Origin of the sequence: Proteus sp. G2673 (genome assembly GCF_009915125.1) — a bacterium.
GTDB lineage: Bacteria > Pseudomonadota > Gammaproteobacteria > Enterobacterales > Enterobacteriaceae > Proteus > Proteus penneri.
The window spans coordinates 173,015-230,685 of the sequence record NZ_JAABLT010000004.1 but is presented as its reverse complement, the minus strand read 5'-3'; the positions used below and the strand labels follow the sequence as shown (position 1 = coordinate 230,685).

The following is a 57,671-nucleotide window of genomic DNA, read 5'->3' as shown; positions in this document are numbered from 1 at the left end:
CAGAAGAACGTTGGGTGAAAGTGGAAGCAGGAGTGATAAAAGATGAGCTTAATCTTTTTTTAAAACCTTATGGCTTCTTTTTTGCACCAGAACTTTCTACCAGTAACCGCGCCACATTAGGTGGAATGATTAACACTGATGCCTCAGGGCAAGGTTCTATGGTTTATGGTAAAACCTCTGATCATGTCCTTGGTATTCGGGCGGTCTTGTTAGGTGGCGAACTCCTTGAAACTCGTGCTATGGATACGGCATTAGCCGAGAATATCGCACAAGAAAGCTCTGCTATTGGGAAGGTTTATCGAACTGTTTTATCCCGTTGCAAAGAGCAACGAAAACTTATTCTTGAAAAATTTCCTAAATTAAACCGCTTTTTAACCGGATATGATTTGCGTCATGTTTTTAGTGATGACATGAAACGCTTTGATTTAACCCGAATTTTAACCGGTTCAGAGGGCACACTGGCTTTTATTACTGAAGCAACGTTGGATATCACGCCAATTCCTAAACAACGTAGCTTAGTGAATGTAAAATATGACTCTTTTGATTCAGCATTGCGTAATGCGCCTTTTTTAGTTAAAGCAAATGCATTGTCTGTTGAAACTGTTGATTCCAAAGTATTAAATCTCGCTCGTGAAGATATTGTTTGGCACTCCGTTAAAGAGTTGATTACTGATATACCTGATAAAGATATGCAAGGCCTTAATATTGTTGAATTTGCGGGTGATGATAAAGATCTTATCGCTTCACAAGTCGCCTCATTATGCCAGCGCTTAGATTCATTAATGAAAGAGGGTCAGAGCGGGGTGATCGGTTATCAAGTCTGTGAGGACTTGGCAGATATTAACCGTATTTATGCCATGCGTAAAAAAGCGGTTGGTTTATTAGGTAACGCTAAAGGGCAAGCAAAGCCCATTCCTTTTGTGGAAGATACTTGCGTACCACCAGAACATCTTGCTGATTATATTACAGAATTTAGAGCGTTACTGGATAGTCATCAACTCAATTATGGCATGTTTGGGCATGTCGATGCAGGTGTATTACACGTAAGACCTGCTCTTGATATGTGCGATCCACAGCAAGAATTATTGATGAAATCTATCTCAGATGACATTGTCACGTTAACAGCTAAATATGGTGGGTTACTCTGGGGTGAACATGGAAAAGGCTTTAGAGCGCAATACAGTCCCGAATTTTTCGGAGAAACACTCTATCATGAGCTACGTCAAATCAAAACGGTGTTCGATCCTCGAAATAGATTAAATCCTGGAAAAATATGTCCTCCTTTAGAGGTTGATGAACCGATGAAGCAAGTGGATACGATCAAACGAGGTACTTTTGATCGCACTATCCCTTTATCTGTCCGTCAAGATTTTAAAGGGGCTTTAGATTGTAATGGTAATGGGCTTTGCTTTAATTTTGATGCCAAAAGTCCAATGTGTCCTTCCATGAAAATTAGTGGGCAACGCATTCATTCACCTAAAGGACGAGCAGCACTCGTAAGAGAATGGCTACGCTTATTAACAGAGCAAGGCGTTAGTCCAAAACAACTTAGTTCTAGCCTTGAAAATAATAAACCTAGCTTAAGAGGTTTAATTGAGAAAACACGTAATACATGGAAAGCTAAACGTGGTGAATATGACTTTTCTCATGAAGTAAAAGAGGCTATGAATGGTTGTTTGGCTTGTAAAGCTTGTTCAACGCAATGTCCGATTAAAATTGATGTGCCATCTTTTCGTTCTAAATTTACTGAGCTTTATCACCAGCGTTATTTACGTCCATTAAAAGACCATATTGTCGCTAATGTTGAATTGACAACGCCGATTATGGCGAAAGCACCTAAATTCTTTAATTTTTTTATGAAGCAACCGTTGGTGCAAACATTAAGTAAGCACACCATAGGAATGGTCGATTTACCTTTGTTGTCATCACCTACATTGAGACAGCAATTGGCAGGGCACAGCGCGTTAGATATGACGCTAGAAGATTTAGAGCATTTATCAGAAAAGCAACGCAGTCATCATGTGTTGGTGGTACAAGATCCTTTTACTAGTTATTACGATGCAAAAGTGGTTGCCGATTTTATCAAGCTAATTGAAAAGATTGGATTTAAACCTGTCTTGTTACCATTTTCACCTAACGGTAAAGCGCAACATATTAAAGGTTTTTTACAGCAATTTAGTAAAACAGCGCAAAAAACGTCAATCATGCTTAATCGTGTTGCAAAATTAGGCATCCCTATGGTGGGAGTTGATCCTGCATTAGTACTTTGTTATCGCGATGAATATCGTGAAATACTGGGTGATAAGCGTGGTGATTTCAATGTTCAACTTGTTCATGAATGGTTAAGTCAATTGGTATCTGAGCCAATAGCTGTTCGTGATGATACCGAAAAATGGTATCTTTTCGGGCACTGTACAGAAGTGACGGCGCTACCACAAAGTATGAAACAGTGGCAGGCTATTTTCCAACATTATGGGCAGCAACTAGAATTTGTGAGTACTGGATGTTGTGGAATGGCAGGTACTTATGGACATGAACTAAATAATTATGAAAACTCGTTGGGCATTTATCAGCTTTCATGGGGTAATGCACTAAAAACATTACCAACAATGCGTTGTTTAAGTACCGGTTATTCTTGTCGTAGTCAGGTGAAGCGTATTGATAATGTTGAGCTAAAACACCCACTACAGGCACTTTTGGAGATTATGCCATGATATGGAAACGTGAAACGACAATTGAGCATCTTAATCATATTGGTCAAAATAATATGATGAGCCATTTAGGTATTGAATTAACATGTCTTGGAGATGATTATCTTGAAGGAACAATGCCTGTTGATCATCGTACTAAGCAGCCTTTAGGCCTTTTACATGGTGGTGCTTCTGTTGTTTTAGCTGAAACATTGGGCTCTGTTGCGGGTTATCTTTGTACCGAAGGCGAACAAAAGATTGTTGGGCTAGAAATCAATGCGAATCATATTCGTTCAGCGAGAGAAGGCAAGGTAAGAGGGGTATGCAAACCTATTCATTTAGGACGTTCACACCAAGTCTGGTCAATAGAAATATTTGATGATGAAGGTCGTCAAGTGTGTATTTCTAGATTAACAACATCTGTTATTTCTTAAAGAATAAAAAATATACGCACAAAGTGAAATACTCGTTTTGTGCGTTTTTATTTTTATAGATAATATCAAAAAGAATAAAAATAGAGAGAGAAAATAAAACTATTTCTTTATTTAGATTTTATTTTTAATGATAATCATTATCTTCATAATAAAAGATAAGACGATCGATAATGTTAACTATTTCTAAATTAAACACCACAGTATTATTAATTGCAGGTTTATTAATCAGTGGGTGTGATAATAATTCTACCGTTAAAACGAGTAATGATATAAGTAATATTCCAGTACAAACTGTTTCTGGCTTTAATATGGCTTATCCCACTTCATTTACAATGAGCAGAGAAGATACTGAAAATTATTTCAAATCATTACCAGATAATGTTCAGGATGTCACAACAGAAATGATGGTTTATAAATCAGAACCTATTTGTGATTTGACAGAGGTTCGTTTGGTTTATTTTAAAATGATCGATGTAATGAGTTACGATGTGGATGCGGGAGCACAAGGCATTGTTGATAATATTGCGATAATAGATGGTATGAATGAAATATCCACATCAATAGAACCATTAACTATCCCAAATGTGGAAAGTCGACATGTCTTTTTTGAAGGAAAGTATGCAAAAGAAAATGTCAGCTATGAAGGTATTTTAGCGGCTGATCTTAAAACGAATCGAGTATGGCAACTACAATTGATTAGTAATTTCAATAGCCTATCGAACAAACAAAAAAATAGCCAAACCCTTGAATGTACAAATAAATATATTCAAACCATCACTATCAATAAATAAGTACAAAGAGCACACAATCCAATAAGAGGCTATCACATAAGTGGTGCTATCTTGTCCCTTATGATAAGCATAAAAATGAATGTAAACAGAGCTAATAAGCTGTATGTAAAAACACATTTTTATGCTTTTTTATCTAAATTTCAGTGATAACATATAAAGTGCATTTATACTGCAACTTATGTGCGTATTGTGCGAAATATAAGAAAAATTAAAAGTTTTATTTTTTGTAATCAAAGAACAGAAAAGTGTTATATTACATGGTGTTAACATTTTCCATTAACAAATTAATTGCAAAAATAGAACAAAAAACACACATTTATGGAATATCCTTTCAAAAGACATGGTTGAAGTGATAAGGGTTATCATTACCATTAGTGTCAGGAAAGATATCAATCTCCTTTCGAAATGAGGTCAGAAATGACAAACAATGTTGAAACTTTTTCTCTTGATGACACAGCTTGGCAAGGCATTGTATTAACGGATAGTGCGGCAAAGCATATCTGTCATTTGGTTGAGAAAAATCCTGAAAAACAAGGGCTTTCCTTAAGTATTAAACCCTCTGGTTGTACAGGGTATGGTTATGTTATTGAACTCGCTACAGCCCCAAATGACGATGATCTTGTTTATGAACATAATGGAGCAAAACTCTTTGTTTCATTAAAAGCAATGTCATTTATCGATGGGTTGGTTGTTGATTATGTTCGTGAAGGACTTAATCAAATGTTTAAATTTAATAATCCTAAAGCTCAAAATGTCTGCGGATGTGGTGAGAGCTTCGGGGTATAACATAGTGAAGTTAGATTATGTCTCAGAGCAATGTTGAAATTGGTGATGAAGTTCAGGGATGGCTAAGCGATCACCATTATAAAGAAGGTTTTTATACCGATATATCAACCGACACCTTAGAAAAAGGATTAAATGAAGCGGTTGTACGTGCAATATCGGCCAAAAGAAACGAGCCAGAGTGGATGCTGGAATTTCGTTTAGATGCTTATCGCCATTGGCTAGAAATGGAAGAACCGCATTGGCTAAAAGCGGATTATCCATCGCTTAATTATCAAGATTATAGCTACTATTCTGCACCATCTTGCAGTTCATGTTGTGCTAATGGCAGTTGTGCTGGTGGCACAAATGAGGCGGTAGAGAGTGATAAACAAGCCTCACAAGATTATTTAACTCAAGAAGTTGAAGATGCCTTTAACCAACTTGGTGTGCCTGTAAGAGAAGGGCAAGCCGTTGCTGTCGATGCCATCTTTGACTCGGTTTCTGTTTCTACAACATATCGCGAAGAGCTTGCTGAACATGGCATTATTTTCTGCTCATTTAGCGAAGCTATTCAAGAATATCCTGATTTAGTGCGCCAATATTTAGGCACAGTTGTATCAAGCCATGATAACTACTTTGCTGCACTGAATGCCGCCGTCGCGTCTGATGGAACTTTTGTTTATATTCCCAAAGGGGTTCGTTGCCCAATGGAATTATCGACTTATTTCCGTATTAATGCGGCTCAAACAGGTCAATTTGAACGAACTATTCTGGTTGCTGATGAAGGCAGTTATGTCAGCTATATCGAAGGTTGTTCAGCGCCGGTTCGTGACAGTTATCAACTTCACGCCGCTGTGGTTGAAGTCATTATCCATAAAGATGCTGAAGTAAAATATTCTACAGTACAAAACTGGTTCTCTGGTGGCGATAGTGAAGGTGGCATCCTTAACTTTGTAACTAAGCGCGCTATCTGTGAAGGTGAAAACGCCAAGATGTCGTGGACGCAGTCAGAAACAGGCTCTGCAATCACTTGGAAATACCCAAGTGTGATTTTAAAAGGGGATAATTCTACTGCTGAATTTTTCTCGGTTGCTCTAACTAATGGTAATCAACAAGCAGATACCGGTACTAAGATGATCCATATTGGCAAAAATACTAAATCAACCATTATCTCTAAAGGTATTTCTGCAGGTAAAAGTCAAAATAGTTACCGTGGACTTGTGAAAGTTCTTCCTAGTGCAAAAAATGCCCGTAATTTTACACAATGTGATTCCATGTTAATTGGTACGCAATGTGGCGCACATACTTTCCCATATGTTGAGGTAATGAATAACTCAGCACAGCTTGAGCATGAAGCGACAACGTCACGTATTGGTGAAGATCAACTGTTTTATTGTCGTCAACGTGGATTAAGTGAAGATGATGCAATCTCAATGATTGTAAACGGATTTTGTAAAGACGTGTTCTCAGAATTACCGCTGGAATTTGCTGTAGAAGCACAAAAATTATTAGCAATCAGCTTAGAACATAGCGTTGGTTAAGTATTAATCAAATTCTGGGTGTAACGATACCGAAGGCATATATTATGTTAGATATTAAAAATTTACATGTCAGTGTTGAAGGCAATGAAATCCTGAAAGGACTAGATTTGCAAGTTCGTGCAGGCGAAGTTCATGCGATTATGGGACCAAATGGTTCAGGTAAAAGTACCTTATCTGCAACACTTGCTGGTCGTGAGGAATATGAAGTAGATGAAGGTTCTATTACTTTCAAAAATAAAGATTTATTAGAATTAGAACCTGAAGAACGTGCAGGTGAAGGTATTTTTATGGCATTTCAATATCCTGTTGAAATACCCGGTGTTAGTAATCAATTTTTCTTACAATCTTCAGTGAATGCAGTAAGAGAATATCGTGGGCAAGAGCCGTTAGATCGCTTTGATTTTGAAGATTTTATTGAAGATAAAATCAAATTACTGGATATGCCTCAAGATTTGTTAACACGTTCTGTTAACGTGGGGTTTTCAGGTGGCGAGAAAAAACGTAACGATATTTTGCAAATGGCCGCACTAGAGCCTGAACTATGCATTTTAGATGAAACCGACTCAGGGCTTGATATTGATGCATTAAAAATCGTGTCTAATGGTGTTAATAGCCTACGTGATGGTAAACGTGCGTTTATTGTTGTAACACACTATCAACGTATTCTTGATTATATTAAACCTGATTTTGTGCACGTGCTTTATCAGGGAAAAATCATTAAATCAGGTGATTTTTCATTAGCGCAAAAATTGGAGGAACAAGGTTATGGCTGGCTTATTGACCCTCAATGAAAAGCGTGAAAAACAGCGCCAAGTTGAACTACGTAATCAACAAGCACTAAAGACGTTTTCTGAATTATATCATCAACGTAAAGGTGACGATAATCTCAATGCTCGCAATCATTGGTTGCAAGTTGAGAAAGTCGGTTTTCCTGTTTATCGTCATGAAGATTGGCACTATACGCCATTAGATGAGACGTTAAGCCAAAGCTATCAACAGTTGCCAGCTTTTGATGTGCAAAGTCTAATTACTAAACATGCTTTAGCGCTTGATTGTTATCGTGTTGTGATGGTAAATGGTACGTTTTCGCCAATAGAAAGCAGTGAAGAATTTGGCCCTTATCAAGTGACGTTACTTGATAATCAGAGTGAGTTACCTGAGGCCGTCAATGGTGAAATTTTTCTGCATTTAGTTGAAAGTTTAGCCCCACATCCTTTGCTTATTACCCTGAAAAACGGTGTTATTGCGGATAAACCGCTTTATATCCTTAATATTACACAAGGCGAAAGTGGTGCAGAGGTGAATAACGCGAATTATCGTTTTCACCTTGATGTAGGTGCTAATACACAAATGCAGGTTATTGAGCACTATATCAGCAGTGACAACAAAAACCGTCATTTTACAGGTGCAAGATTAACAGCAGCGATTGGTGATAATGCCTCTTTTAACCATATTAAATTAGGTTTTGAGAATGGCGTAAGTCAGCACTTTGCTCATAACGATCTGACGATAGGTCGTGATGCTCGAGTTAATAGTTATGCTTTTTTATTAGGTGCTAAACTCAGCCGTCATCATACGAGTTCGGCGCTAAAAGGTGAAAATACAGTGCTTTCAATGAATAGCGTTGTATTACCTAAAGCAGGTGAAATTGCAGATACTCGTACTTGGTTGGTCCATGGTGAGAAAAATTGCCAAAGTCGCCAATTACATAAAAGTATTGCTATGGATGCAGGAAAGGCCGTATTTAACGGTATGATCACTGTTACGCCACAAGCATTAAAAACAGACGGTCAAATGACTAATAATAATCTGTTGTTGGGTGATAAAGCGCAAATTGATACTAAACCACAGCTTGAGATCTATGCTGATGATGTGAAATGTAGCCATGGTGCCACTGTGGGGCGAATTGATGATGAACAACTATTTTATTTACGTTCACGCGGTATTTCTTTAACCGATGCTCGTAAAATGATTATTCATGCATTTGCTGCTGAATTAACTGAATCGATAGAAAATAGTGTGATTAAATCGCTTGTATTAGACAGAATCAATCAGCGCTTATTAGAGGTATAAAATAAGGCATTATGACGCATTCCATTGAAAAAGCGCGAGATGACTTTCCAATTCTTTCACAGCAAGTGAAAGAAAAATCACTGGTCTACCTCGACAGTGCCGCAAGTGCTCAAAAACCAGCTTGCGTCATTGAACATGAAAAGCAGTTTGCCTTAACACAATATGCCGCGGTTCATCGCGGCATTCATACGTTAAGTGCAAATGCGACAACATTAGTTGAAAATGTCCGTAAAAAAGCTTGTGATTTTTTAGGTGCCCATAGCGAAGAAGAGATTGTTTTTGTTAAAGGAACAACGGAAGGGATCAATCTAATTGCGAATGTTTATAGTCAACGATTTTTAAATGATGGTGACAATATCATCATCACAGAAATGGATCATCATGCAAATATTGTTCCTTGGTATATGTTGGCAAAACAGTGTGGTTTTAATGTTCGTGTATTACCGCTATTACAAGATGGTACACTCGATTTAGCTCAATTACCTCGCTTAATCGACGAAAGAACTAAATTACTCAGCCTTACGCATCAATCAAATGTATTGGGCACAGTGAACCCTATCGCTCAAATTATTCGTGATGCTCGCCAATATGCTATTGAGCAAGGAGGGGAGTTACATATATTGGTTGATGGTGCTCAAAGTGCAATGCATCAAACCATTGATGTTTCACAACTTGATTGTGACTTTTTTGTTTGTAGCGGCCATAAACTTTATGGACCTACTGGTATTGGTCTGCTGTATGGTAAAAAAGCGATACTGAATGAATTACCGCCTTGGGAAGGAGGTGGTGCAATGATAAAGCATGTTCATATTAATGGTGATATTACCTACGCAGATGCACCTTGGCGTTTTGAAGCGGGAACACCGAATATAATGGGAATGATTGGCTTAGGCGCTGCATTAGATTATCTTTCAAATTTAGGCATGAATAATATTGCTGAGTATGAAAATCATATAATGAAGTATGCTCAAAAGCAGCTACAAAAAGTAAAATCATTAACGCTGTATGGCAATGATTCTCGCCAAGGTGTGATAGCCTTTAATTTAGGTAAACATCACGCTTATGACGTGGGTGCTTTTCTTGATAATTATGGTATTGCTATTCGTACAGGGCATCATTGTGCGATGCCAATTATGGATTATTATCAAGTTCCTGCAATGTGTCGTGCATCTCTTGGCTTATATACCAATAAAAATGATATCGATGCGTTGGTTAATGCGCTATTACGTGTTGAAATGTTATTAGGTTAAAGATTAAAAAAGAGGTTATTCATGGCAGTTGCCAATTTGCCAGATGAAGCAAAACTATTACGCAATTTTTCTCGTTGCCAAGATTGGGAACAGCGTTATCTTTATATGATGGAGCTAGGTGAGCGTCTCCCTCCTTTAACAGATGAACAACGCATTTCAGCTAACTTTATTGAAGGTTGCCAAAGCCAAGTATGGATTGCTGTTTCTCTTAATGAGAGTAAACAACTTATCCTTGCTGGTGATAGTGATGCAGGCATTGTTAAAGGACTAGTCGCCTTGGTTATTATCTTATTTCAAGGTAAAACAGTTGAGCAAGCTTTAGCGACGGATGTAAAACATTATTTTTCATCATTAGCACTAGAAAGCCACTTAACACCTTCTCGTACGCAGGGTTTACATGCAATGGTTACGACACTAGTTAAGCGTTTTTCAGAATACGCTGTAGCATAAATGTTACCTGATCCCGCTTTAATGTTCTAAACTGACTTATTATATGAAAGCATAACAATGATAATGTTATCATCATAATAGTCAGTTTATTTTATTTCTAACACACGGGATAAACGATGAAAAAATGGTTAACTCTCTTGGGTGCATCGCTATTAGGGATGAGTAGTCACTTATCTTATGCGACAGAATATCTACTACCTGCTGATGACCAGCGTATTATTGGTGAAAACTTTTCATATATAGTTCCCAATGATAAACGCTCACTAGAAGCTATTGCGTCCGAATACCAAGTGGGGTTGCTTAATATGATGGAAGCGAATCCTGGTATTGATCCTCTTTTACCGGATGCGGGTAAAACATTAACTATTCCATTACAGATGATCTTGCCTGACACGGTGCGAAAAGGCATTGTTATCAATCTTGCAGAATTGCGCCTGTATTATTACCCCAAAGAAGGTGGCACAGTTGATGTTTACCCTATTGGAATTGGTCAATTAGGGCGAGAAACCCCTGAAATGGTGACATCGATTTCTCAATTAATTAAAGATCCTACTTGGACACCGACGGCGAATATTCGCAAAAACTATGCGGCTAAAGGGATCACACTACCGGCTGTCGTTCCTGCTGGTCCTGAAAACCCTATGGGAGCATATGCTTTAAGATTGGCACATAGCCGAGGTGAATACCTTATTCATGGTACTAATGCTGATTTTGGTATTGGCTTAAGAGTGAGTTCTGGCTGTATTCGTTTAAGACCAAATGATATTGAGACGTTATTTAATGTGGTACCTAAAGGTAGCCGTGTTCAGGTGATCAATAAGCCGATTAAATTTACTGAAACTGCAGACGGTAGACAGTTTATTGAAGTTCATCAGCCACTATCCCGCAATGAAGATGACGATCCACAAACCATGCCATTAACTTTTACTAAGCAATTTAATCAATGGTATGAAAGTGGCAAGGTTGATAAAGATAAAGTCGATGCTGAGCTTATTCGACGTTCTGGTATTCCTGTAGAGGTTACAGCTTACTAGTCAGTTTGGATGATATGATCAAAAATAAAATAGGTGCTTCAGGCACCTGTTTTGTTTTGAGTTTCACAAAAATAACAAAAGACTTCTTTATAAAATCAATAGCGTTAAAAATGCCTTACTATCAAAATGTTTTCTATTAATAGTAAGGTATTTTAATGAGAGTTTCATCTAGTAATGAACATTTGATAAAGGGAAATAATAATATCACTTCTAGTGTGGGGGATGGTTTAGAGAAACTATTTAATAATATATCTCAGGTGGAAAATAGCTGCAAAACGTTTTTATGTGGAGATAAAAAGCTAAAAAGTGAAAATGTTCAATTAATGTGCAATGAGCTCCTTCAACGAGTCATTCCCAAAGAGGGATCGAGGAAATATGAGTTAATTGGAATAGAGGTTTTGCCTGATATGGCGAGCTCTAGAGTCTCCTACACAAAATCTTCAAAGTCAGTGACTGAGCTGTTTAATATTCTAGAGAATGAATTTAAAAAAGTAAGTGATATTGAGTATTCTGTACTAACAATAACTCAACAAAAAAGTGTTGATAAAATTAGGGATACATTTAGTCAGATATCTATGCAAGCTGATAAAAATATCAAATATAATTCGCACTTAGCTACTAATTTTAATTTAAATGAGCGTATAAAAGCCCTGGGTATCGATAAACTTCACAATAATTAATAACCTTATAAAAAACCAAAGCCCTAACATTGTTAGGGCTTTGTGATTAATGATAACCTTAAGCTGCTTTCGGCCTATTGGTGAGTCAAATTACTTTTTATAAGTGGTGACTTGGTTATCTAAACGTTGATTTGCACGAGCCGCTTCATCGTAAGCTGATTTAGCTTCAGCGCGAGCAGATTGTACATCACTACTTAGTTGTTGAACTTGCGTGTTCAGGCGGCTTACGTCAGAAGAGATTTGATCTAATTGTGCATTATTACTAGAAGAACAACCCGCTAATAAGCCTGAAGCCAGAATTACCGCACCTAGTACAAGTTTCGCTTTCATAGTTACAACCTCTATTATTAGTTTGTGTAAAGGAACAAGTAGCATTTATATGAAACCATGAATAAGTATGGCACATATATAAGAAAATGCTGGATTTATTTACCGCATTCTACTGAACCATAAGTTGAACAATAGAAAAAATAACACCTAAAACGCAAATCTTCAGTACAAAAAATGCGTGCTATTTCACAAAAGATTTTTATTCATAAAAGTCTGATAGAAAAACATTTTATCTGCATTGTTTTATTGTCACTTATCTTTATCGCTATAAAGTACTACCTAAATTTACTTTTATGAAAATAGGTTCTACCTCATTTTTAAACGACTCAAGTGCAAATTTTTGGAAGTTGAGATCGTTATATCCCCTAAAAAGGAGTATCCCTCGTTCTAAATCGGTGAGTGTTGTCCATACCGAAAACTCACTTGTATGAAGAGCTTTTAATGTGTTATGACCTAGTAAAGGATCGATTGTAGAATTTTTAGGGCGATCAAAACGATTCATAATATGCGCCAGTTCAACAAGTTGTGTGTCTTGATCAAAAACTTGATGATAATACGTGGTGTAGTAGACAGCACGAATAAATCTATCAACAGAAGTATCAGAGCTTGGCAATGTTGCTAACGCAATTCCACTATCTGGTTGTCTTACCTTAATATGTCCCAGTGTGCTGGTGGAAATATTAATATTAGAAAGATGAGTATAATTATTTAAGTTGGTCAGATGCCATGGAAATAGTGGGCCATTAGTCATACAGTAAGTCGGATTATCATAAATACGCAATTTCCCTTCTGAAACTTCAACAACAATGCAAGCGCCTGTTTTATCATAAAAAGCATAATGGAAAGGGCTGGGTAAATTGTGTAATAGAAGTAACTTTTGTGACCAAAATGCTGTTTTAGGGATGTTTTGTTTTAATTCTTCAACAGTTGCATATTGTGCTAAAGCCCATTCACCAATTGCTGCGATAGGCACTGAGGTTGCGTAGTTTTCAGGGCTAAGATCATCGAGTTTTGAATCAGGGAGCATGTTCAAGCTAAAAGAAAGCCCTTCTGTATTGACTCCTTCAAGTACGTCTTTTGTTCCTTCTAAATTAATTGGTGCGGTAATGGCGATAAAAGGGTATTTAACGGCATATTTTAATCCTGGGGTACCATCGGGGGCATTTTGTTGGAAGGTATGAGCTTTAGGATAATATGCAAATATTGAGGCTGGTTTGTCGACTGAAAATTCCATTGTTCTACCATGATAAATGCGATTTTTCTTGTCTTTAATAGCAAGGGTAGTACAAGCAAAAGCATGGGCATTTATTGCAGACATTTTACATCCTTATTTCACTTACATTAATAAAATAGTTTATTAAAAGCATAGAAGAAATATGGACAGTAAGAGAGGAAAAATCAGTAGAAGAGAAGAAAATATAGGAAGAGAAGAAAATATAGGAAGAGAAGAAAAAACGCCACGATAACCGTGGCGTTTGAGCTATTGACGTACTATTAAATTACAGAACGTGAACAGATGAAGTATTTGTTGTACCGCTATCAACTAGGGCACCTGTAACCATAACAACACGCTCACCAGCATGAGCTAAACCACTTGCTAATGCTGCTTCTTTACCAATACGGTAGAAGTCATCAGTAGAAGCGATTTCGTTAACTAATTGAGTGGTAACACCTTTAACTAATAGTAACTGACGTGCAGTTTCTTCGTTATTTGTTAAAGCTAAGATTGGTGCAGTTGGGAAATATTTACGAATAGAACGCGCTGATTTACCACCGAAAGTTGCAACAACAATCAGAGGTGCGTCTAAGTTTTCAGCCATTTCTACCGCACCGCGACAAACTGCTTCAGTTACACGTAATTTTGCAGTTGTTTGTTTGTAATCAAGGCGAGATTGCATAATACGGTCTGTACGATCACAGATAGTTGCCATGATAGTCACTGCTTCTACTGGGTATTTACCTTTCGCACTTTCACCTGACAACATAACAGCATCAGTACCATCTAAGATAGCATTCGCAACGTCACCTGCTTCAGCACGAGTAGGGCGTGGGTTTTTGATCATTGAATCTAACATTTGCGTTGCAGTGATAACCACTTTACGCGCAGCATTACATTTTTCGATCATCATTTTTTGTGCGAAGATAACTTCTTCAACGGGGATCTCAACACCTAAGTCACCACGCGCAACCATGATACCGTCAGAGGCTTCTAAGATCTCATCAAAATTATTTAAACCTTCTTGGTTCTCAATTTTTGAGATGATCATAATGTTTTCGCCGCCGTGTGCTTTTAAGTGAGCACGCATTTCTTCTACGTCAGAACGTTTACGAATAAATGATGCTGCAACGAAATCAACGCCTTGCTCGCAACCAAAGATAAGATCTTGTTTATCTTTTTCAGCTAATGCAGGTAAACCGATAGAAACGCCAGGTAAGTTCACACCTTTGTTTTCACCTAGGTCACCGTTGTTTAAAACTTCACAAACAACTTCAGTATCAGTTACAGCAGTTACCTTCATGCCGATAAGACCATCATCAACTAAAACGGTGTTACCAACAGTTAAATCTTTAGCGAAACCTTCATAAGTGACAGCAACGCGGTCTTTATTGCCAACGACAGTTTTGTCTGTGGTAAAAGTGAAAGTTTGGCCAGCAACTAAAGAGACATCGTTACCACCTTCTAATTTGATGGTACGGATTTCTGGGCCTTTAGTATCTAATAAAATAGCAGCTTTTTTGCCTGTTTTAGCGCAAACGTTACGCAGGTTCTTGATACGGTTGCCATGCTCTTCATAGTCACCGTGAGAGAAATTTAGACGCATAACATTCATGCCCGCGTCCAGTAATTGATTTAGTTTTTCTTCAGATTCGGTTTTTGGTCCGATGGTGCAAACAATTTTTGTCTTTTTCATGGCAGTCTATTTAATGGTTGTATTGTAATGGATGAATAAGGATTAATGTCGCTATTTTTAATCAACTGTGCGAAACAGAATATATAACTCATCTCTAATGGATAAGTTGCGCAACATGTTAATGATTCAGCAACATCATAAAAAACTTGTCACTATTTTGTATCGAAGGTTGGTAGACATCTTACATTATAGTCTATCACGATTCATTTGTTCTGTTTTCTAAAGATGCCCGTAAATCAATACGCTGAAACCTTTCAACAAAATTATGTTTTGTATTATAGAGGTTAATTTCTATGAAGAAAATCGAAAAAAGGTAAATTTAAGTGATGTGATCAAAATACGGTGCTGACTGCTTGTTTTTTAAACGTTTTGTTGCGCAATAAAATATTGCAAGCAAAATTAATTATTTTGTAGGGTAGGTAAGATGAGTAAAAATTAGAAAAAAGAGAAATGGTGCGTCCAAGTGGACTCGAACCACCGACCCCCACCATGTCAAGGTGGTGCTCTAACCAACTGAGCTATGGACGCACTGTATTGAGATGTTGTTGAAAAATAAATGGTGCGTCCAAGTGGACTCGAACCACCGACCCCCACCATGTCAAGGTGGTGCTCTAACCAACTGAGCTATGGACGCATTATCTATTCTGGGTAACAACGGGAACGAATATTAACGAGATGATCCGATTCTGGCAAGAGGAAAAACACAAATTTATATTCAACTGCTCGTATTTAAAGCTATTTGTTGATATTTGTGTCATTCTCTTGCCAAATTAACCTTTTTTGTTTAACGCTCTGAGCGTAATAACACCACTTCATCAGATTGACGCTGGATCCACCAAATACGAGAGCCCATCATAATCGCGGATGCGGTTAAACCAAGAATAAAGCCAATCCAGAAGCCGGCAGGGCCCATTGCTTCAACAAAATAATCAGTACGCCCTAAGATATAACCTGAAGGCAGACCAATGACCCAATAGGCAATAAAGGTAATAAAGAAGATAGAGCGCGTGTCTTTATACCCACGTAACACACCCGAGCCAATAACTTGTACTGAATCTGATAACTGATAAAGTGCAGCGAATAACATAAGATGAGACGCTAATGTTACCACTTCAATATTATCGTTATACATTAACGCGATTTTTTCTCTAAAGATGATAGAGAAAATCGCGGTACAACTTGCTATCATTAACCCAACTGCAAGTGCTGTAATCGCTGAAGTACGGGCTTGTTCTGTAGATCGTTGTCCTAAGTTGTGACCAACACGGATTGTCGCCGCTATTCCCAATGATAGAGGGAACATAAACATCAACGAGCTAAAATTCAGTGCAATTTGATGACTTGCCACTGCAGTAACGCCCAAAGGTGAAACTAATAATGCAACAACGGCAAATAGTGTTACCTCAAAGAATAAGGCTAGGCCAACGGGTAAGCCTAAAATAGTAATACGTTTTATCATGTGGAAATCAGGGCTTACTAAACGTTTCTTTGGCATAACGTCACGTTGTGTCGGTGCTCGGCGCACGTAATAACGCATCATTAAGAACATCGCCCAGAAAACAGAGGCCGTTGCAACACCGCAACCAATCCCCCCTAATTGTGGTGCACCAAATTTACCGTAAATAAAGGCATAGTTAACAGGGATATTAATCAATAATCCAATAAAGCCAATGATCATGCCGGGTTTTGTTTTCGATAATCCCTCACATTGGCTTCTCAGTACCTGATAATATAGGCAACCAGGGGCTCCCCACATAATGGCATGTATAAATCCTATGGCCTTTTCCGCTAATTCGGGTTCGATATCATGTTGCGCTTCAATAATAAAACGGCAGTTATAAAGAATAGCAATTACCATGATTGATAAGAAAGTGGCGAGCCAAAAACCTTGCTGTGTACGATTAGCAATGTGTTTTCGTTGTCCTGAACCATTTAATTGTGCAACGATTGGTGTTAAAGCCATTAATATGCCTTGGCCTAATAAAATCGTTGGTAACCAAATAGACGTACCTACTGCTACTGCCGACATCTCTGTAGCATTTACAGCACCCGCCATGACAGTATCAACCACTCCCATTGCTGTTTGGGAAAATTGCGCGATGATAACGGGGATACCGAGAGCAAGTAAGCTACGCGCTTCTCTTATATACTTCTGCACGCATACACCTTTATTTATTATAAGAAAACGAGAAAGGGGGAGAACAAACGTCGCGTTGTTAAATGACGTAAAGAGATCCTCAAGACCGCTTATTCTAATGATAAAAGTTTAATTAGCAACGAAAGAAATTAGGCTTTTTAAACACAGAATTTTGATAATTTATTAGGTGTTTTTACGCTATATTGAACGGCAATAATTAATAAGGAACAAATACGGTAATTGTTCCTTTGGATTAATACGAGCTATGTTATCCTGAATAGCATAAAACCTAAATTGAGTTTACCAGTTTATCGACCCAAGGAGATGTAAGATGTTTACAGGTATTGTTCAGGGAAAAGGGCGGGTTATTGCTATCGAAGATAAAGGCGATTTTCGTACCCATATCATTGAATTACCCAACGAGTTAGTCAGCAATTTAGAAACAGGTGCTTCTGTTGCAAATAATGGTTGCTGTTTAACGGTTACTAAAATTGAAGGCACACATATTAGCTTTGATTTAGTGAAAGAGACATTACGTTTAACTAACCTTGGTGAATTAAAAGTCGGCTCTGAAGTAAATATTGAGAGAGCGGCTAAATATGGTGATGAAATTGGTGGGCATGTGATGTCTGGTCATATTGTGACAACGGCTGAAGTTGCCAAAATTATTACATCAGAGAATAACTTACAAATCTGGTTCCGTATCTTTGATAAAGCATTAATGAAGTATATTTTACACAAAGGTTTTATCGGTATTGATGGGATCAGTTTAACGGTTGGCGATGTGGTTAATAACCGTTTTTGTGTACACTTAATTCCTGAAACGCGTGATAGAACAACATTAGGTTGTAAACGTCTTGGTGATAAGGTCAATATTGAACTTGATCCTCAAACTCAGGCAATTGTAGATACAGTAGAGCGCGTTATGGCACAGCAGAAAGCTTTGTTAGTGGCAGCCGAACAAAATGAAAATAAGGAATAAGAAGCACATAATTAACTATTGACGTGTTGCGCTAAAAAGGGTACTAAAAAGCCAGTTTATTGATTAAACTGGCTTTTTAAGAAAAAATCAACGTGGAATTTGTAAACCGCCAATCTGTCCTTTAGGGCTTAACATAATTTGCCATAATTGAATATCTCTGGCTCTAAATGCACCTGCACACGCATTTAGATAATAGCTAAACATGCGTTTAAAACGAGGCGTGTAATTTGACTCAATATCTGGCCAGCAGGCTAAAAATCGTTGATACCATGCCATTAAGGTTTTATCGTAATCAGCACCGAAATTGTGCCAATCTTCCATTACGAATTTACCGTCTATCGCACTTGCAATTTTTTGGATGGAGGGTAAACAACCATTAGGAAATATATATTTACTGATCCAACTATCTACATTCACTTTATCGCGATTAGAACCTATGGTATGCAATAAAAACAGACCATCTTCCTTTAAATTACGACGAACCACATCAAAATAGGTTTCATAGTTTTTAGGTCCTACATGTTCAAACATACCGACTGAAACGATACGATCAAATTGTTCATGTAAATCGCGATAGTCTTCTAAAATAATATTAACATCAAGTCCTTGGCATCGTTCTTGTGCCAATTTCTGTTGTTCAATAGAAATAGTAACCCCTGTGACAGAAACACCAAAATGTTTTGCCGCATAAGCAGAAAGTCCTCCCCAACCACAGCCAATATCTAGTAAGGTCATTCCTGGTTTTAGATCTAATTTTCGGCAAATTAAATCTAATTTATGTTCTTGGGCTTGTGCTAGATTATCGGCCTGTTTCCAGTATCCACAGGAATATTGCATATTAGGGTCAAGCATAGCGATAAATAAATCATTACCGAGATCGTAATGTTCTTTACCTACCATCCAAGCTCGTTTTTGTGTTTGTAAATTGAAAAGGCGTGCTGTCGCAATTCTGAAAATATCATGTAGATTTTTAGGAAGTTTGTTTTCAAGGCCCGCACGTAAAATTTTATGAAAAAATATATCTAGTCGTTCACAATCCCACCAGCCATCCATATAGCTTTCACCGAGTCCAAGTGAACCTTGCTGTAATACTCTTTTATAAAAATTTTGATTATTAACTTGAATATCATAAGGTTCTGAACCATTAACTCGAATATCAGCATGAGTTAATAGTTCGATAGCAATCCTTTTATAAGGATCATTGGAGGTCTTTCGGCCTTCTTCTACACAAGATGTACTCATAAATTCTCCGGCGTAAACTAAGCGGGTTTAGAGACATAAACTAAGAAAGAATGTGCGTAGATAGATAGTATTAAAATAGTATTGTGTTCAATATGAATTGAACGGATAGAATTAATAAAACAACTAATCTCACATAATCAGCGAATAATTTGTTTAATGCCTCAAAATCCGAAAGAAAATAGATAAAGCGCAGTTAAGCGTTTAGATAAGTATAGGTATGTGAATTATTTTTCTCTATAAAATAAAACGGCCATTTTTTATAAAATAGCCGTTTTGAGAATTATCTTAAAATAAAAGGGGGAGTTATTCAGTTGCTTGAACTGTGTGTTTGGCAACAGATTTATTACGCTGAATAAAGTAACCAACTGCCATTGGGATCGCTGTTAACGCCATAATTGCAGTAGTGTTAATTAGGGGATGCTGGCTGATAAATGCAGACACGATAAAACTTGCTAAACTACAAAGACCCAGTTGTAGCGCATTTTGTAATGCGGCTGCTTTACCACTGATTTCAGGATAAGCCGATAAAGCATTAGATACAGCGATTGGATAGGAAGCGCCATTCATTGCAGCCATAATACAGAACGGAATTAAGATCGTGGTTAATGTTGGCTCAGTAAATTTAGCAACAAGGTATAATGCAGTCATACTAACAGCATAACCAATTAATAGCAGTGGTAATAATGTTTTACCCGTCATTTTTGATAGTAAAATACGACAACCATAGCCACCGACCATAAAGGCAATAGTTTGTGGAATATAACTTAAACCAATATCCTGCGGAGAGTAGCCCATTTTTTCAAGAATGATTGGTGAGCCAGCTAACCAAGCAAAGAAACCTGCACTACAAGACGCGTAAACTAATACGTTACCAGTGTAGAGCGGGGATTTTAATAAAGTCATAAATGAGGCTGAAGATTGGTTTGCATCTGTGACGGATTTTTGTTTAATGTTTTTTAGCATTAATGTCGGTAACATCAAAACTAAAGTTACCGCCATTAACAGCATGAAAATCATACGCCAGCCACCATGGTTTAATAATGATGCACCGATCAAAGGCGCAAGTGCTGGGGATAACGCAACCAGTGGCATAATTAAAGCAAAAACGCGCTGAGCGCGAGATTCATCGAAACGGTCGATGACAAGAGCTTGCCAAATAACAGCTGCAGAACAGACACCAAAAGCTTGTAAGAAGCGCATCGCAAGTAAACCTGTCGCACTTTCAACCCACAACATGCCAAGGCAGCCTAAAGAGAAAAGGCTTAACCCAATAAGAAGAATAGGTTTTCGACCTACTTTGTCAGAAAGTGGTCCCCAAAGTAACTGAGCAACAGCAAAACCAAATAAAAAGATACTTAAGCTATTACTGATAGCGCCTTCGCTGATAGCGAGTTCACGCTGCATCATACCGAATGCAGGCAAGTACATATCAATTGCTAAGTAACCTAGCATACTCAAACCAGCTAGGTACACCATGAAGCTCATAGGTGTTTTTGATTGTGTGGACGTTTTAGTATTCATTTTATTTTCTATGCTATGTGATGTAGAACATTTTATGTATTGTAACTAAGACTTATTTTACTTGTGAAACGGGAATATTTGGTTAATGCTGTGAAAAATTTTCAAAGGAATAAACTCTATGTGGTCAGAATACTCTTTAGAAGTTGTTGATGCAGTTGCAAGAACAGGAAGTTTTAGCTCAGCTGCGCAAGAATTGCACAGAGTGCCATCCGCCGTTAGTTACACTGTTCGGCAATTAGAAGAATGGCTTGCCGTTCCTCTGTTTGAGCGCCGTCACCGTGATGTAGAATTAACCGATGCAGGTAAAATTTTCATCAAAGAAGCACGATCTGTTATCAAAAAAATGAATGACACCCGACATCTATGTCAACAGGTTTCCAATGGGTGGCGTGGTCAATTTAGTATAGCAGTTGATGGCATTGTTAAACCCGAAAGAACACAACAACTTATTCTCGATTTTTATCGTCATTTTCCTGATATTGAGTTGTATGTTTACCCAGAAGTGTTTAATGGGGTGTGGGACTCCTTAGTTAATGGTCGTGTTGATTTAGCCATTGGTGCAACAAGAGCGTCACCGATTGGTGAACGTTATAGTTTCAGGGATATGGGTTTTATGCCTTGGCGCTGTGTTTGTCATGTTGATCACCCATTAGCTAAAGCGGAACACCCACTAACGGATGATGAAATGCGACCTTATCCTAGCTTATGTTTAGAGGATACATCACGTAGTTTACCAAAGCGTGACACTTGGGCGTTAAATAACCAACGTAGAATGGTTGTACCAACATGGGATATGGGGCTTGAATGTTTGTTGGCAGGATTATGTGTAGGAATGGTGCCTTGGCATCGTGCTGAGCCATTGATAGTTCAAGGAAAGTTAGTTACTTTGCAACTGGCACAGCCATTGCCAGACAGCCCATGCTGCCTGACGTGGGTCGATAAAAGTGAATCGCCTGCTTTGACATGGTTGTTAGATTATCTTGGAGATAGCCAAACCTTAAATGAGGAATGGCTTCGCTAGAAATCAGATAGCTGGATAAATAAGAATTAACGGCGGTAGTCGATAAAAGGACCGTCGGCAACTGAACGGCGCTCAACTAATCGCGGATGAACTTCGATTGTTTGGGCGTCTTCGCGTTTATTAACGATGCGATCAAGCAACATTGATAATGCCATTTGGCCTAAACGCTCTTTTGGCTGATGAACGGTTGTTAGCGCAGGTGTAAAATAACGTGCATTACGAATATTGTCGTAGCCCACAATAGAAATATCTAAAGGAACACGCAGGCCAAGTTCATCCGCAGCGCAAATTGCGCCCATTGCCATGACATCACCACCACAAAAAACTGCAGTAGGGCGCTGTTTTTGGTTTAGCATTTGATACATCGCTTTATAACCAGATTCAGGTTCAAAGTCACCTTGTACAATCCACTCATCTTTTACTGTGATTTTGGCTTCTTCCATAGCTTTTAGAAAGCCCTGTAGACGACCACCACCAGTGTTGCGCTCTAATGGTCCAGGAATAATACCGATATCGCGATGACCACGCTCAATAAGGTAACGACCTGCGATATAGCCACCATGGAAAGCGTTATCGATAATGGTATCAGTAAAGTCACCACGCGCTTTTCCCCAATCCATGACAACCATGGGAATATTACGATAGCCTTCTAAAAGAGTCAGAAGGTGATCAGGATATTCAGAACACATGACTAATAATCCATCAACACGTTTTTGTGCCAGCATGGCTAAATACGCTTTTTGCTTATCAAGATTGTTATGTGAGTTACATAAAACCAGTGTATAGCCTTTGCTATAACAACTATTTTCAACTGCTTCAATCACCTCAGCGAAGTAAGGAGCTTCACTGGACGTGGCTAATAGGCCAATAGATTTGGTGTGATTGACTTTCAAACTACGCGCAACGGCACTTGGCGAATAATTTAATTCTTTTATAGCGGCCCAAACTGCTGCTCGTGTGTTCTCAGCAACAAAACGGGTTTTGTTGATCACATGAGAAACAGTCGTGGTTGATACGCCTGCGCGTTTTGCCACGTCTTTTATTGTTGCCATGGTGTGGAAAACTCCTGACCTTCATTGGTCTCTTTTATCTAATTTTATGGTTTAACTGCCAGTATAGTCATACATAGGGCAAACACTGGCAATAATTTAGCGATTAGCTGTGAATTTTGTATGATCTAGCTCAAAAGTGAAAGTATTAATCAATGTTATAAATTGTGCACTAGTCGCTATTTTAACAAATTCTGATATGTGATAATAATTAACCATGACAAGGTTATGGTTAATTATGTGTATTATAATCATTTTGAGGGAGAATAGATGGATACGGATCTGAAATTTGGTTTGAGTACAGCAGTAGCAGCGCTGGTTATGATTGTTATTTTTTCTACTCTGCTTTTCTAATCATGTTTTAATAAGTACTGGATTAATTTAAGTAATAGATTATCGAATACTGAATATAACAAAGGGCTCAAGGCCCTTTGTTATTATGTCATCAAAAATGAATCTCAATCATTCACCTTTGATTATCAATCTAAATTAAGCAAGGTTAGCTTCAACAAATGACCAGTTAACCAATGCCCAGAACTCTTCTAAATATTTAACACGTGCATTGCGGTAGTCGATATAGTAAGCATGTTCCCATACGTCTACAGTTAATAGTGGTTTATCTGCACCTGAAACTGGCGTTGCCGCATTAGAGGTGTTAACAATTGCAACTGAACCGTCAGCTTTTTTAACTAACCAAGTCCAACCTGAACCGAAGTTTTTTGCTGCGGCATCATTAAATTGCTTTTTGAATTCTTCAAAAGAGCCAAATGCCTTGTTGATAGCATCAGCAATTTTACCTGTTGGTGCACCACCTGCATTTGGTGCTAAGCAGTTCCAGTAGAAAGTGTGATTCCATACTTGTGCCGCGTTATTGAAAATACCACCATCGGTAGACTTGATGATTTCTTCTAAAGATTTACTTTCTAAATCAGTACCTTTAACTAGGTTATTTAAATTAGTTACATAGGTTTGGTGGTGTTTGCCGTAGTGATATTCTAAAGTTTCTTTAGAGATATGTGGCTCAAGAGCATCTAACGCATAAGGTAATTTTGGTAATTCGAAAGACATTGCGTACTCCTTTAAACTATCTATTTCGGGTTTTGTGCCTGAAATCATTCCATCAAAACCATTTGAATCGATAGAATGAGGCAAATGAATCACTAATTTGTTACTATTTTGCTAATTATTTTAACAAAAATTCATTGAAATAACAGCTAAATATCTTTTATCTATAGTTATAAGCCATATAGATTAGTTATACTCATAAGAGTATAGCTCACTGAGCAACTCGTAAAGCAGTAAAATAATGGCTGTAATCAGAGCCTAGATTCTCTAATTGTGGCATATTCTGCTTATTCCATTATCAATGTGTACATCATTTTCACTACGACTAAGAATAGAAATAATGCAAATATTTGACGAACCCTTGGGATAGGGAGGCGATAAGCAACTTTCACACCGATAGGGGCGAAGAGAATGCTAGTAATACTTATTCCGATAAAGGCAGGTAAGTAGATAAAACCGAGGTAATAGTCATCAATATTTGTTTGATTCCAGCCATAGATAATACCCATGATGGTGCCTATAGCAGCGATGATGACACCAATCATTGAAGAGGTTGCAATACATTTACGTGTATTAAATCCCCAATGACTTAAAAGAGGAATAGTGATAGTACCACCAGCAATACCGATAAAACTGGATATAAAGCCAATTAAAGAGCCACCACTTGTTAACGCAGGTTTTGAAACAATAGGATCTTTCACGTTTTCAATACGTTCAGCTTCTTTCTTTTTAGTTAATAATCCATAGATGGTATATACCATGAAAATGCAGAACACGATTTGTAATATCGTGTTTGACATTTTTTGTACCAGAAATGTCCCAACAAGCATACCGATGATAGTGCCGATAGATAATAGAGGAAATTGCTGCCATAAAATGGCTTTATGTTTGTTATGGGAATACGCTGAAGATGCTGTAGAAAATATAATCACAGAGAATGAGGTAGATAAGGCAATTTTCATCACCATATCTATTGGAATAGCTTGTTGACTCACTACATACATAACTACCGGAACAATGATTGCACCGCCTCCTATGCCAAGTAGCCCAGCAAAAAAGCCAGTAATACATCCTACTACAAGAAACAGCAAAATCATGTCCATAGTTAATACTCATCAGGTTTTATAACAAACCTATTTATATACATTATATCCTTTTAAGAAGGTAGCGTTTTATCTTAATGTATTGATTATGAAATTTAATGTGTTGGTTTTAATGTAAAAGTTGCTTTTTTCTTCTTCAATATAAAGGATAGTTAGTGATTGTGTCAGCAGTAAGAGGAAAAGAGTAAAATGAAGCACAGTCGTAACCATCTGTAACGTATTGACTCATTTTTTATGTTTCATGGTGTGTTTTTTATCAGTAATCCCATGGTTTAATACCAACTCATTGTTTTATATCGATAACTAAACTTATATAGAGCTTTCTTATATAAAGTGGTATTCTTCTTTCATGTTTTCTTCAATATAAAACATACTGAATATAAAAAGGCTGTAAGGACTTAATAAATGACGACTATTGAAAAAATTGAACGCCAGATCAACGAAAACCCAATTATTTTATACATGAAAGGTTCACCAAAATTACCAAGTTGTGGTTTTTCTGCTCAGGCAGTTCAAGCTATCTCTGCTTGTGGTGAGCGTTTTGCGTATGTTGATATCCTGCAAAACCCAGATATTCGTGCAGAATTACCCAAATATGCACACTGGCCAACCTTCCCACAATTATGGGTAGATGGTGAATTAGTTGGTGGATGTGATATTATTTTAGAAATGTATCAGCGCGGTGAATTACAGAAGTTATTAAAAGAGACTGCTGATAAATATCGTGGTGAAGAAGAAGCACAGTAATTAAATTTTTATCGTTTCGCTATTGAAACGCATAAAAATAATGAGTTCTTCAAGAAAAAGCCAGTTCATTAATAAACTGGCTTTTTCTATTATTCATACATGTATCAGCGAAATTATGGCTTCAAGGTGTAGGTAATGGCCATCCACCCAGTTTTTTCCAGCGGTTAACTAATTCACAAAAAAGTAATGATGTGCGATTAGTATCATATAATGCACCATGCGCTAATTTGCTATCAAAAGGAATGCCAGCGGTGATGCAGGCTTTAGCTAAAATTGTCTGTCCTAATACCAACCCACTTAAAGCCGCAGTATCAAAGGTGGCAAAAGGGTGAAAAGGATTACGTTTTAATCCAGCACGTTCAGCCGCAGCCATGACAAAGCTGTGATCAAAATTTGCATTATGAGCCACAATAATGGCGCGATTACAATCTGCATCCTTCATTCCTTTACGTACCATTTTAAAAATAGCATGCAAAGCTTCATATTCACTGACTGCGCCACGAAGTGGATTTGTTGGATCAATGCCTGTAAATTCTAAGGCAGCAGGTTCTAAGTTAGCCCCTTCAAAAGGTTCAACATGAAAATGTAATGTGTTATCAGGTTTTAGCCAACCTTGTTCATCCATTTTTAATGTAATAGCGGCGATTTCAAGTAAACCGTCTGTTTTCGCATTAAATCCACCTGTTTCAACATCAATAACTACAGGGTAGTAACCCCGAAAACGGTTACAAAGCTTATTGGGATTATTTATATCAGGCATTAAGTTGTACTTATCCGATAAAAATAAAATATCGGAAATTGATAATCAGTAAGGCCAGAAAGATAACATATGTATCTTTCTGGTTTTTATAAAAATTAGTTACCTAGAGCGTGACTTGCACTTTTATTTTCGATGAGCTCGATTTTATATCCATCAGGATCTTCAACAAAAGCAATAATTGTTGAGCCACCTTTTACTGGGCCAGCATCACGGGTAACATTACCGCCAGCTTGGCGAATGGCTTCACAGGTCGCGGCAACATCATCAACACCTAATGCTACATGCCCAAAAGCAGTTCCCATTTCGTAGCTATTTACACCCCAGTTATAGGTTAATTCGATAACTGCACCAGTGCTTTCATCACCATAACCAACAAAAGCTAACGAGTATTTATATTCCTCATTCTCGCTAGTGCGTAGAAGTTGCATACCTAAAACCTTGGTATAAAAGTCGATAGAACGTTGTAAGTCGCCCACACGGATCATGGTATGAAGTACTCGCATATAAACCTCTTGTGTTTTTTAATGATTAAACCCTACAGATAAACTGATGGCGGGGTACTATAACGCGTTAAAGCCCTAAAGTTCAATTTTACTACGCTTTTAACAGTTCAATAAATCATGTTGTGCAGATAATATCTCTATTAACTATACTCTATTGTAACAAACAATAGGGAGGGAAAATCAAATGCAGGAACAATTAGAATTTTTTGATATTCCTAGTCCTTGTATTGGGCGTTGTGAAATGAATATGCAAGGATATTGTGTTGGCTGCTATCGCAGCCGTCAAGAGCGGTTTAATTGGTCAACAATGAATCAACAAGAGAAAAGAAATATATTACGGCTTTGTCAGCAACGTTATTTAAGATCATTAAAGAAATTGGGTTCTACAATTGAAAAAGAAAATAAACAACTCAATTTATTTTAAATATTCTATTTATTTTTTAATATTAAAATAATAATTAACTATCTTTTTAATTCATTATTGTTATTTATTGTAGTTATGATGTTTATTATTTTTTCTTTATTAATCTAAGGTTGATATTTTAAATTGTTACCATGCTGTATTGTTTTTAATTGATTGATTGTAAATGTGTTTTTTTTGCTTCTGCTATTGTCTGTAAAATAATAATTATTATTATGTAAAAAAATATAGATTAGTTTTTATAACAAGGTTATTCTTTATGAACTTTCATGGCTAGAAAGAAATGGTTTAATTATGTCTGGAAAATAATTACTTATCTAATAAATGGGATTATAACTATATTAGTTATTAAAGGTAATGTTTTAATTAAAAAGAATAGGTAAATATCGTATTAAAAATGAATATCTAAACTTTGTAATAAGTTGACTGAAAATGCTAATTAAGGAGAGATAAGTGGAATCAACATTAGGAGCTGATTTAGCGCGTTTAGTTCGATTATGGCGTGCTTTAATTGATCATCGTCTCAAACCATTAAAATTAACTCAAACCCATTGGATTACTTTGTATAATATCAGCCAATTACCTCCAGAGCAGTCACAAATCCAATTGGCAAAAGCGATAGGAATCGAACAGCCGTCTTTAGTGAGAACCTTAGATCAACTGGAAGAGAAAAAACTGATATGTCGCCATACATGTGCAAATGATCGTAGAGCAAAACGTATAAAATTAACAAAAGAATCTGAACCTTTTATTAATGAGGTTTATGCTGTTATAGAAAAAACGAGACGAGAAATATTAGGTGGTATTCAACTAGAGGAAATAGAAAGACTAATAAGTACAATCCAAAAACTAGAAAAAAATATAAATAGGTTAAATGACTAATAATTTCAAATTTAATATATATTCTAATTAAATAATATTAATTATATGATGATAACAATACTCTCAATAATCCAATGTTCAGCTAGAACACAAGTGAATGAGTCACTAGGGACATATAAAATATGCAATTGGTGCGAGTAAACGATATCAATAACACTGAAAATTGACGAGTATATAAAAAAATCATTATATATTCATAATTGTAATAACTAGATTATATATTTTGCTCTCTCTTTAGATTAATTATTATTGGGTCATAAAATAAAACAGGCAACTTTAATGTTGCCTGTTTTTTGTTACTAATTAGCGAGGAGAAACAGTTAAGTTATTTCCATTACCGATAACTGCAACACGTTGACCTTTACTATACACAGTATTATCTGCTTTTTGAACGATAGCGACAGTTCTACCACTATCTAAACGAACTTCAATTTGAACACCCTTAGTCGTATTTAAAGCACCTTGTGCTTGTTGTCCTGCCATACCACCTGCAATTGCACCAGCGGCTGTTGCAAGGTTACGACCTGTTCCTCCGCCAACAGTGTTACCTAACATACCGCCGAGAACGGCACCACCGATAGCGCCTAAAATATTTTCATCGCTACCCGCTTGAATATTGACTGAACGTACAGAAACCACTGTACCATAAGTAATATTTTGAGCTTGTTTGGCTTGACTTGCAGTATAAGTGTCACCTGATAGTGAACTTGTATTCACACAACCAGTAAGTACAGTCATTGTGAAAAGGCCAATAAGTAAATGCTTAAACATAGTCACTCCTAAAGAAAACCTGAGGTAAATTGCTCAGATTATACCAATGTTGTCTATTATCAGTTATAGCTTGTTTTTTGCGTATGTCGAGACTGATTTTAATAATATATAGCTTACTATATAGTAAAAGCCGATAGTAAAAACAGAAGAGATTTCTGAAAAAAAGAGAATATAACATTATATGTTAAAAATTTGCATCATCTTGATTATAAGGAAAAGAACATGATAGCAGGGCGGTACATTGGTGTGATGTCTGGCACAAGCTTAGATGGTGTTGATGTTGTATTAGCTGCAATCAATAATAAGTTCGTTGCACAACAAGAAAATCACTTTCTGCCTTATCCACAGAATCTACGCCAACGAATTTTAGCTATTTGCCAAGGGCAACCGACTACCTTGCATGAAATCGGTCTATTAGATGCTCAGTTAGGTGAACTTTATGCGCAAGCAATCATAGAATTACTCTCAAAAGCAAAGCTTAGCGCGAGTGATATTACGGCGATAGGGTGTCATGGACAAACTGTTTGGCATGAGCCAGAAAGTGATATGCCATTTACTATGCAAATTGGTGACAACAACCGTGTTGCTACACTAACAGGAATTACAACGGTCGGTGATTTTCGCCGCAGAGATATTGCTTATGGCGGACAAGGGGCACCTTTAGTGCCTGCTTTTCATCTTGCCGTATTAGGACATCCTGTTGAAAAGCGTATTATTTTAAACATTGGTGGTATCGCCAATATCTCATTGTTATTACCCGGTATTGCAGTTAAAGGCTACGATACAGGACCAGGAAATATGCTATTAGATAGCTGGAATTGGATCCATAACCAAACACCCTATGATGATAATGGCAAATGGGCTGCGACTGGTACTGTAAACCCAACTTTATTGAAAGATATGCTTTCGGATCCTTATTTTTCGCGTTCAGCACCTAAAAGTACAGGGCGAGAATATTTCAATACACAATGGTTAAATTACCATTTAGCAAGAGTACCTAATGTTTTTCCTGAAGATGTACAAGCAACGCTAGTTGAATTAACCGCGATAAGTATTGCGCAACAGATACAATTAAATGGTGGATGTGAACGTTTACTCGTTTGTGGTGGTGGGGCGCGAAATGGGCAAATTATGCATCGATTAGCTTCACTATTACCCGGTACAGAAGTCGCAACAACGGATAAATATGGTTTAAGTGGTGATGATATGGAGGCACTGGCATTTGCTTGGTTAGCCGCGCGCACTATTGCAAATGAATCAGGGAATTTACCTTCTGTAACAGGGGCATCGAGAGAAACTGTTTTAGGGGCGATTTACCCTACAAATCCTCGTTAAGCGTGATATGCTGAATGCAGTTTCTCAAAAGAGAGAGTGAAAAATGACAGATCTTGATTTTATTGATGTTGCTGATTTACGCCGTGAATATATGAAAGGTGGATTACGACGTCATGAGTTAACTGAACAGCCATTGGTATTGTTTGAGAAATGGCTAAAACAAGCTTGTGAAGCGCGTTTAAGCGATCCTACGGCTATGTGTGTTGCAACTGTTGATGAAAATGGACAACCTTACCAGCGTATCGTGTTATTAAAGCACTTTGACGAACATGGCTTAGTTTTTTACACCAACTTGGGCAGTCGCAAAGCGAGCCATTTAGAGCACAATCAACGCGTTAGTTTATTATTCCCTTGGTATCCATTAGAAAGACAAGTTTGTTTTTTAGGGAAAGCCGAAAAACTGTCTCCTATTGAAGTTATTAAATATTTCCATAGTCGCCCTAAAGATAGTCAAATTGCAGCGTGGGCTTCTCGACAGTCTTCTCGCATTTCCGCAAGAGGCGTGTTAGAAAGTAAGTTTCTAGAATTAAAGCAGAAATTTCAAAATGGGGAAGTGCCATTACCGAGTTTCTGGGGGGGATATCGTGTGACATTTGATTCTGTTGAATTTTGGCAAGGAAGAGAAAATCGGCTACACGATCGCTTTATCTATCAGAAATCACCACAAGGATGGGACATTGAGCGATTAGCACCTTAATAGAGTGTTAATAAATTTGCCTCAAAAAGTCTTTTTCTACTGGTACTTAATGTAGTGGCGCTTTATGCTATACCACTCGTGTTTCACTTATATTTTAAATAGACAAAAAACAATAAACCGATGGAGTCATTGATGTCTAGCAAGAACCTAATCACACAATTGCAGGAGCGTGGGCTAATTGCTCAGGTTACGGATGAGGCAGCTTTAGTCGAGCGTTTGGAGCAAGGTCCTATCGCTCTCTATTGTGGCTTCGATCCTACCGCTGATAGCCTGCATTTGGGGCATTTGGTTCCTTTGCTGTGTTTAAAACGATTCCAACTAGCCGGGCATAAGCCTGTGGCGTTGGTGGGTGGTGCAACGGGTCTGATTGGTGATCCTAGTTTTAAAGCCACCGAGCGCAAACTGAATACCCAAGATACTGTTCACGAATGGGTAGAAAAAATTCGTAAACAAGTGTCACCTTTCTTAGATTTCGACAGTGGTGAAAACAGTGCGGAATTAGCAAACAACTATGACTGGTTTGGTCAAATGGATGTGCTGACATTCCTGCGTGATATCGGTAAACACTTCTCTGTGAACCAAATGATCAACAAAGAAGCGGTTAAACAGCGTTTAAACCGTGACGATGTGGGTATCTCTTTTACTGAATTCGCCTATAACCTATTACAAGCTTATGACTTCGCGTCATTAAATACGCATTTAGGTGTTGAATTACAAATCGGTGGCTCTGATCAGTGGGGTAATATCACTTCAGGTATCGATTTAACCCGTCGTTTCAATCAGAAACAAGTATTTGGTATGACTGTACCATTAATTACTAAATCTGACGGAACTAAATTCGGTAAGACAGAAGGCGGTGCGGTTTGGTTAGATCCTAAGAAAACAAGCCCATACAAATTCTATCAGTTCTGGATCAATACAGCAGATGCTGATGTTTATCGCTTCTTAAAATTCTTTACCTTTATGAGCATTGAAGAAATTAATGCACTTGAAGAAGAAGATAAAAATAGTGGTCAAGCGCCTCGTGCTCAACGTGTATTAGCAGAACTTGTTACAGGTTTAGTTCATGGTGAAGACGGTTTAATCGCCGCTAAACGTATTACAGAAAGCTTATTCTCTGGTGCAATTGCAGACTTAACACAAGCTGATCTTGAACAATTAGCACAAGATGGTATGCCAACAATTGAGTTAGAAAAAGGCAGTGATTTGCAACAAGCGCTGGTTAACGCAGAATTAGTTCCTTCTCGCGGTCAGGCTCGTACAATGATTGGCTCTAACGCAGTTTCAATTAATGGCGAAAAACAAGACAATCCTGAATACATCTTTGAAGAAAAAGATTTCTTATTTGGTCATTATTCTATTTTACGTCGCGGTAAAAAACACTACTGCCTTGTTATCTGGAAATAATTGACAAGTAAAGGGCAGCCGGTGAGTTGCCCTTTTTCTTAATAACAATAAATAAATGTATATACCTCGCCTATGATAATAAAGCTTGGGTGTTGTGTGTATTCACAATAATCGGTTTATGTCATGAAAAATATACTCTCTATTCAGTCTCATGTTGTTTTCGGTCACGCGGGTAACAGTGCTTCTGAGTTTCCAATGCGTCGCATGGGTGTAAACGTTTGGCCTTTAAACACAGTGCAATTTTCAAATCACACTCAATATCCAGAAAAATGGACTGGTTGTGTTATGTCAGCAGAACACATTACTGAGATCGTTGATGGTATTGCCGCAATCGGCAAGCTCTCACAATGTGATGCTGTACTAAGTGGTTATCTGGGATCGGCCGAACAAGGTTTGCGCATTGTTGATATCGTTAAAAAAGTAAAACAAGCCAATCCTAACGCATGGTATTTCTGTGATCCCGTGATGGGGCATCCTGAGAAAGGCTGTATTGTTCCTCCTGCTGTTTCAGGCGTGCTGTGTGAAGATGCATTACCTATTAGCGATATCATTGCACCTAATTTATTAGAGCTTGAAACATTAAGTGGTGGTAAAGCACTTCACAACGTTGATGAATGCCTAAATGCTGCTCGTGAATTGTGTAAACAAGGCCCTAAAATTGTATTAGTAAAACACTTATCACGTGCTGGATATCGTCATGATCGTTTTGAAATGCTGTTAGTAACCGCAGAACATAGTTGGCATGTTAGTCGCCCATTAGTTGATTTTGGTGAGCGTCAACCAGTAGGTGTCGGTGATTTAACTAGTGGTTTAATGCTGGTGGATTTACTCAAAGGTATTGAATTACAAACCGCATTAGAGCACGTTGCCTCAGCAGTTTATGAAGTGATGCTAAAAACAAAAGAGATGAATGAATACGAACTACAACTCGTTGCAGCTCAAGATCAAATGGTGCATCCAACACACCGATTCTGCGCAACACAGCTAGATTAAATCAATCAACTTTTAACAGAAGAAAAAGCGGATATTAATGTGATATCCGCTTTTTAATTGTGTTTAGATTATTTTTTATTGAGTTTTAATTTACTCTTTAATTAACCCTTCAGTGACTAGTGCACTATGTACATTAGGTCGTTGTGCAATGCGTTTTAGGTAATTTTGTAGGTGTGTTAAATCAGTTAAATCTAAACCAACATGCGGTGCCCATTGGCTTAATGTAAATAAATAGGCATCAATAACCGTAAAATGCTCACCACATGCACATTTTTGTTTGCTCAATACATCATTAATATAGGCGAATTTGCTTTTTAATTTAGTTTTAACAATAGGTACATAGCTTTCAGGCGTATCTGGTGAAAATAGAGGGCCATAGCCTTTATGCACTTCACTAGCAAGAAAGTTTAACCATTCAATTTGATGATAGCGTTCTAGTGATTTTGGCGATGCAATTAAATTTCTATCAGGTTTTAAGTCAGCAAGGTATTGAACAATTGCAACACCTTCAGTCAAAATATCACCATTATCTAATTGAAGAACAGGAACTTGGCCTTTGGGATTGATGGTTAGAAAATCTTTCCCCGATTCTGTTTTCTTAGCACGTAAGTCGATTCGTTCTATTGAGAAATCTAAACCAGTTTCACGTAAAACGATATGAGGGGAAAGCGAGCAACTACCAGGCGTGTAGTACAATTTCATATTGAATAGCTCCCTATCAATGAAGTGGTGAATTAACTTACAGATATTAGAATATCTTCACTAAGATAAGATGATAAGTGGTTCTAAGAAATTAGCAAACTCAAATGGTGCGAATAAAAAAGGCTTTTGTAAATTTGTGAACAAAACGATTAATTGATGAAAACACTCGAAAGTAAATGTGCCTTATATTTATAACATATAAGGCGTATTTTATTATGATCCTTCAAAAGAAGATAAAAATGAAATATCAAGGTAATAAATTTTCGTTTTTTTTGTCAACACCGTTTCTTACTAAACTTAATTCAGACTTAATAAAAAATAAAACCACAATAAAAATAATCACACCAATAAGGGAAAAAATATAAAGCAGAAATCTAAATTTCTTCATACATTAAATTCTTTTATTAATATGTGATTATTTTATCGCTAATATAAAGAAAGGATTATAGGAATAAACTAAAAAAGTGAAATTTATCTAACGAGCTATGATATTTAAAATAAAAGAAAAAAGTCAGGTATCAGATAAAAATTTGATAGCTAATAGAATTAAGCGTTAAAACAGTAGAGACAATATAAAAACCAGCCTTAACAGTAAGGCTGGCTTCTATTATTTATATAACAGAATTATTTTAGTTCTAATTCATTCATTGCGGCGATGCTGAAACCACCATCTACATGAACGATTTCACCTGTAATACCACCAGATAAGTCTGAGCATAGGAATGCTGCTGTATTACCAACATCTTCGGTTGTTACAGTACGACGCAGAGGCGTTACTGACTCGCAATGGCTTAACATTTTACGGAAATCTTTGATACCAGATGCCGCTAATGTACGGATTGGACCAGCAGAAATACCGTTAACACGAATACCTTCAGGACCCATAGCATTTGCCATATAACGAACGTTAGCTTCTAAAGAAGCTTTCGCTAGACCCATAACATTATAATTAGGGATTGCACGTTCAGCGCCTAAATAAGTTAGAGTTAATAGAGCTGAATTCGGATTTAGCATTTCACGGCTTGCTTTCGCCATAGCAACGAAGCTGTATGCACTGATGTCGTGAGCAATTTTAAAGCCTTCACGAGTTACTGCATTAACGTAGTCGCCATCTAATTGGTCAGCAGGAGCAAAACCGATAGAGTGAACAAAACCATCATACTTTGGCCAAACTTTTGCAAGTTCTGCGTACATAGTATCGATGCTTTCATCTTTTGACACATCACACTCTAATACGATATTTGAGTCTAATGATGCTGCAAACTCTTCAACGCGTGGTTTCAGTTTTTCATTTTGGTAAGTAAATGCAAGTTCTGCACCTTGGTCACGCATAGCTTTGGCAATACCATAAGCAATTGATAATTTACTAGCAACACCAGTAATAAGAATGCGTTTGCCGGTCATAAAGCCCATAGCTGTATCCTTGTTTTTTCGTAAATCGCGATAATAACATCATTCACAGTTTTATTTATCTGTTAGGTTATCACGCTTATTGTTAATAAACGTGGCTGATTCTACCACGACATTTGTAAATTTGTTTAATTTCCCTAGCACCTCCGAGGAGTTAAGGGAAAAGGGTGAAATAATGTGCAATCAACATTATGCTTATATTGTTTACACTTAAGTCAAATCTTGGCGCCAAGCTTCTGCTGTTAAGGCTTCACCAAAGTGACTTGCTACCAATCTTCGAGTAACTTCATGTAATGGTGATGCAAGGACTTCTGCCGTATTACCACGTTCAACAACTTCGCCATTATCCATCACAATGACTTTATCGCTAATATGTTTTGTCATGCCTAAGTTTTGTGTCACATAAATGTAGGCAATATCATGAGTTTCTTGCAGTTCTAACATCAAATTTATAATTTGTGAACGTAAAGACATATCTAGCGAAGCTATTGCCTCATCGGCAATAATGACTTGAGGTTGTAATATCAATGCTCGTGCAAGTGCAATTCGTTGGCGCTGACCTGATGCAAACATATGAGGATAATAATTTGCATGTTCAGGTAAAAGACCCACTTGACGTAATGTTTGATAAATTCGCTTCTCACGCTCAATAGCGCTTAATTCTGTATTTAGGCGTAAAGGTATCTCTAATGTTTGACCGATACGTTGGCGCGGGTTTAATGAGTTAGTGGGATCTTGAAATATCATTCTAATCCGCTGGCTACGATAAGGATAATCACCAAAAGTTAGTCGATGCCCATTAATAAAAATATCGCCACCTGTAGGCTCAGTTACTCCTGATAACATTCTCGCTAGTGTAGATTTACCTGAACCATTAGCGCCAATAATAGCTAAAGTTTGCTTGGGTTCTAGCGTAAAACTTACCGGTTTTACGGCTTCTAACTGCTGACGCCGAAATAATCCAGTACGATAGCGAAAAGTTTTTGATAAATTTTTTACCTCAAGCAGTTTATCGAACATCAGTTGGCTCCACATTTAACGGAAAATGACAAGCCACGGCATGGTTTTTAAATAAACGTAACCGAGGTGCTTCAATACATTGTCGTTGCGCATAAGGGCAACGAGGCCCTAGCCGACAACCTACAGGTAAATGCTCAAGAGAGGGAATTGCGCCCGGTAATGTATTTAAACGGCTTTTATGGGCTAATGAGTTGGTAAAATCGGGAATAGAGCGGATCAAAGCTTGAGTATAAGGATGATAAGGTGTGACTAATAACTCATCAGGAGATGCTGTTTCGACAGTTTGGCCACAATACATAACCGTAATTTTATTCGCTAATTTACTCATCCATTGCAAATCATGACTAATCAACAAAATGGTCATATTGTTGTTTTGATTGAGTCGAGTCAGCAAACGAAAGATTTGGGTTTGTGTTGCTGGCTCCATAGCGTTAGTAGGTTCATCCGCAATCAGTAATCGAGGCTGATTTGCAATAGCAATAGCAATCATCACTTTTTGGCATTCACCTTCAGTCAATTCATATGGGTAACTGCGCATAATGTCTTTATGATCTTTAATACCGACACGGTGTAATAGCTCAATTGCGCGACGTTTCCGCCAATGAAAGCGTTGCCACCAATGGCCTTTAAAAGTCCAGCGAGGAATTGCCTGTATAAGTTGTTGCTCAATTTTTGTAGCAGGATCAAGACAAGATTGTGGCTCTTGGAAAATCATTGAGATATTATGACCAATGACACGGCGTCGCGCTTTTGGTGATAATTTAAGTAAGTCGATATCATCAAAACGAAAACGATCGGCTGTCACACTGATATTATCTTTTGTTACGCCACAAATCGCTTTTGCAATTAAGCTTTTACCAGATCCCGATTCACCAACAAGGCCTCTTACTTCGCTTTCATTTAAGGTTATAGAAACACGATCTACCGCTTTTACTGGGCCATCTGGTGTCATAAATTCAATGGTTAAATTGCGTATATCTAATAAAGGCATTATTCCACTCCCTCATTTATAGCACGCTGTAAACCATCACCTAAAAGGTTTACCAGTAAAACGCTTATCATAATAGTGGCACCCGGAATTAAGACTGTCCAAGGAGCAACATAAATTAACTCTAAAGAATCACCTAGCATTGCTCCCCATTCTGGTGAAGGAAGTTGGGCTCCTAAATTGAGAAAACCTAATGCTGTAATATCAAGAATAGCAATTGAGAAGGCACGTGTTAATTCAGAAACTAATACAGGCGTAATATTAGGCAGTACGGTGTACCATAAAATAGAAATATTCGATGCGCCATCAAGACGAGAAGCAATAACATACTCTTTGTTTAATTCATCATTAACAGCAGAGTAAATCATTCTGACTAAACGAGGTAATAGTGCCAGCCAAATTGCTATCATTGCGTGACCAAGACTTGTTCCTACAAAAGCCACAACAATAATAGCAAGTAGTAAGGATGGAATTGATAACAGTGTGTCTAATATATGATTGAGAACGGCGGATTTTAAGCCGTGGGTCATACCTGCAAAACAGCCAATAATTAATCCCATTAATGTCGCTGCAAAAGTGACAATAAATGCACCACCAAAGGTCATGCTTGTACCAATTAAAATTCGGCTAAATACATCACGCCCTAAATCATCGGTACCAAAGAAATAGGAGACATTCCCGTTTTGATACCAAGATGGGGGAGTTAGTTGATGGCCAAAAAATTGTTGGTCGAGTGCATAAGGCGCAATATGAGGCCCTATAATACTGAGTACTAAGAGAAAAAGAACGCCATAAAACCCTATCATTGAAATAACGTCTTTAGAAAAACATTGCCAAATCACCGCGGCGGGTGAAGGTGTTTTTTTCTCTTTATAAAATTGGCTATCTAAAGGCATATCCCACCTTGTGTTTCATTGGGTTACTCATTGCGCCCACAATATCTGATAAAACGTTAACAATAATGACCATTGAACCCACCAACATTACACCAGCTGAAATAGCTGAGTAGTCTTGTTGGCGGATTGCTGTAACTAACCAACGACCAAGTCCAGGCCAGTTAAACACTATTTCCGTCACCATAGTTAGTGTCAGCATGGTGGAGAACTGTAAGCCTAATTTAGGAATGATAGGGGGTAAAGCATTATGAAGAATATGGCGACGAATAATTGTAAAACGTGAGAGACCTCGAGTTGCGGCTGCTTTCACGTAGTTCTCTGACATGATTTCTTCAGTACTGTTTCGCATTAATCGAATAACTTCAGTTGTTGGTGCAATAGCCAGAGTTATTACGGGTAAAATCAAATGCTGTAATACGTTAATGATCATTTGTTGGCGATAAGGTGAATCAGATAACCACGCATCAACTAATGCAATGCCTGTAATAGGTTGCAAGTTATAAAGCAAATCAATACGGCCTGAAACAGGTAGCCAGCCTAACTTTAGTGAGAAGAAAAGAGTTAACAGCAGTGCAAGCCCAAATACAGGCACAGAGAAACCTAAGAGCGCGAAATTACTGATAATAATATCGGCGGATTTATTACGCCAAACCCCCGCAATAATGCCAGCTGGAATACCTATAATCAGAGCGAAAAGAAAGGCTAAGGTACAAAGCTCCATGGTCGCTGGAAGTGCTTCTATCAATTGCAATTTGATAGGTTCACCATTGATAGAGGAAATACCAAAATCAAAATGGATCATATTATGGGCGTAAAAAAAGTAGGCATCAGTGAGTGATGCACCACTTAGTGGGGCATTTGGTGTGTAATAACTTAGGCTAAAGCTCACTAGCGACAAAAAGAACAGTGTCACAAGTAATAAAAGTAATCGACGTATTGAATAAATAATCATGGATTATTTTACAGCCTCTTTCTTGTGATTTTGTTCATCTACTTCTGCCTCTCGATAAACACCAGCAAAAGACGCATTGCCAAAAGTACTCAATACCAACCCTTTAATATCATAACGATATGCTTGCATACGTAAAGAGTTTGCTAAAGGCAACACAGGTAACTCTTGAGCAAGTATATCTTGAGCTTGATGATAATAATCCATTCTTGATGCAAGTTGCTGACTATAAAGTGCTTTTTTCAAAATTTCATCAAAGTTAGGTAAACACCAATGACTTAAGTTAGTTTGTGAGCCAATTGCTGCACAACTAAAGAGAGGGCGGAAAAAACTATCAGGATCGTTACTGTCAGTTGACCAACCAGATAAGGTCATATCATGGGTGCGATCCATCATACTCGTTTCTTGATATCGTCCTTCAATAGGACGAATATTCATTTGAATACCCACTTGCGCTAAGTCTGCTTGAATAAGTTCCGCCATTTTTAATGGGCTTGGGTTATAAGATTGTGAGGCGCTAGGTACCCAAAGATTTAATTTCAGCTCATCAAGGCCTAGCTCTTTAAGAATTTGTTTCGATTTTTCAGGATTGTATTCTGTAATTTTGGCTCTGTTATCATAAGCCCAAGATGCACGAGGAAGCACTGATGCTGCCGTTTCCGCCGTACCATAATAAATAGATTCCATTAAACGTTCGTTATTAATGGCATAAGCAATAGCCTGACGAACTTTAAGATCATTTAGTGGTGGCTTACTGGTGTTAAAGGCTAAATAAGCGATATTCATACCAGAACGCAACGTTAATCTTAGTCGCGGATCGTCACGCAATACTTTTAATTGACTAGCCGCAGGATAGGCTAAAACATCACACTCACCTGTTAATAGTTTAGATATGCGACCTGTACCTCCAGCCCCCATATCAATAACAACTTGTTGCATTTTAGGCTGGCCTTTCCAATAGTTTTCATTTCTGAATAAACGAACAAATTGGCCTGGTTGATATTCATCAAGAAAGAAAGGACCCGTACCTACTGGTTTCCAATCAAGTTGTGTCTGGTTGCCCGATTTTTCTAAGCTTTGTGCATATTCAGTGGAAAGAATAGGGGCGTAATGTGTTGCTAAATGCCACAGAAAAGAGGCGTCAGGCTCTTTTAGGCTAAATTCGACTGTGTATTGACCCAATTTTTTAATTGATTGGATATTGTCGGCAAAACTTAAGCTATCAAAATAGGGATATTTTCCACCATTAACTTGATTGAAAGGATTTTTGGGATTAATCATCCTTTCAAAACTAAAAATAACATCATCAGCGGTGAGTTTACGTGTTGGTGTAAACCAAGATGTTTGTTGAAAAGAGATATTTTTACGTAAATAAAAGCGGTATGTTGCGCCGTTATCTAATGTTTCCCATCGAGCTGCGATTTCAGGGATCAGGCGATAAGTGTAAGGGTCAACATCTAAAAGACGGTCATAGAGCTGGGCAGCCAGAGGATCAATAATTAATCCACTACTTGATAACTGTGGATTAAAGGTATTTACACTGCCATCAACACAATAAACAAAACCATTTTGATTAATTGGAGTTGGCTCAAGCGTTATAGATGGTGCTTGTGTTTTTGGTGCTACATCCGCGATACAAGTTGCGCTTGTAAAGGTAAATAGCAAAGTACCAATAAATAAAATAGGGCGCATAAATAATGTCTTTTAGAGAAACGATTTTGCTATTGTAACTTAAAAAACTTTCTATCCCAAAATAGTCAAAAAAAACAAAGTGAGAAAAATTCTCAATAAAATGCTTTACAAATGCTAATGATAAAGATTATCATCCGTATTGTCCTTCGGCGGTAAGAGGTTTTCCGCAGAGGGAACGACATTGCTCACATTGCTTCCAGTATTTTTTTACTAGCCAGCTCGGGTGCTGGCTTTTTTTTTGCCTATTGTTTATAGAGTTTTCTTGCAATTAAAAACATCTATATCAATAGATTAAGTTGTTATTTGATGTTTCTTAATTAGCCCTCTAAATTGATCGTAGCTTAATGATAACTTTTCAGCCGCCTCTTTCTGGTTATATAAGCTCTCTTTTAATGCATTATTAACTAATTTTTTTTCCGCCTCATTTTGCCATTGGCGTAAATCCAACGGTAATGTAGGGAGTGAAAAATTTTCTTGAGACGATTTCTTTAATTCGGATTTTTTTGACGTTTGAATACCAGCAAAGGGATCAATAATGATATTGTTGAGTACGCTATCACTAGTTCCATGACGATAAACTGAGCGTTCAACAACATTTTTAAGCTCACGAATATTACCTGGCCATGAATAATCTAAAAGTACTTGGCGTGCACTATCACTGAAACCAGGAAAAAAAGGTAAACTTAACTCTTGGCACATTGAGATAGCGAAATTTTCAGCAAGTAACATAATATCTGCGCGTCGCTCTCTTAATGGAGGGAGTCTAATTACATCAAACGCTAATCTATCCAGTAAATCAGCACGAAATTTACCTTCTTCCGCCATTGCTGGTAAATCAGCATTTGTCGCGCAAATCAACCTAACATCAACATGCAGAGATTGACTACCTCCAACGCGCTCTAAATGACCATACTCAATGACACGTAAAAGCTTTTCTTGTACAAGCATGGGAGCAGTCGCCAGTTCATCAAGAAAAAGAGAACCTCCATCCGCACGTTCAAAACGCCCTTGATGACGATTTTTAGCGCCAGTAAAAGCGCCTGCTTCATGACCAAACAGCTCAGAATCGAGTAAATTATCATTGAGTGCAGAACAGTTGATTGAAATGAAAGGCCCTTGCCACCAAGGTGCAAGGTAGTGTAATCGATGGGCAATCAACTCTTTACCTGTACCTCGTTCACCAATAATTAATACAGGCTTTTTTAATTGAGCAAGTGCTGAAGTTTGTTCTAATACATCAATAAATTGACTATCAACGCCGATTATTGTCTCTAAATTCTCATTCATTGGTTAAATTCACCATATTGAGGTATTTTTTGCCAGTTTATCAGGTGTTCGAAAAATAGGCGAATAATATAAGTCACCTATTATTAATAGCTTAAGTAATTTTTAAAAGTTGGCACGCAAATTGTATTAACTAAAGTATGCGGGCGTTACGATAGTACGCCATTATTGAAATAATTTAACGTCACTAATTAGCATAGCTATTAAGGATAACATCATGGGTATATTTTCACGTTTTGCTGACATAATTAATGCCAATATCGCTTCTTTATTAGATAAAGCGGAAGATCCTGAAAAAATGATCCGCCTAATGATCCAAGAGATGGAAGATATGTTAGTTGAGATCCGTACAACTTCAGCACGTACTTTAGCTGAAAAGAAAGGATTAGAGCGCCGTATCGAACAAGCTGAAAAACAGATGAAAGATTGGCAGGATAAAGCAGAATTAGCTCTTATTAAGGAAAAAGAAGATTTAGCTCGTGCGGCATTAATCGAAAAACAACGTGTAGCATCAGTTAATGATACATTGAAACATGAACTGATTATCATTGATGAAACGCTAACTCGCTTAAAAGGTGAAATTAGCGAGTTAGAAAATAAGCTAACTGAAACTCGTGCAAAACAGCAGTCTTTAGTTGTGCGTCATCAAGCTGCAAACTCATCTCGCCAAGTTCGTCGTCAATTAGACAGTGGTAAAATGGATGCAGCAATGGCACGTTTTGAACAGTTTGAACGCCGTATTGATCATATGGAAGGTGAGGCTCAAAGTTACGGGCTAGGTAAAGAAAAATCATTAGACCAACAGTTTGCTGAATTAAAAGCTGATGATGAAATTAGCGCGCAATTAGCGGCATTAAAAGCTAAAATCAATATCAACAAAGAGTAACAGCAAACGTAATAACCATCTTATAAAGGATATGTAATGGGCTATATATTTCTGGGAATACCACTGACCATTTTTATTTTGTTTATTCTCCCTATCTGGCTGTGGTTACATTACAACAGCCAGAAAGGCGGAGGTAATGTTCAGCTAACCCAACAAGAAATGCAGCGACTGAACGCGCTGGTGGATAAGGCTCAGCAAATGCAGGAGCGCATTAAGACGTTAGAACAAATACTTGATGCAGAACATCCTAACTGGAGGCAATCATAATGACGATGCAGAGCAAACAATTGTATCGCTTGCCACAAGAGGGCGTGATCCGTGGCGTATGCGCAGGCCTAGCCCATTATTTTAATATTCCTGTTTTACTTGTCAGGGTTATTGCGGTGATTGCGCTGTTTGCTGGTTTTTTCGGTTTAACTATTATTGCTTATCTTGTCTTAAGTTTCTTTATGGAGCCAGCCCCTGCTAATTATCAGCAAGGCGAAGATCAGCAAGAGAGCTTAAAAGAAATTTTAAGCGGAGTAGATAACCAATTGATGCAAGGCGAAAAACGTCTGCAACAAATGGAACGCTATATTACCTCTTCCACTTATCAGTTAAATAAACGCTTTCGAGATTTGTAATATTTTTGCCATTTAATCTGATAAGACGCTCCATTTTAGGAGCGTCTTTCTTTCAGCCTATTTATCTTTTTCAACGCTTGTATTGTGAGAGAGTAAAATTTCTGATTGAGGAGTGTATTGTGAATTTCAATCAAGTATTCGTTTCTTTAAAAACAAATAAACTCGCCCAATTAGCCAAAAAAGGGTTAACATTTGGATTAATGTTATTCACTTTATTTGGACCAGCAGCAATCACAGGCGGAATATTAAAACGAGTAAGTAGTAAACCGTTACGTTGGTTGGTTCTATTGATAGCTGAACCTATTATCAAAGCAGGTTTTAATAAGCTATCGCGTCAAGTGTCTTGGGAGAAACATGAAACGCCTACAAAATGAACTTACAGCTTTTATTAATCGTGGTGTTGATAGACATCTTCGTTTGGCCGTAACCGGATTAAGTCGAAGTGGTAAAACAGCATTTATTACCTCTTTAGTTAATCAACTTATTAATGTACATACAGGCGCGCGTTTACCGCTGTTTTCGGCTGCACGAAATAAACAGCTACTAGGTGTAAAACGTATTCCTCAACACAATTTTAATATTCCACGTTTTACTTATGATGAGGGAATGGAATCTCTTTATCATACCCCTCCAAGTTGGCCAGTTCCTACAAAAAGGGTTAGTGAAATTCGTTTACAACTACGTTACCGCTCTAATGAATCGTTAACTCGTTTTATAAAAGAAACCTCTTCTCTTTATTTAGAAATTGTTGATTACCCTGGTGAATGGCTATTAGATTTACCTATGCTTGAGCAAGACTATTTTGAATGGTCAGAGCAAATGAATAAGATCAATCGACAAAGAACGTCACCAGAACAACATTGGCAATTACTCCTTAAAAAATGTGATCCTTTTGCGCCAGCGGATGAAACATTATTAGCTGATATTGCCTCCGCTTACACTGACTATTTATTAGCATGTAAAGAAGAGGGGCTTCATTTTATTCAGCCAGGGCGTTTTGTATTACCCGGTGAATTAGCTGGAGCACCTGTTTTACAGTTTTTCCCATGGGCTGATTTACAAAAATACGATATTGCTAAATTAAAGAACGCAGATAAACGTACTAATATTGGTATGCTAAAACAGCGCTATGAATATTATGGACAGCATGTTGTAAAAGGTTTTTATCGTGATCATTTCCAAGGATTTGATAGACAAATTGTTTTAGTTGATTGTTTACAACCTTTAAATCAAGGTGCAGATGTTTTTAATGATATGCGCCAAGCATTAACACAATTAATGCGCAGTTTTCATTATGGAAAAAGAACCTTACTTAGACGCTTATTTTCACCTTGTATCGATAAACTTCTATTTGCAGCCACAAAAGCCGACCATATCACGGTTGACCAACATGAAAATTTAGTGTCATTGCTTCAACAGCTTATTCAAGATGCTAAACAAAATGCTATTTTTGAAGGGATCAGCATTGATTGTATGGGACTCGCTTCTATTGCGGCAACTGAAAGCGGAATAGTTGATCATCATGGCGAAAAAATACCAGCCTTAAAAGGTTTTCGCTTAAGTGATAACACACCATTGGTGTATTTCCCTGGTGAGGTTCCTAAGCGATTACCTGAAAAAGCATTTTGGGAAAAGCAGGGGTTTAGTTTCGAATCTTTTAGACCTCAGCAAATATCAAGAGATAGTGCGATTCCTCATATTCGCATGGATAGTGCAATGGAATTCTTGTTAGGGGATAAATTAAAATGAATGAGCCATTAAAATCGCGAATTGATTTTAAAGAGCCCATACTTCAAGAAGAAGTCACCTTAAAAAAAGGTGTTGGCTTTAATGAAAATGAGCAATTTTTGCCTATTGATCCACAATTGGATGAGGAGAATGAAGGGCAATTAGAAGGCGATGTTCAATCAATTTTAAAACCGAAAAAAAGTGTCTGGAAACGTTTATTAACGATCGCGAGTACCATTTTAGGAATTAGTGTTATTGCTCAAACTGGACAATGGATTTTCAACTCATGGATAAATTCTGACTGGATTGCGTTGGGTGCGGCAAGTGCAGGTGGATTAATTGTTGCTGCTGGCATTGGATCACTTATCACAGAGTGGCGCCGTATTTATCGTTTACGCCAACGCGCTGATGAAAGAGATAAAGCAAAAGAATTACTTTATAGCCATGCAATGGGAAATGGCAGGCCATTTTGTGAAAAACTCGCTAAACAAGCAGGTATTAGCTCACAACATCCGGCATTAATTCGCTGGCAAAGTGCATTACATGACACACATAATGACAAAGAAGTATTAGAACTTTATAGTCAACTTGTTCAACCAATTTTGGATAAACAAGCAAGAGCTGAAATTAGTCGTTCTGCTGCGGAGTCAACTTTAATGATCGCTGTCAGTCCACTGGCAATGGTTGATATGGCCTTTATTGGTTGGCGCAATATTCGTTTAATTAATCGTATTGCCGAAATTTACGGTATCGAGTTAGGTTACTATAGTCGTTTAAAACTATTTCGTCTTGTTTTGGTCAATATTGCATTTGCTGGTGCGACGGAGCTGGTTAGAGAAGTCGGAATGGACTGGCTTTCACAAGATCTTGCAGCACGGTTATCAACAAGAGCTGCTCAAGGTATTGGTGCTGGGTTATTAACTGCACGATTAGGAATAAAGGCAATGGAGTTATGCCGTCCTTTACCATGGATTGATGATAATAAACCTAAACTAGGCGATTTTAGAAAAGAGTTAATTGGGAAATTAAAAAATACCATTGGTAATAAAAAGAAAGAGTAAATCATTATTTAACCTTTCTATTCTTTTAAATAAAAACCGTAGAAGTTATTCTGCGGTTTTTTTATATAAATATTAACAACGTGTTGTTTATATAAAATAACCATACCGATAAAGAAAAAGAAATATTGTTATTAAAATAATAAACTGAATGCTATAAAGTAATTTTAATTCCTTATTACCAAAGATGTTATTATTTTAAAATGAAACTATCGTGATAAGAAATTTTTAAAATAGTCGATTCTTTAAAGGAATAAGACTGTTATAACTACTTGTATATAAAGATTAATATCTGTTTCTTTAGCGACATATTTATGCTTTTAATCACAGTATTTCTTTTTTGATAGAAAATAGTATTGATTTTAGTGTAATAAATAGCGTTAAATATCACCCCAAGGTAATTGTTATAGTTTTTTTGATATCTTTTAATATGCTTATTTTTTGATTAATTTACTAATCAAAAAATAGTGATGGATTTCATTTGTAAAAAATATAAGAAGTGACTAAATAATATTTATAACAAGGTTAAAAAATGAAAGAAATACAAATATCAGTAATAAAGAAACTCTCTAAACCAAGACGTAAACTTTATCTGAGTTCGGCATTTAATATCTCAAATATTGATAACCAACTCAGCATTTTAATCCCTATTCTTAGTGAGACGATTAGTGAGATTAAAAAGAGACAATATCAAAAGCAATCTAAGCCATTTCGAATAAAAAAGGCATCCCAATTTTTTGAATATTTAGCTGAGTCAGATAAGAAAGAAAGGGCAATAAATGCATTAGAGTTTTTACTTTTTTGTTTTGATAATGGATGTAGAATCATCAAAAAAGTGATTAGTCAAGAATTAAGTCCTTTGGTGAAAGATGTCGAATATCTTATCGATTTTGAATTGAAAAAAATAATAAGAACCCCTTCTTTTTCGTTATTTGATTTTTTTAAGACATAAATAATCAGGGTTAAAAATCAAAAAATTAATTTAATTGTGTAAAAATAAATGCTAGTAGTGTCAACCTTTGCTGACAAGCCTCTTTATTTCGTTGATATTTATGTATAATATCTAGAATTAGTTCAGGGTCACTCAGTATTAAGAAGGTTCATAATGCGTTTAGAGGTCACTTGTAAAGATCGCATCGGGTTAACCCGTGAATTATTAGATCTGCTGGTATTAAAAAATATAGATTTACGTGGAATTGAAATATTCCCAATAGGTCTGATTTACCTGAATTTTTCACAGATTGATTTTGATATTTTTCAGCCGTTAATGGCTGAAATCCGTAGAATAGACGGTGTTATTGATGTACGTACGGTTGCATTTATGCCTTCTGAGCAAGAACATCGTGCAATTTGGACATTATTAGAATCTGTACCAGTACCTGTTTTTTCTATAGATACAAAAGGTAAGGTTAAATTACTAAATCCCGCAACGAGACTACTGTTTGGTTTATCTCCAGATGATAATTCTGAGAAAACCTTTAACCAATTGATCCCAAATTTTAATATCCATCGTTTTTTAGAGCAAAAAGAGCATTTTATTCAGATGGTGCCTATCACGCTGAAAAAACAAGATTTTGAAATGGAAATTGTCCCAATAAAACTCACGGATGATAATCAATATAATCATTGTGTTGGCGCTTTTGTTTTGTTGAAATACCATTCTATTATTTATGATCACCCTAAATTAATGGCTAATGATCAAAGTGGTTTTGACCAAATTATTGCTGTAACACCTAAAATGAAGCAGCTTATTTCTCGCGCAAAGAAAATGGCAATAATGGATGCTCCATTGTTATTAGTGGGGGAAACTGGTACAGGAAAGGATTTATTGGCAAAAGCCTGCCATTTATTAAGTAACCGTTTAAGGTATCCATTTCTTGGCTTAAATTGTGCTTCAATGCCTGATGATGTTGTTGAAAGTGAGTTATTTGGCTATGCTCCGGGTGCTTATCCTAATGCCATTGAAGGGAAAAAGGGCTTTTTTGAGCAAGCCAATGGTGGTACTGTTTTACTAGATGAAATTGGTGAAATGTCGCCACAAATGCAGATCAAACTTCTACGTTTTTTAAATGATGGAACGTTCCGTAGAGTGGGTGAAGAAGACGAAGTTAATGTAAATGTGCGTATTATTTGTGCTACTCAGAAAAATTTGTGGGAATTAGTGCAAAAGGGGTTGTTTAGAGAAGATCTCTATTATCGATTGAATGTATTAACATTAATATTACCGCCATTAAGGGAAAGAAAGGACGATATAATTCCTTTGGCAACTCATTTTATTAATCAGTACTGCCAAGAACAAAAAATAGGTGTACCATCTATTTCTGCTGATTTCTCCAATTATTTAATACAATATTCTTGGCCTGGTAATATTCGCCAATTGCGTAATACTGTTTATCAAGCAATGGCACAGTTAGCTGGAAATACATTGCGTGCTCAAGATATTACGTTACCAGAGCATACGGATGAAACATTATTTGATGAGAACCTATTAGAAGGTTCGTTGGATGAGATGACAAAACGTTTTGAAGCTTCTATTTTAGCACGTTTATACCATGATTATCCAAGTACACGTAAGTTAGCGAAACGCTTAGGTATTTCTCATACTGCTATTGCGAATAAACTCAGAGAATATAATCTTACGAATAAAAAGAGTGATAAGCCTGAAGACTAATGGAGTAATAAGATTTTGTGCATAATAAAAAATAGACGAGCATAATACTCGTCTATTTTTTTATCAGTATTATTTCAGTGCTTTTAACGCATCATCATAATTCGGTTCAGTTGTAATTTCATCAACCAGTTGGGTGTAGATAACAGTGTTATTTTCATCTAAAACAATCACTGCTCGGCTTGTTAAGCCAGCTAATGGACCTGATGTAATTGCAACACCGTAGTTTTCTTTGAATTCAGTGCCTCGCATTGTAGATAATGTTACTACATTAGCTAAGCCTTCAGCACCGCAAAAACGTGCTTGAGCAAAAGGTAAATCAGCTGAAATACATAAAACAACAGTGTTATTTAATTCATTCGCAACTTTATTAAATTGGCGAACACTTGCAGCACAAACCCCCGTATCTACACTTGGGAAAATGTTTAAAACTTTACGTTTACCTGCAAAATTCGCTAAAGAAACATCATTAAGATCTTTACCAACAAGAGAGAAATCTGCAGCTTTTTGACCTACTGCTGGGAAATTACCCGCTAGTGTCACTGCATTTCCTTGTAAAGTAACTTGATGTGCCATTGTTGTTCTCCTTTATTAGTTGTCAGACTAACTGTTATTAATACTCATTATTAACGATAATTTTCGTTAATGCTTAACCATAATTAAAATTTGCCACTATTGGCATAGTCACCACTAAAAACATAAAAATTTATAAAATATTTGTAATCAGTGATTGTGCCTTTTTATCAGGCTCTTATAATTGTGCTGTTTATTCTCATACAGATTACAGGACGAAACAGACATGCGCAAAATATTCGTCATCTCATGTGCACTTGTCGTTCAAGGATCAATCATGTCGCAGGTAAATGCGGCAGTAGTCCCCGCAGGAACGATACTCGATAAAAAGCAAGAAGTTGTTCGACATTTAAAAGATGAGCCTGCATCACTTGATCCTATTAATGCAGTAGGATTAACAGAAGCTCAAGTGCAACGTGATTTATTTGAAGGGTTGACGATAGAAGATGAGCATGGACGTCCCATTCCGGGTGTTGCTCAAAGTTGGCGTACAGAAGATAATCGTGTATGGATCTTCACTTTACGTGATAATGCAAAATGGTCTAATGGCGAAAAAGTAACAGCAACAGATTTTGTTTATAGTTGGCAAAGGTTAGTTGACCCTAAGAATCTTTCACCTTTTGCATGGTATGCATCACTTGCATCTATTGAAAATGCACAAAAGATTATTGATGGAAAATTAAAACCAACATCATTAGGTGTAGAAGCGATAGATGAAAAAACACTAAAAGTGACATTAGAGAGACCTGTTTCCTATTTTCCAAGTTTGACGACTAATTTTTCACTATATCCAGTGCCTCGTCATAGTATTGAAAAATATGGTTCAGAATGGATTAAAGTTGGTAATTTAGTGGGTAATGGCGCCTTTGTATTAAAAGACAGAGTGATTAATGAAAAGATTGTATTAGCACCAAATCCTTATTATTGGGATCATAAAAATACAGTATTAACTAAAGTGACTTTTGTTCCTATTAATCATGAATCACATGCGACAAAACGTTATTTAGCAGGTGATATTGATATAACGGAATCATTCCCTAAAAATTTATATCATAAGTTAATGAAAGATATTCCTAATGAGGTTTATATCCCAGATCAATTAGGAACATATTATTATGCTTTTAATACCCAATCGGGGCCAACAAAAGATATTCGTGTACGTAAAGCGTTAGCGATGGCAATAGATAGAAAAATTATCACTGATAAGGTATTAGGTACAGGGGAAAAATCAGCAAACCGTTTTACACCTGATGTTACGGCGGGCTTCACCCCAGAACCCACAATTTATGATGAATACACTCAAGATGAATTAGATAGCCAAGCTAAGATCTTGTTAGCGGCTGCTGGATATGGCCCTCATAATCCATTAACACTCTCATTGCTATACAATAATTCAGAGAATCATCAGAAAATTGCTATTGCTGTTGCTTCTATGTGGAAGAAAAAGTTAGGGGTAAAAGTCCAATTACGTAACCAAGAATGGAAAACATATATTGATAGCCGAAATTCGGGTGATTTTGATGTTATAAGAGCATCTTGGGTTGGTGATTATAATGAACCTTCTACTTTTTTAAGTCTATTGAACTCTAAACATGCAGGTAATATTTCGAAATATCAAAATGAACAATATGATGAAATATTACTATTCGCAAGTATGACTATCGATTCAAATGAAAGAAATAATTTGTATAACCGAGCAGAGCAAATGATTGCTGAAGATGCGCCAATCGCGCCTATTTATCAATATACGAATGGACGCTTAATAAAACCATGGTTAAAAGGGTATCCCATTGAGAACCCAGAAGATGTTGCTTATAGTCATACGTTTTATATTCTTAAACATTAATTTAAAGACTAAATTAGAAGCTTAAAATTAAGCTAATATAAACATTTTAATTTAGTAATAAAGTCATTGAGCATAAATTATACCTCAAGATTAAAATTTATTTTGAGGTGTTTTTTTATTCTATTATCAATAGTAAAAATGAAAATATTTTAATTTATAAATTGATATATTGTTAGTCGATAAGCTAAGAAAATAAAAAAGTATAAAAAAGAACCCCTTTAAAAAGGGGCGTAGCAAAATAAAGCAGGATGATTTATTGTCTGGGTATAAATTATATTCTTTATGCTCTATTTGCACGTTTTTTATTGTGTCTAACTGTTACAGTGGTTAATAAAATATTTATAACAAAAAAATCCCTCTGTTATAAAAACAGAAGGAGACTCAAAAGGAATAAACATTGCAGAAAAGATGTTAATACATTTTTGCCACTTTGTTTTGACTAATTGTGCAATGTGTTCGATGTTAAATATTATATTTCATATTATTTATAGGTATAATCCCTTAAAGATGATAAAAAATGATAAACTTATTATTATATTTAAGTCATTTATAGATAAAGCTACCTCTTGGCTTCGATGCATTGTTAAATTAAATTATAGTTTATAAGGGCACTTTAAAAGCGATAACCTAAAGATAATTGTATACTATTTAATTCAATATGGCGTTTGTTTGCAGTGGTATCGGAATAAAGATAGCCAAAGTTAATTGCAACCTCTTTTATGGGGTTATAATCGATGCCTATTTGGCCAATAACACTTGTTGTATCCACTCTATGCGTGTCTGTGGTATTTATTTCAGGGTGAAATTTATCTTCTTGGTGTTTTAATTTATTGGGTCCCATTTGGGCATAAATAGAAAACTTAGGTGTTATTCTATAAGTAGGGCCGATTAATAGAGCGGTAGTTTTAGTTTTATATTGTTTTATTGATGGAGTGATAAAACGAGGATCTTTAAAGGATTCTTTATGGTTTGAATTTAAATAGAGTAGAGAAATTAATAAACCCCAAGCATTTCCTGTTTCATAACGATAATTGATTATAGGGCCTTTGGCGGTATCTCCTTTTAGTTTTCCATAAATATGGCCACTATAGACAGTATGTGATTCATTGTAGGCATATAATGTAGAAGAGTAAGGTAAAACTAAGATAATTAAAATAATTATTAATTTATTCATTATAGAGGTTCTATGTTGATGTAAAGAACTCTATTTTTAGTAAGTTTAAGCACGATTTCAATGTTAATTGATTGAAATTACTCTTAAAAAAAATTAGCAGACTTATCTTTAATACATAATAAAAATGAGATTACATAAATAGCTCATTAATAAGTTTATTAATTTGTAAATAAGCAACTATTAGAAGAATAATATCAATAGATGAATTACTCACAATAGCGAATATGGCCTATTGTGAGTTTGAGTTAAGTAAAAAATTACTTTTTATCGACAATTTCTACCAGTGTATATTTTACACTAGGTGCATCAGCTGGTGGATTAGGAATATCTGTAACATTTACTTTTAATGTGTATTCATTACCCGCTTTATATTCAAAACCTTCAATGTTTTGATAGAAAAGGGACCATTCGCCTGAAGGGAGTTCTTTCACCTTCATGCATTTCATTGGTGCAACACCGACACAATCATAAAGTTGTGAATCGACCAGAAGTGTTTTTGTTGTATCAGAAGTAGAGGCAGAATTAGCACTTTCAGTCGATGTTGCATCATTGCATCCGGCTAAAAGCAAAAATAAAGGAATAGCGAGAAATTTTTTCATATTGATGACCTTATTTTTAGGTTGCAATAAATGTATAAGATAATATTTAGTATACACTAGGGATCTAATTATTATAAATTACAGTAGATAAAATTTTTCTTATAAATAAAGTAAGTTACCTATAGATATTTCTAGTATTAATATACTAATGTAATTCTCCGAATTGGATTTAGTGTAATAATCCTAAAGTGGGAAATATAAATAGAAGTTTTAGATTAATTATACAAAAATAGTGTTGATATACAGTGAATTAGAAAAAAGTATAAAATAACATATTGAAAAATAATTAGATAAAGAGACGATTAATTAATCTATAGCGACTAAAGCAAGAGTATGGAGGAAACTAAGTGAAAACAATTAATGACTCTATTTTGCAAGATTCAGATGCAATTTATACCACACAACTTGATGGTCATGGTGGGGTAATAGAAATAACAGCAGATACAATTGCTACAAACAATAATCCTTATTGGATACATTTGGACTATCGTAAGCCACAAAGTGCGAAATGGATAGAAGAAACAGAATTACTTCCTCCTATTGCGAAAGATATATTACTTGCAGAGAATGTTAGACCAAAAGCACAACGCATTGGTGAAGGTGTCGTCATCAATTTGCAAACAATTAATAATAATCCTAATGATAGGCCTGATGAACTAGTCGCATTCAGAATTTATATTAACAGCCAAACAATTGTTTCGAGTCGTCATCGTCGAGTTAACTCGGTGGATTCTGTTATTCATACCTTAGAGTTAGGCAGTGGGCCGGAAAGTAGCGGTGACTGGCTTATAACTATGGCAGATGCTGTTACTGATGAAATAGGTGAATTTGTTGAAACTTTACATGATCAATTAATTGAACTCGAAGATATGATCCTCGACCAACAAATACCAGCAAGAGGTGAACTTGCATTATTAAGAAAACAATTGATTGTTTTACGGCGTTATATGGCCCCGCAACGAGATGTATTCTCAAGACTCTCCATTGAAAAATTACCCTGGATGAGTGATAGCGATCGGGTTACGATGTTAGAAATCTCAGAAAGACTTTCTCGACGTTTAGAGGATTTGGACAGTAGTATTTCTCGTACGGCAGTGATTGCTGATGAAATAACATCAATGATGGCTGATGCAATGAATCGACGTACTTATACTATGTCACTAATGGCGATGTTATTTTTACCAACAACTTTTCTAACAGGGCTATTTGGTGTCAATTTAGGCGGGATCCCTGGAAATGAACTTCCTTATGGTTTTGCCATTTTTTGTTTATCTCTCTTTGTTTTGATTGTGATTGTTACTTGGTGGTTAAAACGTAGCAGGTGGTTGTAAATTTTCAGAAAATTAATCGTAACTAAATGGATTTAAAAAAGAATTCTCTAACCCTGTTTGAGATATATCAATTTTTTAAAATAGAACATCTGGCATTATAACTCTCGCAGGTGAATACAACGTTGAGCGATGAACGTTGTGCTCCATAATTGTAGTTTTTCTCATATTGAGTTCTTAATACAGAATAATTGACCATTATTACACCGATGTTTATTAACATCGGTTTTTTTTTGCTTAAACTTATTATTGGCGATTATTTGGCCATAAAAATCCTAAGCCTTGAATACAAGGCTTAGGAGATAGTCGATTATTTCACTTCAACAATATCGAGTTTGTTTTGACTAAAGTCAGGACGTTCATCATCTTCGTCTTGGAACATCACTGGAACGGTTGGAATATCGTCTTTATCAAAAGCTAAGTCGCCACCATTAATGACTTCATCACCATGTTTGATATTCACAAAATCAAATAATTGAGTATCACATAAGTGTGATGGAACAATGTTTTGTGTTGCTCTAAACATGGTTTCGATACGACCAGGGTAACGTTTATCCCAATCTCTTAGCATCTCTTTAATAACTTGACGCTGAAGGTTAGGTTGTGAGCCACAAAGATTACATGGAATAATTGGAAATTGTTTAGCTTGTGCGAAACGCTCAATATCTTTTTCACGAGCATAAGCAAGAGGACGAATAACGATTTGTTTGCCATCGTCGCTCATTAATTTAGGTGGCATACCTTTAAGCTTGCCACCATAGAACATATTTAAAAATAATGTTTCTAAAATATCATCACGATGGTGGCCTAAAGCAATTTTAGTCGCACCAAGTTCTGTTGCTGTGCGATATAAAATACCACGACGTAAACGTGAGCATAAAGAGCAGGTTGTTTTACCTTCTGGAATAATATCTTTAACAATTCCATAGGTATTCTCTTCAACAATTTTATATTCCACACCAAGTTCATTTAAATACTCAGGTAAAATATGCTCAGGGAATCCGGGTTGTTTTTGGTCTAAATTGACTGCAATAAGTGAAAAATTAATTGGCGCACTTTTTTGCAGATTCATTAGGATAGAAAGTAGCGTGTAGCTATCTTTACCACCAGAAAGGCAGACCATGATTTTGTCGCCATCTTCAATCATATTAAAGTCAGCGATAGCTTGCCCAACATCACGGCGTAAGCGTTTTTGTAGTTTGTTGAAATTATACTGCTCTTTTGGGATGCTCATTTTTTACGGTTCTATATCGTTGCTGATTATTCTGTAACTTGCTAACCAAGGCTTTGTTCTTCGGTATCTTGGATACCTTAACAATATGATAAATCAATAAAATATTTTATAGATTCAAATAATAAGTTGTGTGAAAAACAAAGTTATTTATGGCAAGAATATGGATAAGTCGCCAATGATACCAGATGGTAGGGTAGTTTCGATATAGATAACTACAGTTAAGCGATTTCAAGGCGGTAAAAAGTAATAACCTTATACACGAAATAAGGCTATTACTTTTTGTATCACGCGACGATTATTGATAGATATAAACCTTAATAAGGCATCGTTAGTCGTTCACGTAAAATAGCATTTTTCTACGTTCAGCGGTCAATTGTGACAATTCATCATCAGAGAAAAAATTAAGACATTTTGAGGGCAACACTCAACATAAGCAGAGCCTTGTTCTCTATGATTACATAAATCACATTTAATGATATCAATTTGAAATTTCTGACCAAGCTCTAAATTATTTCGATTACCGTCTCTTTAATGGATATCTGTTACCAAAAATTATGATGATAATGTTGCTAATTTAGTTGCGAACCCCATAAAGAAAAGCCCGATAACACCATTACCTAATTTAGCGATATTTTTACGTGAGCCAAAGAAACGGGCAAGAGCTACACCACCAAATATTAGAAAAGAGAGATAGATAAAACTAAATGCTTCAAGCATGGAAGCGAGGATTAAATAAGATAATCCAGTATGTGCATAATTAAAATCGATAAATTGAACAAAAAATGAAATATAGAATAGAATCGCTTTAGGATTAGTCATACTTAATGTAAGTGCTTTTCTAAAAACGTGTTTCTGTACTGTTGTTGTTTGTTCTGAATGTACTTTTTTGGAGAAAAAAGTGGCATGGATAATTTTTATTCCTAAATAAAGGAGGTAAAAAGCACCTAAAAAACGAACAATAGTAAAGAGTATAGGAGAGGCTTTTATAACGGATGCGACACCGATAAAAGCGAGAAAAATCAAAATTGCATCACCTAAAAACACACCAAATGCAGCACGATACCCGTTACGAACACCGCCTGATGCGCTTGTTTTTAGCACATAGAGTGTATTAGGGCCAGGAACGAGGATAATAAAAAACATGCCTGCAAGGTATGTCCAGATATTGAGTACACCAAATTGTTCAAGCCACACGTTAACCCCCAATCCTACTTTCTCTGTATTACTTAATGAATTGCTATTATATAAAGAGAATCCGCATTATTTAAACGCCTATTTTCACTCAGATAGAAGATAAATGTTTGATGCTTACTGCTTTCTGTTTGAAACAGCACCCTGTTAATACTTCAATGGATTACACCCTGTTAATACTTCAATGGATTACACCCTGTTATGAGCATTTAAAAAGATCTACTTTTCTTCTGTAA

The 57,671-nt window shown here is 36.6% G+C and carries 56 protein-coding genes and 2 tRNA genes (1 of these 58 cut by a window edge); 31 read left to right on the top strand and 27 right to left on the bottom strand.

Features of this window, described 5'->3' with window-relative positions:
- The 11 genes from ydiJ to GWI59_RS01745 form a co-directional block, all read left to right on the top strand.
- Positions 1-2,714 carry the 3' portion of a D-2-hydroxyglutarate dehydrogenase YdiJ gene (ydiJ, locus tag GWI59_RS01795; protein WP_072062560.1) on the top strand. The gene continues 343 nt to the left of window position 1, outside the view, so only the last 2,714 of its 3,057 coding nucleotides appear in the window; its start codon lies beyond the left edge, outside the window; the stop codon is at positions 2,712-2,714.
- Entirely contained in the window at positions 2,711-3,124 is a 414-nt protein-coding gene (gene menI / locus GWI59_RS01790; protein WP_006537067.1) for a 1,4-dihydroxy-2-naphthoyl-CoA hydrolase, read from the top strand. The genes ydiJ and menI overlap by 4 nt, the downstream gene beginning before the upstream one ends.
- Before the next feature lie 170 nt (positions 3,125-3,294).
- A complete protein-coding gene (locus GWI59_RS01785; RefSeq protein ID WP_109400330.1) occupies positions 3,295-3,915 on the top strand; it encodes a hypothetical protein in 621 nt (206 codons plus the stop codon).
- Between the two features lie 417 nt (positions 3,916-4,332).
- The gene (gene sufA, locus GWI59_RS01780; RefSeq protein ID WP_161723859.1) at positions 4,333-4,701 is read left to right on the top strand and encodes a Fe-S cluster assembly scaffold SufA; all 369 of its coding nucleotides are present in this window, start codon (positions 4,333-4,335) and stop codon (positions 4,699-4,701) included.
- A gap of 17 nt (positions 4,702-4,718) precedes the next feature.
- Entirely contained in the window at positions 4,719-6,221 is a 1,503-nt protein-coding gene (sufB, locus tag GWI59_RS01775) for a Fe-S cluster assembly protein SufB (RefSeq protein ID WP_161671574.1), read from the top strand.
- 44 nt (positions 6,222-6,265) lie between these two features.
- Positions 6,266-7,012, top strand: a complete 747-nt coding sequence (sufC, locus tag GWI59_RS01770) for a Fe-S cluster assembly ATPase SufC (RefSeq protein WP_072062556.1) — start codon at positions 6,266-6,268, stop codon at positions 7,010-7,012.
- Entirely contained in the window at positions 6,987-8,294 is a 1,308-nt protein-coding gene (gene sufD, locus GWI59_RS01765; RefSeq protein WP_006537062.1) for a Fe-S cluster assembly protein SufD, read from the top strand. The genes sufC and sufD overlap by 26 nt, the downstream gene beginning before the upstream one ends.
- 11 nt (positions 8,295-8,305) lie before the next feature.
- Positions 8,306-9,544, top strand: coding sequence for a cysteine desulfurase SufS (sufS, locus tag GWI59_RS01760; RefSeq protein ID WP_202608160.1), 1,239 nt, complete (start codon positions 8,306-8,308; stop codon positions 9,542-9,544).
- A 21-nt stretch (positions 9,545-9,565) separates the two neighbouring features.
- Positions 9,566-9,994 (top strand): cysteine desulfuration protein SufE, encoded by a 429-nt coding sequence (gene sufE / locus GWI59_RS01755; RefSeq protein ID WP_006537057.1) that lies wholly within the window; start codon positions 9,566-9,568, stop codon positions 9,992-9,994.
- 116 nt (positions 9,995-10,110) lie between these two features.
- Positions 10,111-11,028 (top strand): L,D-transpeptidase family protein, encoded by a 918-nt coding sequence (locus GWI59_RS01750; protein ID WP_161671573.1) that lies wholly within the window; start codon positions 10,111-10,113, stop codon positions 11,026-11,028.
- 155 nt (positions 11,029-11,183) lie between these two features.
- A complete protein-coding gene (locus GWI59_RS01745; protein ID WP_161671572.1) occupies positions 11,184-11,708 on the top strand; it encodes a hypothetical protein in 525 nt (174 codons plus the stop codon).
- A 90-nt stretch (positions 11,709-11,798) separates the two neighbouring features.
- Here GWI59_RS01745 and GWI59_RS01740 read toward each other — a convergent pair whose 3' ends face one another.
- From GWI59_RS01740 to GWI59_RS01715, 6 genes are all read right to left on the bottom strand, one after another.
- Complete coding sequence (locus GWI59_RS01740) at positions 11,799-12,038, bottom strand: Lpp/OprI family alanine-zipper lipoprotein (RefSeq protein WP_069369313.1); 240 nt, start codon at positions 12,036-12,038, stop codon at positions 11,799-11,801.
- 265 nt (positions 12,039-12,303) lie between these two features.
- Positions 12,304-13,356, bottom strand: coding sequence for a linear amide C-N hydrolase (locus tag GWI59_RS01735; protein ID WP_072062551.1), 1,053 nt, complete (start codon positions 13,354-13,356; stop codon positions 12,304-12,306).
- A 181-nt stretch (positions 13,357-13,537) separates the two neighbouring features.
- On the bottom strand, positions 13,538-14,950 hold the full coding sequence (gene pykF / locus GWI59_RS01730; RefSeq protein ID WP_006537052.1) for a pyruvate kinase PykF: 1,413 nt from the start codon (positions 14,948-14,950) through the stop codon (positions 13,538-13,540).
- Between the two features lie 451 nt (positions 14,951-15,401).
- A tRNA-Val gene (locus GWI59_RS01725) sits at positions 15,402-15,478 on the bottom strand.
- Between the two features lie 29 nt (positions 15,479-15,507).
- Positions 15,508-15,584: transfer RNA gene (locus GWI59_RS01720), tRNA-Val, on the bottom strand.
- Positions 15,585-15,734: 150 nt separating this feature from the next.
- Positions 15,735-17,108 (bottom strand): MATE family efflux transporter, encoded by a 1,374-nt coding sequence (locus tag GWI59_RS01715; RefSeq protein WP_072062550.1) that lies wholly within the window; start codon positions 17,106-17,108, stop codon positions 15,735-15,737.
- A 310-nt stretch (positions 17,109-17,418) separates the two neighbouring features.
- Here GWI59_RS01715 and GWI59_RS01710 point away from each other — a divergent pair, with 310 nt between their 5' ends.
- Positions 17,419-18,069: a riboflavin synthase subunit alpha gene (locus GWI59_RS01710; protein ID WP_161671570.1), complete on the top strand. Its 651-nt coding sequence runs from the start codon at positions 17,419-17,421 to the stop codon at positions 18,067-18,069.
- Between the two features lie 87 nt (positions 18,070-18,156).
- On the opposite strand, the gene cfa is transcribed toward GWI59_RS01710, so the two are convergent.
- The gene (gene cfa, locus GWI59_RS01705; RefSeq protein WP_006537049.1) at positions 18,157-19,311 is read right to left on the bottom strand and encodes a cyclopropane fatty acyl phospholipid synthase; all 1,155 of its coding nucleotides are present in this window, start codon (positions 19,309-19,311) and stop codon (positions 18,157-18,159) included.
- A gap of 303 nt (positions 19,312-19,614) precedes the next feature.
- Entirely contained in the window at positions 19,615-20,832 is a 1,218-nt protein-coding gene (punC, locus tag GWI59_RS01700) for a purine nucleoside transporter PunC (protein ID WP_109847608.1), read from the bottom strand.
- 118 nt (positions 20,833-20,950) lie between these two features.
- Between punC and punR the strand changes: the two genes are divergently transcribed.
- Positions 20,951-21,853: a DNA-binding transcriptional activator PunR gene (gene punR, locus GWI59_RS01695; RefSeq protein WP_006537046.1), complete on the top strand. Its 903-nt coding sequence runs from the start codon at positions 20,951-20,953 to the stop codon at positions 21,851-21,853.
- Between the two features lie 26 nt (positions 21,854-21,879).
- Here punR and purR read toward each other — a convergent pair whose 3' ends face one another.
- A complete protein-coding gene (purR, locus tag GWI59_RS01690; RefSeq protein WP_072062547.1) occupies positions 21,880-22,905 on the bottom strand; it encodes an HTH-type transcriptional repressor PurR in 1,026 nt (341 codons plus the stop codon).
- A gap of 267 nt (positions 22,906-23,172) precedes the next feature.
- On the opposite strand from purR, the gene cydH reads away from it, so the two are divergent.
- Entirely contained in the window at positions 23,173-23,256 is an 84-nt protein-coding gene (gene cydH, locus GWI59_RS17640) for a cytochrome bd-I oxidase subunit CydH (RefSeq protein ID WP_109400341.1), read from the top strand.
- A gap of 135 nt (positions 23,257-23,391) precedes the next feature.
- Here cydH and sodB read toward each other — a convergent pair whose 3' ends face one another.
- Entirely contained in the window at positions 23,392-23,970 is a 579-nt protein-coding gene (gene sodB, locus GWI59_RS01680; RefSeq protein WP_072062546.1) for a superoxide dismutase [Fe], read from the bottom strand.
- A gap of 284 nt (positions 23,971-24,254) precedes the next feature.
- Positions 24,255-25,070 carry a sulfite exporter TauE/SafE family protein gene (locus tag GWI59_RS01675; protein WP_161723857.1) on the bottom strand — a complete coding sequence of 272 codons (816 nt, stop codon included), beginning with the start codon at positions 25,068-25,070 and terminating at the stop codon, positions 24,255-24,257.
- A 405-nt stretch (positions 25,071-25,475) separates the two neighbouring features.
- Between GWI59_RS01675 and GWI59_RS01670 the strand changes: the two genes are divergently transcribed.
- Positions 25,476-25,817 (top strand): Grx4 family monothiol glutaredoxin, encoded by a 342-nt coding sequence (locus GWI59_RS01670; RefSeq protein WP_006537039.1) that lies wholly within the window; start codon positions 25,476-25,478, stop codon positions 25,815-25,817.
- 121 nt (positions 25,818-25,938) lie between these two features.
- Here GWI59_RS01670 and rnt read toward each other — a convergent pair whose 3' ends face one another.
- Positions 25,939-26,577, bottom strand: coding sequence for a ribonuclease T (gene rnt, locus GWI59_RS01665; protein WP_006537038.1), 639 nt, complete (start codon positions 26,575-26,577; stop codon positions 25,939-25,941).
- Between the two features lie 95 nt (positions 26,578-26,672).
- A complete protein-coding gene (gloA, locus tag GWI59_RS01660) occupies positions 26,673-27,080 on the bottom strand; it encodes a lactoylglutathione lyase (protein ID WP_036937247.1) in 408 nt (135 codons plus the stop codon).
- 184 nt (positions 27,081-27,264) lie between these two features.
- On the opposite strand from gloA, the gene GWI59_RS01655 reads away from it, so the two are divergent.
- Together GWI59_RS01655 and slyA are read left to right on the top strand one after the other, a co-directional pair.
- Positions 27,265-27,504, top strand: a complete 240-nt coding sequence (locus GWI59_RS01655) for a DUF1289 domain-containing protein (RefSeq protein ID WP_072062543.1) — start codon at positions 27,265-27,267, stop codon at positions 27,502-27,504.
- Between the two features lie 450 nt (positions 27,505-27,954).
- Positions 27,955-28,383, top strand: coding sequence for a transcriptional regulator SlyA (slyA, locus tag GWI59_RS01650; RefSeq protein ID WP_006537035.1), 429 nt, complete (start codon positions 27,955-27,957; stop codon positions 28,381-28,383).
- A 303-nt stretch (positions 28,384-28,686) separates the two neighbouring features.
- Here slyA and GWI59_RS01645 read toward each other — a convergent pair whose 3' ends face one another.
- Positions 28,687-29,154 (bottom strand): glycine zipper 2TM domain-containing protein, encoded by a 468-nt coding sequence (locus tag GWI59_RS01645; protein ID WP_006537034.1) that lies wholly within the window; start codon positions 29,152-29,154, stop codon positions 28,687-28,689.
- Positions 29,155-29,376: 222 nt separating this feature from the next.
- Here GWI59_RS01645 and anmK point away from each other — a divergent pair, with 222 nt between their 5' ends.
- The 4 genes from anmK to pdxY all read left to right on the top strand — a co-directional run bounded on the left by anmK (position 29,377) and on the right by pdxY (position 33,586).
- The gene (anmK, locus tag GWI59_RS01640; protein WP_161707017.1) at positions 29,377-30,489 is read left to right on the top strand and encodes an anhydro-N-acetylmuramic acid kinase; all 1,113 of its coding nucleotides are present in this window, start codon (positions 29,377-29,379) and stop codon (positions 30,487-30,489) included.
- A gap of 43 nt (positions 30,490-30,532) precedes the next feature.
- Entirely contained in the window at positions 30,533-31,186 is a 654-nt protein-coding gene (pdxH, locus tag GWI59_RS01635; RefSeq protein WP_072062542.1) for a pyridoxamine 5'-phosphate oxidase, read from the top strand.
- 132 nt (positions 31,187-31,318) lie between these two features.
- Positions 31,319-32,593, top strand: a complete 1,275-nt coding sequence (gene tyrS, locus GWI59_RS01630; protein WP_072062541.1) for a tyrosine--tRNA ligase — start codon at positions 31,319-31,321, stop codon at positions 32,591-32,593.
- A gap of 123 nt (positions 32,594-32,716) precedes the next feature.
- Positions 32,717-33,586 (top strand): pyridoxal kinase PdxY, encoded by an 870-nt coding sequence (gene pdxY / locus GWI59_RS01625; protein WP_072062540.1) that lies wholly within the window; start codon positions 32,717-32,719, stop codon positions 33,584-33,586.
- Between the two features lie 90 nt (positions 33,587-33,676).
- Here pdxY and gstA read toward each other — a convergent pair whose 3' ends face one another.
- The 8 genes from gstA to pspF all read right to left on the bottom strand — a co-directional run bounded on the left by gstA (position 33,677) and on the right by pspF (position 42,530).
- Positions 33,677-34,288 (bottom strand): glutathione transferase GstA, encoded by a 612-nt coding sequence (gene gstA / locus GWI59_RS01620; RefSeq protein WP_006537028.1) that lies wholly within the window; start codon positions 34,286-34,288, stop codon positions 33,677-33,679.
- Positions 34,289-34,912: 624 nt separating this feature from the next.
- Positions 34,913-35,701, bottom strand: coding sequence for an enoyl-ACP reductase FabI (fabI, locus tag GWI59_RS01615; protein ID WP_006537026.1), 789 nt, complete (start codon positions 35,699-35,701; stop codon positions 34,913-34,915).
- 207 nt (positions 35,702-35,908) lie between these two features.
- On the bottom strand, positions 35,909-36,718 hold the full coding sequence (gene sapF / locus GWI59_RS01610) for a putrescine export ABC transporter ATP-binding protein SapF (protein ID WP_109847603.1): 810 nt from the start codon (positions 36,716-36,718) through the stop codon (positions 35,909-35,911).
- Complete coding sequence (sapD, locus tag GWI59_RS01605) at positions 36,708-37,709, bottom strand: putrescine export ABC transporter ATP-binding protein SapD (RefSeq protein WP_072062539.1); 1,002 nt, start codon at positions 37,707-37,709, stop codon at positions 36,708-36,710. Before sapD ends, sapF begins: the two co-directional genes overlap by 11 nt.
- Positions 37,709-38,602: a putrescine export ABC transporter permease SapC gene (gene sapC, locus GWI59_RS01600; RefSeq protein ID WP_109847602.1), complete on the bottom strand. Its 894-nt coding sequence runs from the start codon at positions 38,600-38,602 to the stop codon at positions 37,709-37,711. Before sapC ends, sapD begins: the two co-directional genes overlap by 1 nt.
- Positions 38,589-39,554 (bottom strand): putrescine export ABC transporter permease SapB, encoded by a 966-nt coding sequence (gene sapB / locus GWI59_RS01595; RefSeq protein WP_072062537.1) that lies wholly within the window; start codon positions 39,552-39,554, stop codon positions 38,589-38,591. Before sapB ends, sapC begins: the two co-directional genes overlap by 14 nt.
- A gap of 3 nt (positions 39,555-39,557) precedes the next feature.
- Entirely contained in the window at positions 39,558-41,243 is a 1,686-nt protein-coding gene (sapA, locus tag GWI59_RS01590; protein WP_006537018.1) for an ABC transporter substrate-binding protein SapA, read from the bottom strand.
- 291 nt (positions 41,244-41,534) lie between these two features.
- A complete protein-coding gene (pspF, locus tag GWI59_RS01585) occupies positions 41,535-42,530 on the bottom strand; it encodes a phage shock protein operon transcriptional activator (protein ID WP_161723855.1) in 996 nt (331 codons plus the stop codon).
- Positions 42,531-42,744: 214 nt separating this feature from the next.
- Between pspF and pspA the strand changes: the two genes are divergently transcribed.
- From pspA to tyrR, 8 genes are all read left to right on the top strand, one after another.
- On the top strand, positions 42,745-43,413 hold the full coding sequence (gene pspA / locus GWI59_RS01580) for a phage shock protein PspA (RefSeq protein WP_072062534.1): 669 nt from the start codon (positions 42,745-42,747) through the stop codon (positions 43,411-43,413).
- A gap of 36 nt (positions 43,414-43,449) precedes the next feature.
- Positions 43,450-43,680, top strand: coding sequence for an envelope stress response membrane protein PspB (gene pspB, locus GWI59_RS01575; protein WP_006537012.1), 231 nt, complete (start codon positions 43,450-43,452; stop codon positions 43,678-43,680).
- On the top strand, positions 43,680-44,036 hold the full coding sequence (pspC, locus tag GWI59_RS01570; RefSeq protein WP_072062533.1) for an envelope stress response membrane protein PspC: 357 nt from the start codon (positions 43,680-43,682) through the stop codon (positions 44,034-44,036). Before pspB ends, pspC begins: the two co-directional genes overlap by 1 nt.
- 119 nt (positions 44,037-44,155) lie before the next feature.
- Positions 44,156-44,410, top strand: coding sequence for a peptide permease (locus GWI59_RS01565; protein WP_157955972.1), 255 nt, complete (start codon positions 44,156-44,158; stop codon positions 44,408-44,410).
- Positions 44,391-45,785, top strand: a complete 1,395-nt coding sequence (locus GWI59_RS01560; protein ID WP_161723853.1) for a YcjX family protein — start codon at positions 44,391-44,393, stop codon at positions 45,783-45,785. The genes GWI59_RS01565 and GWI59_RS01560 overlap by 20 nt, the downstream gene beginning before the upstream one ends.
- Positions 45,782-46,825, top strand: coding sequence for a YcjF family protein (locus tag GWI59_RS01555; RefSeq protein ID WP_072062531.1), 1,044 nt, complete (start codon positions 45,782-45,784; stop codon positions 46,823-46,825). The genes GWI59_RS01560 and GWI59_RS01555 overlap by 4 nt, the downstream gene beginning before the upstream one ends.
- A gap of 529 nt (positions 46,826-47,354) precedes the next feature.
- Positions 47,355-47,774 carry a hypothetical protein gene (locus tag GWI59_RS01550; protein WP_161671566.1) on the top strand — a complete coding sequence of 140 codons (420 nt, stop codon included), beginning with the start codon at positions 47,355-47,357 and terminating at the stop codon, positions 47,772-47,774.
- A gap of 153 nt (positions 47,775-47,927) precedes the next feature.
- The gene (tyrR, locus tag GWI59_RS01545; RefSeq protein WP_109847597.1) at positions 47,928-49,493 is read left to right on the top strand and encodes a transcriptional regulator TyrR; all 1,566 of its coding nucleotides are present in this window, start codon (positions 47,928-47,930) and stop codon (positions 49,491-49,493) included.
- 69 nt (positions 49,494-49,562) lie between these two features.
- On the opposite strand, the gene tpx is transcribed toward tyrR, so the two are convergent.
- Positions 49,563-50,066: a thiol peroxidase gene (gene tpx, locus GWI59_RS01540; RefSeq protein WP_006537004.1), complete on the bottom strand. Its 504-nt coding sequence runs from the start codon at positions 50,064-50,066 to the stop codon at positions 49,563-49,565.
- Between the two features lie 274 nt (positions 50,067-50,340).
- On the opposite strand from tpx, the gene GWI59_RS01535 reads away from it, so the two are divergent.
- Positions 50,341-51,909, top strand: coding sequence for a peptide ABC transporter substrate-binding protein (locus GWI59_RS01535; RefSeq protein ID WP_373273824.1), 1,569 nt, complete (start codon positions 50,341-50,343; stop codon positions 51,907-51,909).
- A gap of 613 nt (positions 51,910-52,522) precedes the next feature.
- Here the strand turns inward: GWI59_RS01535 and GWI59_RS01530 are convergent.
- Positions 52,523-53,083: an Ail/Lom family outer membrane beta-barrel protein gene (locus GWI59_RS01530; protein WP_161723851.1), complete on the bottom strand. Its 561-nt coding sequence runs from the start codon at positions 53,081-53,083 to the stop codon at positions 52,523-52,525.
- Positions 53,084-53,340: 257 nt separating this feature from the next.
- On the bottom strand, positions 53,341-53,682 hold the full coding sequence (locus tag GWI59_RS01525; RefSeq protein ID WP_072062525.1) for a DUF4377 domain-containing protein: 342 nt from the start codon (positions 53,680-53,682) through the stop codon (positions 53,341-53,343).
- A gap of 347 nt (positions 53,683-54,029) precedes the next feature.
- On the opposite strand from GWI59_RS01525, the gene zntB reads away from it, so the two are divergent.
- Positions 54,030-55,013, top strand: a complete 984-nt coding sequence (gene zntB / locus GWI59_RS01520) for a zinc transporter ZntB (RefSeq protein ID WP_006536999.1) — start codon at positions 54,030-54,032, stop codon at positions 55,011-55,013.
- Between the two features lie 307 nt (positions 55,014-55,320).
- On the opposite strand, the gene ttcA is transcribed toward zntB, so the two are convergent.
- Together ttcA and leuE are read right to left on the bottom strand one after the other, a co-directional pair.
- Positions 55,321-56,244, bottom strand: a complete 924-nt coding sequence (gene ttcA / locus GWI59_RS01515) for a tRNA 2-thiocytidine(32) synthetase TtcA (protein WP_006536998.1) — start codon at positions 56,242-56,244, stop codon at positions 55,321-55,323.
- Positions 56,245-56,796: 552 nt separating this feature from the next.
- Complete coding sequence (leuE, locus tag GWI59_RS01510; RefSeq protein ID WP_161723849.1) at positions 56,797-57,438, bottom strand: leucine efflux protein LeuE; 642 nt, start codon at positions 57,436-57,438, stop codon at positions 56,797-56,799.
- Positions 57,439-57,671: the final 233 nt, after the last annotated feature.

Bases quoted from the DNA above. Each gene is read 5' to 3' on its own strand.
- pspB (WP_006537012.1), top strand. From the start codon at position 43,450: ATGGGCTATATATTTCTGGGAATACCACTGACCATTTTTATTTTGTTT.
- sodB (WP_072062546.1), bottom strand. From the start codon at position 23,970: ATGTCTTTCGAATTACCAAAATTACCTTATGCGTTAGATGCTCTTGAG.
- tpx (WP_006537004.1), bottom strand. From the start codon at position 50,066: ATGGCACATCAAGTTACTTTACAAGGAAATGCAGTGACACTAGCGGGT.
- sapD (WP_072062539.1), bottom strand. From the start codon at position 37,709: ATGCCTTTATTAGATATACGCAATTTAACCATTGAATTTATGACACCA.
- GWI59_RS01525 (WP_072062525.1), bottom strand. From the start codon at position 53,682: ATGAAAAAATTTCTCGCTATTCCTTTATTTTTGCTTTTAGCCGGATGC.
- pspF (WP_161723855.1), bottom strand. From the start codon at position 42,530: ATGAATGAGAATTTAGAGACAATAATCGGCGTTGATAGTCAATTTATT.
- GWI59_RS01710 (WP_161671570.1), top strand. From the start codon at position 17,419: ATGTTTACAGGTATTGTTCAGGGAAAAGGGCGGGTTATTGCTATCGAA.
- GWI59_RS01740 (WP_069369313.1), bottom strand. From the start codon at position 12,038: ATGAAAGCGAAACTTGTACTAGGTGCGGTAATTCTGGCTTCAGGCTTA.
- GWI59_RS01550 (WP_161671566.1), top strand. From the start codon at position 47,355: ATGAAAGAAATACAAATATCAGTAATAAAGAAACTCTCTAAACCAAGA.
- sufA (WP_161723859.1), top strand. From the start codon at position 4,333: ATGACAAACAATGTTGAAACTTTTTCTCTTGATGACACAGCTTGGCAA.
- GWI59_RS01645 (WP_006537034.1), bottom strand. From the start codon at position 29,154: ATGTTTAAGCATTTACTTATTGGCCTTTTCACAATGACTGTACTTACT.
- sapA (WP_006537018.1), bottom strand. From the start codon at position 41,243: ATGCGCCCTATTTTATTTATTGGTACTTTGCTATTTACCTTTACAAGC.
- sufS (WP_202608160.1), top strand. From the start codon at position 8,306: ATGACGCATTCCATTGAAAAAGCGCGAGATGACTTTCCAATTCTTTCA.
- cfa (WP_006537049.1), bottom strand. From the start codon at position 19,311: ATGAGTACATCTTGTGTAGAAGAAGGCCGAAAGACCTCCAATGATCCT.
- menI (WP_006537067.1), top strand. From the start codon at position 2,711: ATGATATGGAAACGTGAAACGACAATTGAGCATCTTAATCATATTGGT.
- pdxY (WP_072062540.1), top strand. From the start codon at position 32,717: ATGAAAAATATACTCTCTATTCAGTCTCATGTTGTTTTCGGTCACGCG.
- GWI59_RS01745 (WP_161671572.1), top strand. From the start codon at position 11,184: ATGAGAGTTTCATCTAGTAATGAACATTTGATAAAGGGAAATAATAAT.
- pspC (WP_072062533.1), top strand. From the start codon at position 43,680: ATGACGATGCAGAGCAAACAATTGTATCGCTTGCCACAAGAGGGCGTG.
- GWI59_RS01560 (WP_161723853.1), top strand. From the start codon at position 44,391: ATGAAACGCCTACAAAATGAACTTACAGCTTTTATTAATCGTGGTGTT.
- sufD (WP_006537062.1), top strand. From the start codon at position 6,987: ATGGCTGGCTTATTGACCCTCAATGAAAAGCGTGAAAAACAGCGCCAA.
- sapF (WP_109847603.1), bottom strand. From the start codon at position 36,718: ATGTTCGATAAACTGCTTGAGGTAAAAAATTTATCAAAAACTTTTCGC.
- rnt (WP_006537038.1), bottom strand. From the start codon at position 26,577: ATGCCTGATATAAATAATCCCAATAAGCTTTGTAACCGTTTTCGGGGT.
- punC (WP_109847608.1), bottom strand. From the start codon at position 20,832: ATGAATACTAAAACGTCCACACAATCAAAAACACCTATGAGCTTCATG.
- pykF (WP_006537052.1), bottom strand. From the start codon at position 14,950: ATGAAAAAGACAAAAATTGTTTGCACCATCGGACCAAAAACCGAATCT.
- ttcA (WP_006536998.1), bottom strand. From the start codon at position 56,244: ATGAGCATCCCAAAAGAGCAGTATAATTTCAACAAACTACAAAAACGC.
- GWI59_RS01785 (WP_109400330.1), top strand. From the start codon at position 3,295: ATGTTAACTATTTCTAAATTAAACACCACAGTATTATTAATTGCAGGT.
- sapB (WP_072062537.1), bottom strand. From the start codon at position 39,554: ATGATTATTTATTCAATACGTCGATTACTTTTATTACTTGTGACACTG.
- GWI59_RS01670 (WP_006537039.1), top strand. From the start codon at position 25,476: ATGACGACTATTGAAAAAATTGAACGCCAGATCAACGAAAACCCAATT.
- pspA (WP_072062534.1), top strand. From the start codon at position 42,745: ATGGGTATATTTTCACGTTTTGCTGACATAATTAATGCCAATATCGCT.
- pdxH (WP_072062542.1), top strand. From the start codon at position 30,533: ATGACAGATCTTGATTTTATTGATGTTGCTGATTTACGCCGTGAATAT.
- sapC (WP_109847602.1), bottom strand. From the start codon at position 38,602: ATGCCTTTAGATAGCCAATTTTATAAAGAGAAAAAAACACCTTCACCC.
- punR (WP_006537046.1), top strand. From the start codon at position 20,951: ATGTGGTCAGAATACTCTTTAGAAGTTGTTGATGCAGTTGCAAGAACA.
- purR (WP_072062547.1), bottom strand. From the start codon at position 22,905: ATGGCAACAATAAAAGACGTGGCAAAACGCGCAGGCGTATCAACCACG.
- GWI59_RS01675 (WP_161723857.1), bottom strand. From the start codon at position 25,070: ATGGACATGATTTTGCTGTTTCTTGTAGTAGGATGTATTACTGGCTTT.
- anmK (WP_161707017.1), top strand. From the start codon at position 29,377: ATGATAGCAGGGCGGTACATTGGTGTGATGTCTGGCACAAGCTTAGAT.
- GWI59_RS01655 (WP_072062543.1), top strand. From the start codon at position 27,265: ATGCAGGAACAATTAGAATTTTTTGATATTCCTAGTCCTTGTATTGGG.
- sufB (WP_161671574.1), top strand. From the start codon at position 4,719: ATGTCTCAGAGCAATGTTGAAATTGGTGATGAAGTTCAGGGATGGCTA.
- GWI59_RS01535 (WP_373273824.1), top strand. From the start codon at position 50,341: ATGTCGCAGGTAAATGCGGCAGTAGTCCCCGCAGGAACGATACTCGAT.
- GWI59_RS01530 (WP_161723851.1), bottom strand. From the start codon at position 53,083: ATGAATAAATTAATAATTATTTTAATTATCTTAGTTTTACCTTACTCT.
- cydH (WP_109400341.1), top strand. From the start codon at position 23,173: ATGGATACGGATCTGAAATTTGGTTTGAGTACAGCAGTAGCAGCGCTG.
- GWI59_RS01750 (WP_161671573.1), top strand. From the start codon at position 10,111: ATGAAAAAATGGTTAACTCTCTTGGGTGCATCGCTATTAGGGATGAGT.
- fabI (WP_006537026.1), bottom strand. From the start codon at position 35,701: ATGGGCTTTATGACCGGCAAACGCATTCTTATTACTGGTGTTGCTAGT.
- sufC (WP_072062556.1), top strand. From the start codon at position 6,266: ATGTTAGATATTAAAAATTTACATGTCAGTGTTGAAGGCAATGAAATC.
- GWI59_RS01555 (WP_072062531.1), top strand. From the start codon at position 45,782: ATGAATGAGCCATTAAAATCGCGAATTGATTTTAAAGAGCCCATACTT.
- gloA (WP_036937247.1), bottom strand. From the start codon at position 27,080: ATGCGAGTACTTCATACCATGATCCGTGTGGGCGACTTACAACGTTCT.
- GWI59_RS01735 (WP_072062551.1), bottom strand. From the start codon at position 13,356: ATGTCTGCAATAAATGCCCATGCTTTTGCTTGTACTACCCTTGCTATT.
- sufE (WP_006537057.1), top strand. From the start codon at position 9,566: ATGGCAGTTGCCAATTTGCCAGATGAAGCAAAACTATTACGCAATTTT.
- tyrR (WP_109847597.1), top strand. From the start codon at position 47,928: ATGCGTTTAGAGGTCACTTGTAAAGATCGCATCGGGTTAACCCGTGAA.
- tyrS (WP_072062541.1), top strand. From the start codon at position 31,319: ATGTCTAGCAAGAACCTAATCACACAATTGCAGGAGCGTGGGCTAATT.
- gstA (WP_006537028.1), bottom strand. From the start codon at position 34,288: ATGAAATTGTACTACACGCCTGGTAGTTGCTCGCTTTCCCCTCATATC.